This window comes from Flavobacterium sp. CFBP9031 (assembly GCF_034044945.1).
Taxonomy (GTDB): Bacteria; Bacteroidota; Bacteroidia; order Flavobacteriales; family Flavobacteriaceae; genus Flavobacterium.
Map to the genome: position 1 here is coordinate 1 of NZ_JAXCWF010000002.1, position 56,717 is coordinate 56,717.

Here is a 56,717-nt window from a genome sequence, read left to right on the forward strand (position 1 = left end):
CTAAAATCTAAAATCTAAAATCTAAAATCTAAAATCTAAAATCTAAAATCTAAAATCTAAAATCTAAAATCTAAAATCTAAAATCTAAAAATAAAAGTGTTTGAAGTAATAGCCGCCGAGCATAAAAATGAAATTTACCACGGCAATGTTCCAAATGATTTTTTTATAATTTCTAGATTTATCTAAGAAATGAAACGTGATAAAAATGAAGAGTAAAAGACAAGTATAAATGGCCGGATACATTTTAAAAGCGGCTGAAAAATCACCTTGAAAAAGTAAGAATAGAGAACGCTGAAATCCACACCCTAAACAGTCATAACCAAAGAAGGTTTTGAATAGGCAAGGGATCATGTATTTCTCTAAGCTCATGGTGAATCTTTTTTGCAATTTTACTAAAAAAATATGACAAACGTTTGGAGTGGTATAGAACAAGTACTTGAAAGTTTTATACTTTTGAAATCTTAAAATACAGGAAGGATGAAAACTTTTAAAATTATAATAATGATTCTTGCGATTTCGGTTGCGCTTTATGAGCAAGTTTCAGAGGAAAAAAACATCTATATCATGATTGCTGCAATTGTAGTTTTCATGTTCGGAATGATGCAGCTTAGTGCTAAAACACCAAGTAAAAATAACGATAAAGAAGAGTAGAATGCTGGCAAAAGGAGATAAGGTTTCTGTACTTGATGAAGCTATAAACGGAACGGTGATTTCGGTTAAAAACAATGAAGTTTTGATTGAAACTGAGGATGGATTTATGATGACATTTTTAGTCAATGAACTTATTAAAATACAAGAAACCAGTAATTTAATGAATTCTATTAAAAGAATTGATTTAGATGAAGTTTCAAAAGAGAAAACAGAGCCAAAACCGAGAAGTTTTGTTAAAGAAAAGAAAGATAAACGCGATGTTGGTGTTCCGGAATTTGATTTGCATATCGAAAAATTGGTTCCAAATAAACGCGGAATGTCTAACTATGATATTTTGACATTACAGACCGAAACAGCAAAAAGACATATCGAATTTGCGATTAGAAATCGCATTCCGAAAATCGTTTTTATTCATGGTGTGGGCGAAGGAATTTTGAAAGCAGAACTTGATTTTTTATTAGGCCGTTATGACGGAATTGATTTCCAAGATGCCAATTATCAAAAATACGGACTTGGAGCAACTGAAGTTTATATAAAACAAAACAATAAATAAAACCGCTTTTTTTTAAGGGAAAAGATAAATTGCAAAGCATAAAAAAACGTCTGTTTTTTGAAAAGATTTATACTTAAATCAAGACAAAAAATAGACGTTTTTTTTTGTAAGAATTATTTCGGCAGATTTCTTTTTAGAAATCTAAGTTTTTAGTCGGTTGCATCTCTGGTAACTTTTCCAAGAACGAAACTGCTTCCAAGTTTAAAGTTGCTTTTTCCTTTTTGTAAAATTACGTTTTTAAGAACAATCGTGTGTTCATAAACTTGCCCCGTTCGCGTAGTCGTTACTTCAATAATTCCACTTACGTTTGCTACACCAAGTTGGCCTGTCCATGTTTCATCGATTGCAGGAGAACTTGGTTGTACTTTAGCGCAAATAAAAGCTGGTGTAATAGATCCAGTTTCTGCCAATGCGGTTCTGTAAAATACTTTGTTTTGTGTTGCTGTTATTAAACTTGTACGAGGTTGATTGCTAGTTGTAGGTACATTTACGATCAAAGCAGGATCGATATCTTCGATCGATAAATAAAATGAATTGTTGTAATTGTAAGTTTTGTTGTCACATTCATAAGCCGAACCATTCGGATTAGTTTTGAAAGTCAAATCGGCTTTAGTTATAGTTGTGTTGTATGTTCCAAACACAAATTCAGCTTCTGTTTGATTTCCTGCTGGTTTTGCAAATGTTATATTTCTAAAAATAATACTATGTTCATAACCCTTTATTCTTGTGCTTCCGTCAGTTGCACTTGAATCTACTAGTTGAGTTGTTGCAACTTCAATCAAACCTTCAACTGCATTCCATTCTTCTGTTACTTTTGGAGTGGTAGGAGGTATTGCACCACAAATATTATCTTTTGCTACAGTTCCGTCATAAGCTCTATAAACGACACGGTATGATCCTTTTCCATTTGCGTCAATAGTATACGTGTAGGTTCCTTGATCATTAATGATTGCTCCCTGAGGCAATTGAAGCAAAAGCGCTTCCTGAGATTTTAGTTTATAAATTAAAGTATTTGTTAACGGATCGCAGGCTGATGATTCCTGTACATCAGCAAAATCTATTTCGTCTACAGTTAAATCTCCATCATCGCATCCGTTCAAGAAAAGAGCGAACAATAGGAGGGCAGCATATTTTTTCATCGTAAAATTTATTTGGGTCAAAAATAGTGAAAAAATTGCCAAATGATATTTAAGATTTGACAATTGATATTTCTTAACTTTGCAGCAATGAAAAAAGTATATCTAGATAATGCCTCAACAACTGCCATGCGTCCTGAAGTAATTCAGGAAATGACAAAAATAATGCTTGAGGATTACGGAAACCCATCGTCTACACATAGTTTTGGTCGAAACGGTAAGACCATATTAGAACTTTCTAGGAAGAGTATTGCAAAACACTTAAATTGTACTGCTCAAGAAATAATTTTCACCTCTGGCGGAACAGAAGCCGACAACTGGATTTTGCGCTCTGCTGTTGAAGATTTGAAGGTGGAGAGAATTATTACTTCAAAAATTGAACATCATGCTGTTTTGCATACTGTTTGGGTGCTTCAGGAAGAATACAATATTCAAGTTGATTATGTAAATGTAAATGCAGACGGTAGTCTAGACCTAACGCATTTGTCTAATTTATTATCCGAAGAAAAAAAGACTTTGGTTAGTTTAATGCATGTCAATAACGAAACGGGGACAATTTTAGATCTAGATCGTGTAAGTTTGATTAGCAAGCAGTATAGCGCTTTGTTCCATTCGGATACAGTTCAATCTGTCGGGAAAACGGAAATCGATCTTCAAAAAACGCCTATTGATTTTATTTTGGCGAGTGCACATAAATTTCACGGTCCAAAAGGTATTGGATTTGCTTTTATTCGAAAAAATTCTGGTTTACAACCCTTGCTTTTTGGAGGAGAACAAGAAAAAGGCCTTCGCGCAGGAACCGAAGCGGTACATCAGATTGCTGGTATGGCAAAAGCTTTGTCTATTTCTTATGAAAAATTAGAGGAAGAAAGAAATTATATTTTAGGAATAAAAAATTATCTCATAGAACAATTAGAAATTCATTTTCCAAATTTCAGAATTAACGGAAAAAAAGAAGATTTCTATAATATTATCAATATCATTCTGCCGTTTTCATCAGACAAAACTTCGATGCTGCTTTTTAGTTTAGATATGAAAGGAATTGCTGTTTCTAGAGGAAGCGCTTGCCAATCTGGAAGTATTAAACCGTCGCACGTTTTAAACGAAATGCTTTCGGAGACCGATTTAAAATTGCCAAATCTCCGAATTTCATTTAGTCATTACAACACCAAAGAAGATATCGATTGGTTAATTGAAAGTCTGAAAACAGTCTAAGTTGCTAAGATACTAAGGTTCTGAGATTCTGAGATTCTAAGTTTTTAGAGCCATTAAAATAAAAAAGTTCGCAAAGCTTGTTTTGATAAAGCTTTGCGAACTTTTTAAATTCTATTTAGATTCTCAATAAAAGCTTCTTTGCGTACTTTGCGGTAAAAACTACACTCAAAGTTTTTGAAACCTGAAACCTGAAACCTGAAACCTGAAACCTGAAACTTGAAACAAAAAACTATTTGCGAATTACTTTTACCTGAGAATCTTTGGTTAATTTGATGATCGTAGAAGATTTCCCGTTTATTTTGTCTTGGTTTAATTTCACCACATAATCAACACCGTTAATAATTTCCGGGCTAATGTCCTTGAAAGCTATTGGTGTTGGTTGTCCAGAAATATTAGCAGAAGTGGAAACCAAAGGCTTTTTCATTCTCTCCATCAATTTGAAGCAGAAAGGTTCTTTTACCAATCTAACCCCTAGCGATTTGTCCGCAGCAATAATATTTGGAGCAACATTTCTAGCATCATCAAGAATTAAAGTAGTGGGTTTCTCCGATAAATCCCAGATTTGCCATGCAACTTCAGGAATCTCTTTAAATACATTGTACAGCATCTTTTCGCCATTCATTAAAACAATCATGCTTTGTGTTTCTGCACGCTGTTTTAACTTGTAGATTTTAGCAACAGCTTCTGGGTTTGTAGCGTCACAGCCAATTCCCCAAACCGTATCTGTTGGATATAAAATGATACCGCCTTCCTTAATTACTTCGTATGCGTTGATAATTTCTTCGTTCATTATAAATGGAATATGTAAAGTGCAAAATTAATTTTTTTATTTGGTAAAAAAATCAAATTTACTTGGCAATAATTAAGTTTTTGTAATTTATAAGATTATTTTTGCACTTAAAGTTAGAATACCAAATAGCAAAAAAATCCAAGCCGTAAGCAGTTTTGCTTTAACCAAAAACCATATGAATAAAGTATTAGCAAAAGTAGTTATTCCTGTATACAAGGAATATTTTGGAGAATTAGAAGAAAAATCATTTTTACAAGGCTGCAAAATTTTAAAAGATTATGAAATTGTAATTGCGCATCCAGAAGGATTAAATTGTTCTTATTTGACTGAAAAATATGAGAATTTAACTTTCAAAAGTTTTCCTAAACATCATTTTGCTACTATAGATGGTTATAATGAGCTTTTGCTATTGCCAGAATTTTACGAGCCTTTTTTAGATTCAGAATATATATTGATTTATCAGCTTGATGCATTCGTTTTTAGAAATGAATTAGCAGAATGGTGCCAGAAAGGTTATGATTATATTGGTGCTCCCTGGATTGCAACTCCTGTAGATACTTTTGGAAAGAAAATATTAAACACAATTACTAAAAATTTCAGATCGGCTAAGAAAAAAGAGCGTGAACAGATTTTTTATAAAGTAGGTAATGGCGGATTTTCATTACGTAAAGTGGCTTCGCATTTTGCTATTGCAAAAGAAAAAAGCCAATTTATATCAGACTTTTTAAAAGCAGATAAAAAGCCAATTTATGCTACAGAAGACGTTTTTTGGTCTTTAAAAGCTCCCGAATTTGATTCAAATTTTAAAATTCCGGATTATAAAGAAGGTGTGCTTTTTGCCATAGATAGAAAACCAGAAATTGCTATGAAAATAGCGGGTAACAAACTTCCTTTTGGCTGTCATGCCATTAACAAACCTAAAGTGAATAAGTTCTGGAAACCAATTTTAGATCAATATTAATTTAAGCTTTTGTAAAAATCATAATAGTTTTTTTGCATTATGCTAAGATTATGATTTTGACTAACGAGCTGAAAGGCATTGGTTTTTATTTTTTCCTGTAAAGCTGGATTGTTTATAATTTTAAGTACGCTATTGGATAACGTTTCGGTATCTTTTAAATCGGCTAGAAATCCCGTTTCACCGTTTGTAATGACCTCTGGTGTTCCGCCGGCTTTAGTACATACCACAGGAATTTTACAGGCAAAAGCTTCATAGATAGTCAATGGAAGTCCTTCAGTTACAGAAGTTAATAGAAAAACATTAAATTCTGGAAGTAAATCGGCAGTATTTCGATATCCGGTAAAGAATAAATCATGCTCTAAATTATTTTCAATAGTATAATTTACTAACTCTTCTTTAAGAGGGCCGTCTCCAATTACAATAAATTTTATGGAGTCAGAAGTGTTGGTTTTTAGCTTAATTAGTTTAGCTGTGTCAATAAAAGTGTGTATGTCTTTTTGACTTGTAAGAGCGGCTATATTTCCCACTATTTTGGTTTCTGGTGCAAAATTAAACTCTTTATGAAGCAGATTTTGATTTGTCTTTTGAGCAAATTGTTCAACATCGATAGCGTCATAAATTGTTATAAGACGGTTTTGATCTACAATTTTTTCAAAAATAGCTTCAACAGCCTTAGAAACGCATATAATTTTATGAATTCTAGGATGCGAATATTTATACCTGTTTAAAAATTTGTCTTTAATTTTATTGTTTCTTTTTCTGCTAAATATTAAGGTAATTGATTTGTTTAAAAATTTTAAAGCAATAAGCGCAGCAGTCAAAGAAGACGAATCATGTATATGCAATACGGTTATCGATTCTTTTTTGCAGATTTTAATAATAGATAAAATCAGACTGAATAATTTGAATCGGTTTGTTGGGTAAGTAAAAAAATTAGCATTGTCATTTTTGCAGATAGCCGCTAAAACAGCTTTATCTGGACATAAAATGTATTGTTTTAGATCCATTTTATCAGCTAATAGCTTGTAGATTGTATACATTTGCGAATCGCCACCTCGAAAGTCAATCATCGAGGTAACATTTAGTATTTTCATTGCTTTAAATTTTTGCAAATATATGAGAAAAGGATTACTTTTTGTAAAAATATTCTTTTCTTTTTTTATTTCTATGAAAGCATTTAGTTATTTTTGAATTTTAAAAGTATAGATACCCATTATGTCATTTGAAATAAGCAAAAAAATTAAGTCCGAAGAACATTCAATACAACAAATTATCAGCAGTTTTGATTCTTCTGGTGAACTTTTTGGAAATGGCGATCGAAATAAAATAAAATTATTTGATCTAAATGGGAAGATTGTAAACGTGAAATCTTTCAAGATTCCTCATTTTATTAATAAAATAGCATATAAATATTTTAGAAAATCAAAAGCCAGACGATCTTTTGAATATGCAAACAAGCTTATAGAATTGGGTGTTGGAACACCAGAACCTATTGCATTTGTAGAGTTTTCGTCTTTATTAGGTTTAGAAAACAGCTATTATGTAAGTGAGCATCTTTTGTGTGACTTGACGTATAGAGAGCTTGTAGAAGTGCCTGATTATCCAGATCGTGATAATATTCTAAGACAATTTACCAAATTCAGTTTCGATCTTCATGAAAAGGGAATTGAATTTTTGGATCATTCTCCAGGAAACACTTTAATAAAAAAGAATGCGAACGGAAATTATGATTTTTTTCTAGTTGATTTGAACAGAATGGAATTTCATACTACAATGTCTTTTGAAACGCGTATGAAAAACTTATGCCGTTTGACTCCATTAAAAGAAATGGTGGCAACAATGAGTAACGAATATGCTAAATATTATAGCGAACCTGAAGAGAAGATTTTTAATACTTTATGGAAAGATACTTCAGATTTTCAAGAAAAGTTTTATCGAAAAAAACGTCTGAAAAAGAAACTTAAATTCTGGAAGAAGTAATTCTTCTTAACTCTTTATAGCGAACAAAAACGCTGTACGCATTAAGATAGCAGATTGTTACGCCTTTTCCTCCGTCCAGAAAACCCAATCGGATTATAAATTGGTACAAAAAAGTGTATAAAGGATGAAGAAATAGCAGTAGGAAATAAGGTTTTATTCCTTTTGCAAATTTTTCATTGGCTTTAAGAATTCCATAATTGTACATTTTCGATTTATAATCCTCATAAGAAGAGTAGGAGAAATGTATAATTTTATTTTTTAAAGTAGCGATTGGTCCGTTTACAATCAGTTTTTCGTGAACGGTTCTTTCTTCGTTGTATCTGCATTTTGATTTATTAAAAAGCCTAAAAATCTTGTCGGTTTGCCAGCCGCTGAAGTTTAGTCGGTGCTCCTTAAACATAAAAATGCGATAGATAAAATAAGCGCTTGCGGCGTTTTCAGCATTAATTGCAGTAACGATTTCAGATTTTAATTCGGGTGTTAATCTTTCGTCAGCATCAATAAATAAAACCCATGAGTTTTCGGCTTGCTCTAAGGCAAAATTTCGCTGAGAGGTATAATCAATAAAAGGATTCTGAATTAATTTTACGTTTTTGAAAGACTCGACAATAGGTACCGTTTTATCGGTGCTGTAAGAATCAACAACAATTATTTCATCTGCAAAATCAATGTCTTCAAGAAGTGATTTTATATGATGTTCTTCATTAAGCGTAATAATCAATACTGATAATTTTTGCTTTTCGCTATTCATTGGTGATGCTTTGCTTTTTCAATTTTTATATTCCTGAAAATAAGTCTCTAGTTTTTTAAGCATAAGTTCCAACGGATATTCAGCATAATATTCAAAAGTGTGTTCTTTTATGTATTGTTCGGTGTGCTTCTCGTAAATCTCAGGTTTTAAATCTTTTAAATGAATTGAAGCATTTTTTGCTTCATTTTCAAACAACTGCCAAGTTTCTTTTCTAACAGAAGGAGTAAAAATAGAGAAAGTTGGTATTTCTAGTGCTTTGGCCATATTTACAGCTCCTCCTTCGTTTCCTATCAACATCTCGCATTGAGAAAGTATTGCTAAAAACTGACGTAAATCTGTAGCGTACAAATCGAAAATAATATGCTTTTTTGTTTCTTCAGAACAATGGTTGTAAACCTCCAAAGCTTCCTCTTTCTGGTTCGGAATATAATTAAAGAGAATAGTAGCGTTTGTTTTTGCTACAGTAAAATCGATAATTTTTGCCATTCCGTCAAGCGGATAGGTTTTGTAGTGCTCGCTTCCTAAAATTCCAAACATAATAAGGGGTTTTTCAGGATCAATATTGTAGCTTTTTAAAATGCTTTTTGCTTCTGCAATTTCAGATTCTTTTAAAAAGATTTTCGGTTTTACATTCGTTATCTTTTCAGTAAAAAATGGTTTAAGGAGCAACAACCTGTTTTCAATTGCCAATCCATATTCTGATTTTATGGCATCAAAACGTTCGTAACTATAATTGTAAAAGATATTAGAATACCATTTATGATACGAAACTTTATATTTTGCTCCAGAAAAAAACGTAATTAAACTAGTTCCTAATTTGCTGTAAACGTCTATTACGGCATCATATTTTTTTCTTCGGATCTCAAAAATGAATTTAAGGAATCCAAAAGTCGATTTTCGGATTTTATTAGTCACCGGAATGATGTTATCGATATTCGGATTTTCTTTTAGAACATCAATCGAATTGGGATAACACATATAGTCAATTGTAGAGTCAGGAAACTTGCTCTTCAAGTTATTGCAAATAATTGTGCTTGTTAAAACGTCTCCAATTCTTTTTTGTTGGATAACTAATATTCTCATCTGGTTTTTTATTCAATTTGAAAGCTAAAGTACAAACTATTTTATGAAGTGCACAAGTGATGGCGGTAATAAGATTAAACTAAATTAAAAAGTTATATTTTTGTGGTCAACAAATTAAAATTTATAATGGGAATTAGCGGTTTGGTTATTACTTTCAATGAAGAAAAAAACATTGGAAAATGTATAGATGCCTTATTTAAAGTTTGTGATGAAGTTATTATTGTAGACTCTTTCAGTAAAGATCGCACAGTAGAAATAGCTAAAGAAAAAGGAGCGCAGGTTGTTCAACAGGCATTTTTAGGAGATGGTCCGCAGCGTACGCACGGTTTGCCTTTTTGTAAAAATGACTGGATTTTAAACCTTGATGCAGATGAGTTTTTAGACAAAGACGCAGAAGATTTTATTCTAAAGAAAAAATATTTGGAAGGAAATCATGATGCTTTAAGTTTTAGAGTAAAAAACTTTTTGGCCGATAAACTAATTGATTTTTCAGGATGGTATCCAGATCATAAAGTTCGTTTTTTTAATAAACAGACTGCTCATCCTTCAGATTCTAAAGTGCATCAGAAAATTGTAGCTCAAAATGAGAAAAAAGTTGCAGTGCACATTTTGCATTACGGATGGGATTCTTTTGATCAGATTATTGCTAAAAAGAATCAATATTCTGGATGGCATGCGCAGCAGTTGTATGATCAAGGAAAAAGAATTAATGCCTTTAAACCTGTTTTGAACGGAACTGTAGCTTTTGTTCGATGTTATTTCTTTAAAAAAGGAATCTTCAACGGTCTTGACGGATTGACCATCGCAATGATTCAGGCTTTTTTCTCTTATATGAAATATGCTAAACTTATTAAACTTCAAAAAAATAAGTAATAAAAAAAATCCAAATTCCAGTAATAATCTATTGGAATTTGGATTTTAAATATTTAGAGTTTTTAAAGCTTATACAGCAACATCGTATTCACGAAGCGCATTGTTTAAAGAAGTTTTTAAATCTGTAGATGGTTTACGAGTTCCAATGATTAATGCACAAGGAACTTGGAACTTTCCAGCTGCGAATTTCTTAGTGTAGCTTCCAGGAATAACTACAGAACGAGCAGGTACATAACCTTTCATTTCAACTGGCTCATCACCTGTAACATCGATAATTTTTGTAGATGCCGTCAAACATACGTTAGCTCCAAGAACTGCTTCTTTACCAACGTGAACACCTTCAACCACGATACAACGAGAACCGATAAAAGCACCGTCTTCGATAATAACAGGAGCAGCTTGTAATGGCTCCAAAACACCACCAATACCAACACCACCGCTTAAGTGTACATTTTTACCAATTTGAGCACAGCTTCCTACGGTTGCCCAAGTGTCAACCATTGTTCCTTCGTCAACATAAGCACCAATGTTTACGTAACTTGGCATTAAGATTACACCGCTTGAGATGTAAGCTCCATAACGAGCAACAGCATTTGGTACTACACGAATTCCTTTTTCAGCATAATTTCTTTTTAGCAACATTTTGTCGTGGTACTCAAAAATACCAGATTCCCATGTTTCCATTTTTTGAATCGGGAAATACATCACAACCGCTTTCTTAACCCATTCGTTTACCTGCCATTTGTCACCAACTGGTTCAGCAACACGTAATTTTCCAGCGTCTACTAATTCGATAACTTCTCTAATAGCATCAGTTGTTGCGGTTTCTTGTAATAAAGCTCTATTTTCCCAAGCTTGTTCAATTATAGTCTGTAAAGAATTCATACGTTTAATTTTTTGGCAAAGATAAGGTATTTGTAGAAATGCAAAAAAGTAAAACGGTTTGAAAATGTTACAGATTTAACTTTTTGTTTCTTATTTGTAAGGTTAATGAAGCGATATGTATTTTTTACTAATACCGCTACCACTAGAAGTTTTTTTTGTATCAAAATATGACAAAAGTCAGGGTTTCTGCTTTTTCTTCGCTTTAATTTCGCAGTGTTGATCAACAATTCCATTCCATAAATAAATCATATAAGCAGTAAAATATGAATCAAGAAAATCACCTTCAAAACAGAGTAATCATTGACAAAGAAGTAAGCTGGGATAAAACTCAGGTTATTATGAGTAAAACAAATGCTTTTGGTATTATAGAATATGCCAACGAAGTGTTTGTAGATGTTTGTGGTTACGAAGACTATGAATTAATGGGGCAGCCTCATAATATCATACGTCACCCCGATATGCCAAAAGTAATCTTTAAAGTGCTTTGGGAAAATCTTAAAAACGGGAAAAACTTTCACGCTATTGTAAAAAACCTTGCAAAGTCTGGAAGATACTATTGGGTAATTACCGATTTTGAAATCGCCCGAGACGAAAACGACGTTATTGTAAATTATTTCGGAAGAAGACAAGCTGTACCGCAGGAAGTTATTGCGATGCATATTGAACCTTTATATAAAAAGTTATTGCAGATTGAAGCCGCAAGCGGAGTTGAATTTAGCGAAAAGTACTTAATAGGATTCTTGGAAGAGAAAAAGAGAACGTACGTTGAATATATTAAGGAGCTGATTTACGAACACGAAAAATCACAATCTAAGTTTGCTAATTACAGTGAAGAAGAGGATGCAGGAGAGGAAGAAGAACACAGAGGTTTTTTTGGCCGATTGTTTGGAAGATAAATTGAGTTATTTTTTAGGTTTGAATATTTGGATAAAAGTCCGTCTTGAATTTTCAAGGCGGATTTTTTTATTGAAAGCAATCTTGGAAAAAGTTTATTTTGAGTGAAATGGAAAAATACAAAAATATTTTAAACTAAATTTGCTGAAAAATTACAACATGCCAAGAATCCTTTCAATAGATTACGGACAAAAACGCACAGGGATAGCTGTTACAGACGAAATGCAGATTATTGCTTCGGGCTTAACTACAATTCCGACTCATACTTTGATTGACTTTTTGAAAGATTATTTTGCTAAAGAAAAAGTCGAAGCGGTTTTAATTGGAGAACCCAAACAAATGAACGGTCTTCCGTCTGAAAGTGCTTCTGTGATTAATGGCTTTGTAATTCATTTTTCGAATATTTTTCCCGATATGAAAGTAATTCGTGTTGATGAGCGTTTTACTTCAAAAATGGCATTTCAAACTATGATCGACAGCGGTTTAAATAAAAAGCAACGTCAGAACAAAGGTTTGATAGACGAAATTTCTGCTACAATTCTGCTTCAAGATTATCTTTCCGCAAAAAAATAACGCTGTTCGTCGTATTTTTTATTTATAATTTAATGGTTTTTAGAAAATCCTAACTTTTATCATCTAAAAATTAGTTTTTTTTTGCAATTAAAAAAGTACCTTTGCACTTTAAATAAAAATACTGTTATGCCTGACGAAACCATACGTTCAAATAGTGATGTAGTACTCATTGGCGCTGGAATAATGAGTGCCACTCTTGGAGTAATTTTGAAAGAATTACAACCAGATATAAAAATTGAAATTTACGAAAGATTAGATGTTGCAGCAGCTGAAAGTTCTGATGCTTGGAATAATGCAGGAACTGGACATTCGGCTTTTTGTGAACTAAATTATACTCCAGAAAAGGCAGATGGCAGTATCGATCCTAAAAAAGCAATAAGTATTGCAGAATCATTTGAGATTTCGCGCCAGTTTTGGTCTTACTTAGTGCAACAAAATAAAGTGCCGTCTCCGGATAATTTTATTAAAAGCGTACCTCATATGAGTTTTGTATGGGGAGATAAAAACGTAGATTATTTAAAAAAGAGATTTGAAGCGCTTCAAAGCAATCCAATTTTCTCTGATATGACTTTCAGTACCGATTTTGAGCAACTTCAGAAATGGATGCCGCTGGTAATGGAAGGCAGAACTGCTGACGAAAAATTAGCAGCAACACATATGGAAATTGGTACCGATGTTAACTTTGGTGCTTTAACAAGAAGTATGTTCAATTACTTAGAAAAATTAGATGGTGTTTCTTTGTATTTTAATCATGAGGTTAAAAAACTAAAACAGCGTGAAGATAAATCTTGGAGAATTAAAATTAAAGATTTGTCGACAGGAAAAACTCGTAAAGCCTATACTAAATTTGTATTTATTGGTGCGGGTGGAGGTTCTCTTCCTTTATTAGAAAAAGCAAATGTTCCTGAAGGAAATGGATATGGAGGTTTCCCTGTAAGCGGACAATGGCTAAAATGTACAAATCCTGAGGTAATTGCAAAACACCAAGCAAAAGTTTACGGAAAAGCAAGTGTTGGAGCTCCTCCAATGTCTGTTCCCCATATTGATACTCGTGTAATTGATGGAGAAAAAGCACTTCTTTTTGGTCCATTTGCAGGATTTTCAACTCGTTTCTTGAAAAATGGTTCTTATTTAGATTTACCGTTATCTATTAAGCCTAACAATTTAATTCCGATGCTGGCTGCAGGATATCATAATATTCCATTAACAAAATATTTGATCGAGCAAGTTCGCCAGTCGCCAAAAGATAGAATGAAAGCTTTACGCGAATATCTTCCAACAGCTCGTTCAAAAGATTGGAAATTGGAAAAAGCAGGACAGCGTGTTCAGGTTATCAAAAAAGATGAAAAAGATGGCGGAGTTTTAGAATTTGGTACCGAAGTAATTAATACGCATGACGGAACGTTGGCGGTTTTATTAGGTGCATCTCCAGGTGCTTCTACAGCTGTAGCAATTATGGTTGATTTGATCAGCAGATGTTTTACACATCAAATTAAAACACCAGAATGGCAAGCAAAATTAAAAACAATGATTCCTTCTTATGGTCAGACTTTAAATGATAAGCCAGAACTTTTAGAAGAGCTTAGAAAACAAACAGCAGAAGTTTTAAAATTAAATTAAGCTTTTCCTTATATTGAATAAAACACAAATCCAGATGAGAATTAATCTGGATTTGTTTTTTTTAGGTCGGTTGTGTTTTTTAGAATTTTTTCAGCCAGATTACTCATCCAGATCAATTGTTCAATTACCATTTGTGCTTCCTGCATTTTGGCTTGACGCGTTTCTTTATCCAAATCATCATCTTCGGCTAAGCGCGTAAAATGCCTTCGCTTTAATTCTTCAAATTGCAAAGTCACATCTTCTTTTTCAAAAAAAGTATCCTTTATAATAACTTCATTTCTTAAAACAGAAATAGAATGATCCAAATTGGCTAAAATTGTTTTGATGATATAATTAAAAGAATCTGATGCAGAAGTGGTTTGGTGTGACTGAATATAAGTTGACAATGAAGCCAAAGCAGATAATAAAGAGTGGTTTAAAACTACCAATTTGTTAACCAAAGGCATGGTCTTCTGTTTCGATTTTGGCTCTTGCATCATGCGCTGGAAAGAAGTCATTAAATTGCCTATTTCAACAAAAGCATTTTTTCTTGCAAGACGGTAAGAAGTAGGAACTTCTCCTTTTTTGTTATAAAAATCTGCAATTTCTTTGAGATAATTCCTGTTCGCTCGAATCGTGTTTTCGATATGAATAGGCGTATTGATAAATTCCCACGCAGGCCATAAAAACTGATTGGCAATAAAGGCTAAAATAGCTCCGGCAAGCGAATCTAAGATTCTGTATTGGATTACTTCATTGATATCTGGGGTAAGAATTCCGTAAATGAAAACGACATACATCGTAACAAATGTCGCACTTATCTTATAGTTGATTTGGGTAAATGAAATTCCCAAAAGCATACAAACAATAGAGAAAATGCTTAATGCTACGTGATTCTGAATAACCGATACAATTCCGAAAGCTATAAATCCTCCCAAAACAGTTCCGAACATCCTGTTGTAAGATCGTTCCTTTGTTAAGCCGTAACCAGGGCGCATGATTACTACAATCGTAAGCAGAATCCAATATACGTTTTGAAATGGAAGCACTTGTCCGAGAAAGAAACCGATTAAAATAGTAATGGTTAATCGTATCGAATGTCTGAAAATCGAAGAAGAATAGCTTAAATTTTCGATTAAAGTTCGCAACGGATAATATTGTGGCGTAAGGAATTTTTCAAGCTCCTTGTCTTTGTCTTTTAGTTTATAAGACTGCATGGCTAGAGAAAGTGCGCGCTGAATGGTTTTGATTTTTCCAACCTGATTTTTAGCATATTTCAGCATATTGGTTAGCATTAAAACACCTTCTGCGGCTTCTTCTTTACCTAATATTTTTTCATAATCAAAAATGGCAAATTCAAGAGCATCCAATTCGTTTTTCAAATCATGTTTATCAACATAAACACTAATATGACGGACATTTTTTGAAAGCTTCTTAAGGGTTGAAGCCAGTTTATAGGCAACATTTTGATACGTTCTTAAAACATCGGGATGTTTGGCGAATTTTTCATGAAGTTTGCTATGATCAAAAGAAGTGTACAGCGCCAATTCTTGAATTTCGACTAAAGTAATAAAGACTAAAAGCATTTTTCGATTCTGACTTGTAATTCCAGATGCATTCTGGTTTCCAATCAGCATTTTTCTTAAATCTTCATGAATAAGATTCAATTCTACCTGTACAGCTAGTTGTTTCTCGATTATAGCTTTTCTATTGGCTTCAGGGCTCCATAAATCACCTCTTAGTTTTAGATATTTGGCAGTAAGTTTTATTCCTTCAGCGATTTGTAATTCTACATATTTATAGGGCTGTACAAAATGAAAAACAAGAGATACTGCCAAATACAGAATTCCTCCGATAAAAATAAAGCCAGAATATTCAAAAGCTTCCCAACCTTCATGTAAATGTCCAAAAGAAAGAGAAATAGATAATAAAGCCGAGAAAGAGATCAGGGTTGCTCGTTGCCCATAAACCGAAATCATAGAGCATAAAAACAATAGAAATCCTAAAAAGATATAAAAAAGAAAAGGATATGGATAAACGAGATTTACCAGCAGATTAACACCTGAAACAATAAATGAGGCTGCAATTAATCCTTTTATTTTATGGCTAAGAGAACTTGGAATATCGCTGGGATAGGTGTAAAAAGCTCCAAGTGCGATGGTGAACCCAATTTCAAAATGACCTAAAAAATTTAAAACTAAAACAGGAACAACAGAAGCAATAGTTACTTTGGAAGCATTGAAAAAAGAAGTGCTGTTTGTAAATTTTGAAATCTTATCAATCATAAAAAGAGGTTTACTAACAAAGGTAAGAATTGTAGGAGTGATTTTGGCATAATTATGGATGAGATTTTTAACAGCTTGTAAAAAATGCGATATAATAGATTATTAGAATCATTCTTGACTATTTTTTACTATTTTTGCCAGCTGAAATAGCATAACTTTAATTCTGTTTTTGCAGCATATTAAATATAAATAAAAACAAATGATTTTACCAATTGTAGGATACGGTGATCCTGTTTTAAGAAAAGTAGGGCAGGACGTTACACCAGAATATCCAAACCTAAAAGAAACGATCGCAAATATGTACGAGACGATGTACAATGCGTATGGAGTTGGACTTGCTGCACCGCAGGTTGGGCTTCCAATTCGTTTGTTTGTTATAGACACAACGCCTTTTAGTGATGATGAGGATCTTCCTTCAGAGGAACAAAAAGATTTGAAAGGCTTTAAGAAGACTTTTATCAATGCTAAAATCGTTAAAGAAGAAGGAGAAGAGTGGGGATTTAATGAAGGCTGTTTAAGTATTCCAGATGTGCGTGAAGACGTTTACAGAAAACCAACTGTTACAATCGAATATTGTGAAGAAGATTTTGTAATGAAAACGGAAGTATTTGACGGATTAATCGCAAGAGTTATCCAACACGAATACGATCATATTGAAGGAATTTTGTTTACAGATAAAATATCATCTCTTAAGAAGCGTTTAATCCAAAAGAAATTGAAAAATATTACTGAGGGAAAAACGTCTCAGGAATATAGAATGAAATTTTTCGCAGCTAAAAAAGCAAGGTAAGTTTTCTAAATAGTTAGAAACAAAAAATAAATCAAATTCTTAATACTAATTTTAATAAAAATGAATTTAACGAAAATTTTAGCCATTTCAGGAAAACCAGGTTTATACGAATTAAAAGTACAAACTCGTACAGGTTTTGTGGCGGAATCATTAATTGATGGGAAGAAGATTACTGTAAATCTAAAAAGCAATGTAAGTTTATTGTCTGAAATTTCGATTTATACTTATGAAGGTGAAAAACCGTTAACTGAAGTAATGCAGCAGATTGCCGTTAAAGAAAATAAAGGACAAGCTATTTCTCATAAAGAAGATAACGCTACTTTGTCTGCTTATTTCAAACAAATTCTTCCAGATTACGACGAAGAAAGAGTTTATCCATCAGATATCAAAAAAGTATTAAATTGGTACAATACGCTTCAAGCAAAAGGATTAGTTACAGACTTAGCTCCTGCAGTTGAAGAACCAAAAGAAGAAGCTCCAGTTGCTGCAGAGAAACCAAAAAAAGCTCCAGTAGCTAAAAAAGCAAAAGCTAAAAAAGAAGAATAATAGTTTTTCTTTAAACATAAAATAATCCTGTTAAGATGTTTTCTTGACAGGATTTTTTAATTTTACAGAATCGAGTTTAAATCAAAAGAAAACTTCAAAATGAGCAGAGAAAACCAGTTAAAAGCATTTGAGAGATTATTGAATATCATGGATGAACTTCGTGAGCAATGTCCATGGGATAAAAAGCAAACTTTGCAGACATTGAGACATCTCACAATCGAAGAAACCTACGAGCTGGGCGATGCTATTCTGGATAATGATTTAAATGAAGTTAAAAAAGAATTGGGAGATTTACTGCTTCATATTGTTTTTTATGCCAAAATAGGTAGCGAAACCAATGATTTTGATATTGCTGATGTCTGTAATGAAATCTGCGAGAAACTAATTCACCGTCATCCTCATATTTATGGAGATGTAAAAGTAGAAAATGAAGAAGAAGTAAAACAAAATTGGGAAAAACTAAAACTGAAAGAAGGTAAAAAATCTGTTTTAGAAGGTGTGCCAAGAAGTCTTCCTGCTTTAGTGAAAGCGAGCCGAATTCAAGATAAAGTTAAAGGAGTAGGCTTTGATTGGGAAGAACCTCATCAGGTTTGGGATAAAGTTCAAGAAGAATTACAAGAATTGCAAGACGAGGTAAAATCTGGAAACCAAGATAAAATCGAAGACGAATTTGGAGATGTTTTGTTTTCTATGATTAATTACGCAAGATTCTTAAATGTAAATCCAGAAGACGCGTTAGAAAGAACCAATAAAAAGTTTATTAAGCGTTTTCAATACTTAGAAAGTAAAGCAAACGAATTAGGTAAGCCATTAATGGATATGACACTTACAGAAATGGACGTTTTCTGGAATGAAGCTAAAAAACTCTAGTTGTCGGCTAATTTCTTTAAAGCGCGAACGTCTTTAAGCATAATTTTTTTACCAACCAATTCTATTAGCCCCAATTTATTAAAATCAGATAATAAGCGAATACAGCTTTCTGTTGCTGTACCAATAATTCCTGCAAGTTCTTCTCTTGTTAGCTGAACTTTAAGTGTTTTATCAGTGTCTTCTCCAAACTCATCATGTAATTGCAGTAAAGTTTCGGCAAGTCGCTGTTTAACGGTTTTCTGTACTAAAGCAATTTTTTCGTTTTCAGATTCTTTTAAATCTTCGCACACAGACTGCATCAGATTTAATGAAAACTGATTGTTGCTGTTAAAGAAATTGATGATTTCAGTTTTAGGAATAAAACAAACCTCCATGTCGGCAATCGCTTTTGCAGTCAAATTTGCCGGCTCGTTACTAATCATCGAGCGCTGTCCAAGTAGTTCACCAGATTTAACTAGTTTTACAATTTGATCTTTTCCGTTTGCACTCAATTTTGAAAGCTTACCAACACCATCTTTTATACAAAAAACGCCATTGGTTACTTCGCCTTCTTCAAAAATGGCTTCACCTTTTTTAATCTTGTAAGAGGTTTTACTGCTGGCTAATTTAATAACTTCTTCTTTGTTAAGGGCTTTTAATGAGCTTAGCTGACGTACAATGCATTGATCACATTTGTTCATGACAATATTTGTTTGCTGCAAAAATAAGCATATTTAAGGGTTTTAACCACCATAATAAGGTAAAATTATTATAAATTAGGGTTTACTCTCGTTGGAGCTTTTTATTTTATAAATTTAGGAATCCGATTTCAAAATAACATGATAATTGTCATCTTAAAAATTACGCTTTAATTGGAAATTTGCAACAAATAAAAACAAGTTTATGAGGGAGCAAAGTTGTTTTCATTGTGGTTTAACTATTGAACAAAATGAAGAAATTGATTTTGATGATAAAAAGTTTTGTTGCACAGGCTGTAAAACAGTTTACGAAATTTTCAGCATCAATGACCTAACATCTTATTATGATTTTGAAAAGTCTCCAGGCGCCACTCCGCAAGACATCAAAGGAAAATATGATTTTTTAGAAAATGAAACCATACTAGCAAAGGTTTTGGAATTTCAGGAAGGAAACACTTCGATTGTTTCGCTCAATATTCCGCATATCCATTGCAGTTCTTGTATCTGGATTTTAGAAAACCTAAATCGTCTTCAGCCAGGAATTAGTACTTCTCAAGTTAACTTTCACGAAAAGAAAGTTAGAATTACGTTTAATTCAGATGTCGTTTCTTTAAAAGAAATTGTTTATCGTTTAAGTTCTATTGGTTACGAACCTTATATAAGTCTAGAAAATTACGGAACAGCAAAGGCAAAGGTAGACAGGAGTTTAACGTATAAACTTGGAGTCGCATTTTTTTGTTTTGGAAATATTATGCTGCTTTCATTTCCAGAATATTTCGAAATGAAAGAATTCTGGTTGGATAGTTACAAGCCGTTTTTCAGATTACTGATTTTTCTTTTAGCATTACCAAGTTTCTTGTATTCGGCAAGCGGGTATTATATTTCTGCCTATCATAGCATTAGAACTAGAATGCTTAACATTGATATTCCGATTGCTTTAGGTATTATCGTGATGTTTATTCGAAGTACATACGACATGCTAATGGATCACGGTCCAGGATTTTTTGACAGTTTAGCCAGTTTAGTATTTTTTATGCTTCTTGGTAAAATGTTTCAAATTAAAACGTATAGTTTTTTAAGCTTTGAAAGAGATTTTAAATCGTATTTTCCGATTGCTGTTACTAAAATTAATAAAGATGCTACCGAAGATAATGTCGCTATTTATGATGTTTTAAAAGGAGATCGATTATTGATTAGAAATCAAGAGCTTATACCCGTTGATGGAATTTTAATTAGCGAAAGTGCAGAGATAGATTATAGTTTTGTTACAGGAGAAGCAGTGCCAATTACTAAAAAGTCTGGAGATAAAATATTTGCAGGAGGGAAACAGATTGGAAAAGTAATAGAAATGGAAGTATTGCATTCTGTTTCACAAAGTTATCTGACTCAGTTATGGAGTAACGAAATTTTTCAGAAGAAAGTAGATCAGAAACACAAAACCATAACAGATGCAATAAGCCGATATTTTACCCCTATTTTATTACTAATTGCATTTGGTGGTTTTGGTTATTGGATTTTTATTGATGCCAATACTGCTTTTAATGTTTTTACAGCCGTATTAATTGTAGCTTGCCCTTGTGCATTGGCTCTTACGGCTCCGTTTACTTTTGGAAATATATTGCGAATTTTAGGAAAAAAGAAATTTTATCTGAAAAACGCGATTGTAATCGAACAACTTGCTAAGGTGGATACGATTGTTTTTGATAAAACAGGAACAATTACAACGAATAAAAAATCGAATATAATGTATGAAGGAAATGCTATTTCGGATTCAGATATTGTATTGATTAAAAATGTATTGCGAGGATCAAATCATCCATTAAGCAGAATGCTGTATGATTTTCTGCCAGAAGCTAAACGTGTCGCTGTAGAAGAATTTCAAGAGATTACAGGAAAAGGAATTTTGGCAATTGTTGACGAAAAAGAAATTAAAATTGGTTCAGGACAATTTGTAAATGATATAGTTGTAGATGGTTCGGAAATTGAAAAAACAGCATTGCATATCAAAATAGGAGGGAGTTATTTTGGGAAATTTACTTTTCAAAATCAATATCGTGAAGGTTTAGAAAAACTTTTTGAAGATCTGAGTAAAGCTTATAAAATCAAAGTGCTTTCTGGAGATAATGATGGTGAGAGAGCTAATTTAGAAGCGATTCTTCCAAAAGGAACTGAGCTGATTTTTAATCAGAAACCAGAGCAAAAACTCGAATACATAAAAAACCTTCAGGAAAATGGTCAAAATGTAATGATGGTTGGTGACGGGCTGAATGATGCTGGAGCGCTCGCGCAAAGCAACGTCGGGATCTCTATTTCAGAGAATGTAAATGTCTTTTCACCTGCATGCGATGCAATTCTAGATGCAACAGAATTTTCACGTTTAAACTACTTTTTAAAGCTCTCACATAAAGCGATTTCTATTATTAAAATGAGTTTCGGACTTTCATTGCTTTACAACGTTGTCGGGCTCGCATTTGCGGTTACAGGAAACCTACTTCCATTGGTTGCTGCGATCATTATGCCGTTGAGTACAATTACTATTGTAAGTTTTGTCACTTTTATGTCTAACTATTTCAGTAACGGAAATTTAGAATGATTATAAATTATATAATAAGATTTTTTTTATAAATTTAACATATCTTTTTGTTTATGATAATTATCATATTTTATGCGCCCTTAACGAAGTAATTTTGTTAATATAAATCTAAGGTATGAGTGTTATTTATCTATTAATTTCAGTAAGTATTTTTGTGGCAATCTGTTTCTTTATTGCCTTTATCGCAGCTGTCAAGTCTGGACAGTACGATGATGATTATACCCCTTCAGTCAGAATTCTTTTTGATGACGAAACCAAAATTAATTCCCAAAATAATAATTCACCAATCGAAGAAAAACAAGTATAATTATGGAAATGGAACAGTTTTATTACGACAACAAAATTGTAAAAAAATTCATTTACGCCACAATACTATTTGGTGTTGTGGGTATGTTAGTGGGACTTACCCTTGCGGTAATGTACCTTTTTCCCAACATTACAGATGGGATTTCGTGGCTTAGTTACGGCCGTTTGAGACCGTTACACACCAATGCAGTTATTTTTGCCTTTGTGGGTAATGCTTTCTTTGCTGGTATGTACTACTCGCTACAAAGATTGCTAAAAGCCAGAATGTTTAGTGATTTTTTAAGTAATCTTCATTTCTGGGGATGGCAGTTAATTATTGTAGCAGCCGCAATTACACTTCCGTTAGGTTATACTTCTTCTAAAGAATATGCAGAGCTAGAGTGGCCAATTGACATTGCAATCGCTTTAATTTGGGTGGTAATGGGAATCAATATGATTGGAACCATGCTGCGTCGTAGAGAGCGTCACTTGTATGTTGCAATCTGGTTTTATTTAGCAACATTTGTAACGGTAGCAGTACTTCATATCTTTAATAATATAGAAATTCCAGTTTCAGCATTAAAAAGCTACTCTGTATATGCAGGTGTTCAGGATGCGCTTGTGCAATGGTGGTACGGGCATAATGCGGTGGCATTCTTCCTTACAACTCCTTTCTTGGGATTAATGTACTATTTCGTTCCAAAAATTGCAAACAGACCTGTTTATTCTTATAGATTATCTATTATTCACTTCTGGTCTTTAATCTTTATATATATCTGGGCAGGACCTCATCACTTATTATATTCTGCATTGCCAAACTGGGCTCAGAATTTAGGGGTTGCATTCTCAGTAATGTTAATTGCTCCATCTTGGGGAGGTATGATCAATGGTCTTCTTACGTTAAGAGGAGCTTGGGATAAAGTTCGTGAAGAACCCGTTTTAAAATTCTTCGTAGTGGCAATTACAGGTTACGGTATGGCAACTTTTGAAGGTCCGATGTTATCTTTAAAAAACGTAAATGCTATTGCGCATTATACAGACTGGATCGTAGCACACGTACACGTAGGGGCTTTAGCTTGGAATGGTTTCATGTCATTTGGTATTATCTATTGGCTGATTCCAAGAATGACAAAGTCAGAGCTATTCTCTAAGAAATTAGCAAACTTCCATTTCTGGATTGGGACTTTAGGTATTATTGTGTATACAATTCCGTTATATGTGGCTGGTTTCCAACAAGCATCAATGTGGAAGCAATTTAATCCAGATGGTACTTTAACTTATGGTAACTTCCTTGAAACCGTAACGGCTATTATGCCAATGTATTGGATGAGAGCTATTGGAGGTAGTTTGTATCTAATAGGTATGCTGACATTAGTTTATAATATTATTATGACTGTAAAAGCTGGTAATACAATTGAAGATGAATTGGCTCAGGCTCCAGCTTTACAGACAATAAAAAGCAGTAGATTAAGTGGAGAGAAATTCCACTCATGGTTAGAAAGAAAACCAATCCAGTTAACCATTTTAGCAACTATTGCAATTTTAATTGGAGGTATTATTCAGATTGTTCCAACAATAATGGTAAAATCAAATATTCCAACTATTTCAAGTGTAAAACCATATACGCCGTTAGAGCTTGAAGGACGTGATTTATATATCAGAGAAGGTTGTGTTGGATGTCACTCTCAGTCCGTTCGTCCGTTCAGAAGTGAGGTTGAACGTTATGGAGTTCAGTCAAAAGCGGGTGAGTTTGTTTATGACCATCCATTCTTATGGGGGTCAAAACGTACTGGACCAGATTTGTTAAGAGTAGGTGGTAAGTATAATGACAATTGGCATTTTAACCACATGTGGAATCCGCAAAGTACATCTGCGGGATCAATTATGCCAGGTTACAAATGGTTGTTTGATAACAAACCGATGGACATTTCATTGACTCAGAAGAAAATGCAGGCAATGATTTCTTTAGGGGTGCCATATACTCCAGAAGAGGTTGCAAATGCGCAAAGAACATTAAGAGAGCAGGCTGTTAAGATAGAAAAAAACTTAGAAAGCGATCCTGATTTCGTTAAGAGTTATGAAGATAGCCGTAAAAAAGCTGAAGCAAAAGGCGAGAAATTCATTCCAATGAACGAAAGAGAAATCGTTGCTTTGATCGCTTATATTCAAAGACTTGGTACTGATATTAAAGTAAAAGAAACTTCAAAATAACAGCATTATGTTTGAACAAATAAAACACAATATGGAAACAATATCGGGTATAGAAGTTTACCCGATTATTTCCCTCTTAATTTTCTTCTTATTCTTTGTAGGATTAGGCGTTTGGGTATTCTCTTATAGAAAAGAAAAAATTCAAGAAATGAGTAATATACCTTTAGATGAAGGACTTAGTGTAATTACAAAAGATAGATAAAAATGAAAAAGTTTTTCCCAGTATATGTTAGAGTACCGTTGATTTTCTTCATCGTATTTGCTTTGATGGAATATTTTATAGACTCAGGCGATAAGCCAGCTTTTGTAAAGTTCCCAATGGTAGCCCTGTTTTTATTTGTCTTTTTATTTATTCTGATTGCAATCGAAATTACGCTTAGCGCTGTAAATCGAGTGATGTATCAATTGCTATCACCAGAAGAAAAAGCGCAAAAAGAACTTGAAGAAAGTTTAAGCTTCAAAGAAAGCACTTGGTTTAAAAACCTTATGCATAAATTGACTAAAACGGAACCGATTGAGAAAGAAGCTGATTTATTGATGGATCATGATTATGACGGAATCAAAGAATTAGATAATAATTTACCGCCATGGTGGGTATATTTATTCTACATCTGTATCATTTTTGGAGTAATCTATGTAGTTCGTTACGATGTTTTAGGAGCTGATGATCAAGAAATGGAGCTGAAAAAAGAATTAGCTCAAGCAAAGATTGATGTTGCAGAATACATGAAAACAGCACCAGATTTAATGGATGAAAAAACAGTTGTTTTACTAACTGATGCACCAAGTTTGGATGAAGGTAAAACAATCTTTACAACCAATTGTGCCGCATGCCACCGTGCAGATGGAGGAGGTCAAATTGGGCCTAACCTTACAGATGATAAATGGATTTTAGGAGGAGGAATTAAAAATTTATTCCACACTATTACAAATGGAGGTAGAGATGGTAAAGGGATGATTGCTTGGAAAGGAACCCTTAAACCAAAAGAAATACAAAAAGTGGCAAGTTATATTCTTTCTTTACAAGGAAGTAATCCTAAAGACCCAAAAGAAGCTGAAGGAGAAGTTTGGGTAGATGATAGTGCTCCCAAAACAGATGCGGCCGCTGCAGCACCAAAAGATACCACACAAGTTAAAAAATAATTAGAATATCATGTCAAATTTACCAGACGAAGCTTTTAGAGATACCATTGGAACAATAGATGAAGGTGGAAAACGAAAATTTATATTTCCTAAAAAACCGTCTGGTAAATTTTATGATTATAGAAAAATTGTCAGCTATGTTTTGTTGGCAATTTTATTCATAAATCCTTTTATCAAGGTTAATGGGAATCAGTTTATGATGTTCAATATCTTAGAGCGTCGTTTTAATATCTTTGGATTCCCTTTTTGGCCACAGGATTTTTATCTTTTCGTAATTTCAATGCTGATTGGCGTTGTATTTATACTCTTATTTACTGTTGTTTTTGGAAGGATTTTTTGTGGATGGATTTGTCCGCAGACTATTTTTCTTGAATTGGTTTTCCGTCGAATAGAATATTGGATCGATGGAGATCGCGGAGCGCAAACTCGTTTAGCAAAACAAGAATGGAATGCAGAAAAAATTAGAAAAAGACTGATTAAGTGGACTATTTTCTTTCTGATCTCTTTCCTTATTGCTAATGTCTTTCTTGCTTATTTGGTAGGAAGCGACACATTATTTTTAATGATTGAGCAAGGCCCGATAAAACAAGCAAGCAATTTTATAGCGTTACTAATATTTACTGGAGTTTTCTATTTTGTTTTTGTATGGTTTCGTGAACAGGTTTGTATTATTGCTTGCCCATACGGAAGATTACAAGGTGTTCTTTTAGATAATAAATCTATAAATGTTGCTTACGACTTTGTTCGTGGTGAAAAAGAAGAAGGACGTGCAAAATTCAAGAAAAATGAAGACAGAGCATCAACTGGAAAAGGAGATTGTATTGATTGTCTTCAATGTGTTCATGTTTGCCCTATGGGAATTGACATCAGAAACGGAACTCAGTTAGAATGTACAAACTGTACAGCTTGTATCGATGAGTGTGATCATATTATGGAATCTGTTGGACTGCCAAAAGGCCTTATCCGCTATGCTTCGGAAGATGAAATTGCCAAAAAAGAACCTTTTAAGTTTACAGCAAGAATGAAAGGTTATACAGCTGTTCTCTTTATTTTATTGAGTATTTTTGTTGGAATGCTATTTTTAAGAACGGATGTTCAAGCGGTAGTTTTACGTTTGCCTGGTCAGTTGTTCCAGCATAATGGAGAAAAAATTAGTAATGTTTACACGTATAAAATTGTAAACAAAACGATGAAAGATTACAACGATATTCATTTTGAATTAATAGACCAGAAAGGAGAAATTAAAAATGTTGGAAAAAGGCATTTTAAAGTTGCAAAAGAAGGAATTTCTCAAGGAACATTATTCATCGAAATCGATGAAGTTTTATTGGAAAGCGATAAAACAAAAGTAAAAATAGGGGTTTATAATGGTTCTGAACTCATAGAAACAACAACAACAAATTTCTTAGGACCACGTAGTTTTAATTAAAAAATATAGTATTATGAAATTTAATTGGGGAACTGGAATTGTCATTGCATTCGGATTGTTTATGACATTCATTTTATATTTTGTTTTTGAAGTGCAGTCAAATTCTAAATACGATAACGATCTGGTAGTTGAAGAATATTACAAACACGATACGCACTTTCAGGACGAAATGGCAAGGATTCAAAATGCACACGATTTACAGCATAAGCCATTAATAAAATATACTGAAGATGGTGTAGCGGTAATTTTTCCTGCAGGATTTGAAAGTGACAAAGTGAAAGGGAATATTCAATTGTATAGACCTTCAAACAAAAAATTCGATTTTAATACTCAAATTGCTTTAACTAATTCAGAAATTATTATTCCACAGAAAAAATTATTGAAAGGACGCTGGGATGTTAATATGGAGTGGCAGTATGAGGGTAAAAAATATCTCACTAAAGAAGTTATTTACGTAAACTAAAATAAAATGTTATTCTCTGCTTTCTTTTTAGGTTTAATAAGTAGTCTGCATTGTGTTGGAATGTGCGGACCAATTGCTATGATGCTTCCTGTAGATAGGCAAAATGAAGCCAAAAGAGTAACACAGATTATGACATATCATTTTGGTCGATTAACTGCGTATTCAGCAATTGGGTTGATTTTTGGATTGCTCGGAAGAGGTTTTTTTCTTGCAGGATTACAGCAGAAAATGTCAATAATTATTGGTGTAATTATGATTGTCGTGGTTTTGATTCCTGAGAAGAAATTTGCTCGATACAATTTTTCTAAGCCAGTTTATAAAATCATTTCTAAAATTAAAGCGAATTTAGGAAGTCAGTTTAAAAACAAGAGTTATAAATCTCTTTTTACAATTGGTCTTCTAAACGGATTTTTGCCTTGCGGAATGGTTTATGTTGCTTTGTTTGGAGCAATTGCCATGCAGAGTGCAGGTTTTGGTGTGCTTTATATGCTTTTGTTTGGAATCGGAACAATTCCTTTGATGACTATTGTAGTTTATGTAAATACATTGCTTAAACTGCCTTTCAGAAACAAAATTCAAAAGGCAATTCCGTATGTAGCAGTTATAATTGGAGTTTTATTTATCCTTCGCGGATTAGGATTGGGTATTCCTTATATTTCTCCTTCAAACATGAGTTTATTTGTGCAGCAGACTCCAAACTGCCACTAAAAAGATATTTTAAAAAGATTTTATACGGTCATCGAAAACAAATTTGTTTCCGGTGACTTTCTTTTTAGATGTAAATCAAAAGCCATACAAATATTACGTACAAAAGGTCTTCCTTCTTCTGTAATTTTGATTTTATTACTTTCAACAACAATTAAATTATCGTTTTCAATTTCTTTTAAAGCAATTATAACCTCAGGAAGTTCGGCAAAATTTAGAGATTCTCCACTCCAGGAAGTCTCCAATTCACAGGTTAAATTCAGAATGTGTTTTCTAATGATTAGATCTTCAGCGCTCAAAATATGACCTTTTACAACAGGAAGTTGGTCAGACTCTAAAATCTCGTAATATTCCTCTAGACTTTTGGTATTTTGTGCAAAACTATACCAGCTGTCGCTAATAGAAGATACGCCAAGTCCAATCATAACCTGCGTTTTAGAAGCACTATAGCCCATGAAGTTTCTGTGCAGATTTCCATTATGTGCGGCTTTATATAAACTATCGTCTGTTAAAGCAAAATGGTCCATGCCAATTTCATGATAACCGTTTTGAATTAAAAGTTTTTTACCAATTTCATACAGTTTTCTTTTTTCCGAATCTTTAGGTAGATTTTCGTCATTAAAACCACGTTGTCCATTCCCTTTTATCCAAGGTACGTGCGCATAACTGTAAAATGCTAGTCTGTCTGGTTTTAATGAGTTGGTTTTTTCAACTGTATCTATTACATCTTCAATAGTTTGAAACGGAAGTCCAAAGATAATATCGTGTCCAATTGATGTGTAGCCAATTTCTTTTGCCCAAAAAGTTACTTTGGCAACATTATGAAATGGCTGAATTCTATTTATAGCTTTTTGAACAGTTGCAGAGTAATCTTGAACTCCAAAACTTACTCGGCGAAAGCCTAATTCGTAAAGTTTTTTAAGCTGTTCGTAAGTTGTATTGTTTGGGTGTCCTTCAAAACTAAATTCGTGATTTGCTGCTTTCACAGCATTTTTAAAAATTCCGTTTATAAGGCTCTCCAGATTTTCTTTTGAAAAGAATGTTGGAGTTCCTCCGCCTAAATGTATTTCTTTAATAACGGGCTTTTCTGGAAGTAAATCACAATACATTTTCCATTCTTTAAGAACTGCCTGAATGTATTTCTCTTCTACTGAATGATTTTTAGTAATACGTTTGTTGCATCCGCAGAAAGTGCACATGCTTTCGCAAAAAGGCAGGTGAATGTATAAACTGATTCCGTTCTTTGAATTGCTTTCTGAGAATGATTGTTTTAAAGTAGTAATCCATTTTTCTGATGTAAAGTCAGCTTCGTTCCAATATGGAACTGTCGGATAACTAGTATATCTTGGACCTGGGACATTGTACTTTTGTGTCAAAGAAATTTTCATAACGACGGATTTAGTTTTCATCAAAATTAAAACTTAAGGCGAAGACATAAAATGACAAATATCATATAACTTGTAAAAAAAAAGAGACCCAAAATTGAGTCTCTTTACTGAATTAAATAACTAACGTGATATAGAATCTTGGATGATTTTAAGCCATTTTTTCGCAAACTGATGATTTTGATAGACACTAATCTGTTTGATGCGGTCATCATCAAAATCATAGAATGGAATTAATATTTTTTTGGATGTTTCTTTTTCTTGAAACTCGAAATCAATTTTGATAATTGTATCTGAACCAGCATCTGTTGTCGGAATTAATTTGCTGGAAGCAATTGTATTTAAGTCGACATAGGTTGATTCCTGTTGATTTGGATTGAAATTCATCAAAATGAATTTATTGTTTTTCTGATCAATCGTTAAAGTCTTATTATTGATTGATTCTGTCAAATCAAAATCTTCTGGATGATTTGGATTGAATCTTTTCTTGATGTTTAAAATTCTTGATTTACTAGCTGCAGATGAGCGCGCAGAAAAATATACTGGGATAGCGACAATAATCAGAATCACAATACCCATAATGGTGGTAGTAGTTTCCATGATGTTTTTAATGAAATAAATAAATGATATACAAAGCGGTTTTCAGTTTGAAAACGGCTAATTAAGTGCTAGAAGAATAATCTTCTAGGGAAAAATCAAGTATTTATTTACCAGAAAAAATGGAAAGCATAAAGTATGACTGAGACCTTTTTACTTTGAGTAGTAAAGAGTTTAGTATATGCTGTGTTATAAGTAACGGTTTGATGCTGTGGGATTAACGGTAATAGCGTGTCAAAACATTTAATAATTCCGCTAGGATTTGTTTTGATGTTTGCCGCAAACTGATAACTTCCCTGTGGTTGTATAAATGCAGAAGAATCTAAAACGTCTTTACAGAAATTGGTATCCGATTTTTCTGTTTCGATTATGCGTGCAGAAGCTTGGTCTGCCTGATAAGCAAACAATCCCGCTAGCAAAAGCGTAATGAAAATAACGGTTTTACGAATCCAATTCATGCCGGCGAATTTAAGTCATAAAACGCAATTAAAGAAATTTTATAGAATTAATTAACACTCAAAAAAAAGACCCCAATAAAATGGGGGCTTAAGAGTTATTGTTGCATTTTAAAATAGTAATCTGCCGAGTGTTTACCGCTTCCATAGAATAGGAAGAAGATGCAGACAAATAAAATGATTAATGCTAAAACTAAACTTTCGGAGTGCATTTGTCCCATAAAGTTAATGAGAACGGCTCCGAATAAAATTGGTAATTGAGCTGCAATTGCCCATCTGGTTAAAAGTCCAAAAATAATCATTATACCACCAATCATGTGGGCAGGAGCAATGTAATGTAGCATAAACATACCTCCGCCATACTTATCGATAGGGGAAATCAAATCATGCAGATATTGAATATTGGTGACGAAAGAGACACCTTTCATAAATAAAAATCCACCCAAAACAATACGTACTAAATCAACTGGTAAATAAGTGTGCGAATTTGCCCATTTATTCAAACTTTTTACATTTTCCATGATGTTGTGTGATTAAAAATTACATTACTAAGTTACTAATTTTTAATTAAATATTTATTTTTAACATATTGAAAATAAGCTTCTTGCTTTTAATTTAATGTTTCTTTAAGAATTCTTAAATTACTAAACTTGAATGACTCCCAAATTGAATGGTTTTTGAATAGGAGCGTGGTTTGCAGCTTCAATTCCCATTGAAATCCAATTGCGGGTTTCTAATGGATCAATAATTGCGTCTGTCCACAATCTTGAGGCTGCATAATAAGGAGAAGTCTGCTCGTCGTAACGTGCTTTTATTTTATTGAATAGCTCTGTTTCTTTGGCTTCATCGACTTTCTCTCCTTTTGCTTTAAGCGAAGAAGCTTCAATTTGTGCTAATACTTTTGCCGCTTGAGTTCCACCCATTACAGCAAGTTCTGCGCTTGGCCATGCAAATATTAATCGAGGATCATAAGCTTTTCCGCACATAGCATAGTTTCCTGCTCCGTATGAATTTCCGACAATAACTGTAAATTTTGGAACAACTGAATTGCTTACAGCATTTACCATTTTGGCACCGTCTTTAATAATTCCGCCATGTTCAGATTTTGAACCTACCATGAAACCAGTAACATCTTGTAAAAACACCAATGGAATTTTTTTCTGGTTGCAATTGGCAATAAAACGAGTAGCTTTATCGGCACTGTCAGAATAAATAACACCGCCAAACTGCATTTCTCCTTTTTTGGTTTTCACCACTTTTCTTTGGTTGGCGATAATACCTACAGCCCAGCCATCAATTCTGGCATAACCTGTAATTAGAGATTGTCCGTAACCTTCTTTGTAAGCTTCAAATTCTGAATTATCAACCAGACGCTTAATGATTTCCATCATATCGTATTGTTCGGTTCTGGCTTTTGGAAGGATTCCGTAAATGTCATTTGGTTCTAATGCCGGTTTTTCCGATTTGATTCGGCTATAGCCTGCTTTATCAAAATCACCAATTTTATCTACAATATTTTTGATTTTATCTAAAGCATCTTTATCGTCTTTGGCTTTATAATCGGTAACGCCTGAAATTTCGCAATGTGTTGTCGCACCACCTAAAGTTTCATTGTCTATTGTTTCTCCAATAGCAGCTTTTACTAAATAGCTTCCAGCAAGGAAAATACTTCCCGTTTTGTCAACGATTAGAGCTTCGTCACTCATAATTGGCAGATAAGCTCCGCCAGCAACACAGCTTCCCATAACGGCAGCAATTTGGGTAATGCCCATGCTGCTCATTTGAGCGTTGTTTCTAAAAATACGTCCAAAATGTTCTTTGTCTGGAAAAATTTCATCTTGCATTGGCAGATAAACTCCTGCACTGTCTACAAGATAAATTATAGGAAGTCGGTTTTCCATCGCAATTTCCTGCGCACGAAGATTTTTCTTTCCTGTAATCGGAAACCAAGCTCCGGCTTTTACAGTTGCATCATTGGCAACTACAATACATTGTTTGCCTTTGATGTAGCCAATTTTCACCACAACACCTCCAGAAGGGCAGCCACCATGTTCTGGGTACATTCCTTCTCCAGCAAACCCTCCAATCTCAATACTTTTAGAATTTTCATCCAATAAATAAGCAATTCTTTCGCGAGCGGTCATTTTACCTTCAGCATGCAGTTTTTCGATTCTTTTTTCGCCTCCGCCTAATTTTACTTTGGCGAATTTTTGTTTTAGTTCAGAAAGAAGTAATTTATTGTGATCTTCGTTTTTATTGAAGTTTAAATCCATGATGTAGTATTGATTTGATAAAATAGTGTTGGCTAATTTACAAAATCAATTGAAATAAATGAGTAGCTTCACGAATTTAAGAAATAGCTTGCAAATGTTTTTTCATTGTATTTTTCAAAAGTAGGGCGAGAAGGATTACTCAATTATTTTTCTTTAATTTGTTATTTCATACTAATTAGTATTTTTTATGTCAAAAGCGGCAAATACACGACTTTCAATTCTACATAAAGCATTTGAATTGATTTATACCAAAGGGTATCAAACCACTAGTATTGATGAAATTATTGCGACAACTCAAGTAACAAAAGGTGCTTTCTACTATCATTTTAAAACGAAAGATGAAATGGGAGTTGCAATTATTGAAGAAATTCTAAAACCAACGATGCAGGAACATTTCATAAAGCCAACAGAAGCCTCTCAAAATCCTATTGAAGATTTTTATAATATGATTTCATATTTGTTGTTTGAAGATCCTTTCCTGCAGGTAAAATACGGCTGTCCAGTTGGAAATCTTACTCAGGAAATGACGCCATGGAATACTAAATTCAGTGAAGCTTTAGCCGAATTGGTTGATTTATGGAAGGCAACCATCATCAATTCAATTGAAAAAGGAAAAGAAGCAGGTTTAATTCGTAAAGATGTCGTTGGTGAACAAGTAGCATTTTTTATCTTATCTGGTTATTGGGGAATACGAAATTTCGGGAAACTTCAGAACGATGATTCTTCTTATCTGGTTTATTTAAAGGAACTTAATGTTTATTTGAATGGTTTAAAATAAAATTAATATTCAAAACATACCAATTAGTATGTTTTTGAATATATTTGCATTGTCTAAATCAAAAAACAATGTATCAAACACTTTTAGAAGGCCATTCATTTGTGAGGTGGCTTGTATTAGTAAGCTTATTGTATTCTATTTTTATTGCTTACAAAGGTTATTCTCAAAAACTTCCTTTTACCAAAAAGGATAATCTCCTCAGACACTGGACAGCCACAATTGCTCATATTCAGCTTCTCTTTGGAATATTGGTATATGTGCAAAGTCCAATTGTGAAATATTTTTGGAGAAATTATAAAGATGCTGTTCAAAATCTGGATGCTTCTTTCTTCGGAATTATTCATATTACTTTAATGCTTGTAGCGATTATTTTTATAACAATTGGATCTGCTTTAGCCAAAAGAAAACTTTCTGACAAAGAGAAGTTTAAAACCATGCTTATTTGGTTTTCTATCGCTTTAATAATCATTTTTATTGCCATTCCGTGGCCATTTTCACCTCTTGCTAACCGACCTTATTTTAGATAATTATGAAAAATTTATTTCACACCAATACCGGACGTTTACGAATTATTGGATTTCTCGAAGGAACTTCACTTTTGATTTTGCTTTTTATAGCAATGCCCATGAAATATATTTTTGAAATGCCATTTTTGACCAGGCCAGTAGGAACCATTCATGGAGCTTTATTTCTACTTTTTGTATTTAATACAATAAGCGTTGGAGTAGAGCAGAACTGGAAGTTTGCAACTACAACATGGAAAGTGCTTTTAGCTTGTATAATTCCCTTTGGTACTTTTTATATTGATTCTAAAATTTTAAGTAAGATTAAAAACGGGTAAAATCATGATTTTTGTATTCAAAACAAATGTTGACAGCATTTCGAAAGTGAAGAAAGTTACGCCAAAACTGAATCGTTTGTTTCCAGATTCAAAATGGAATTTTGATCTTGAAGATCGTGATAATATTCTCAGATTTGAATGTAAAGATGATATCATCGAAAAAGTAATTTTCCTGATGAAAGTTATTGGCTTTGAATGTGAAGCTTTATAAAACAAAAAAACATCCGCAAAAGCGGATGTTTTTTTATAAATAGAATTGAATTATTTTTTAGGAATGCAAACCATTTGTTTAAGCAAAGCCCATTGTTTTAAAGCATCACGAGCTTCAACGGCAGGGTATCCCAACATTGTTTTTCCTGCAGGAACATCTCCAGTAACGCCAGATCCGGCACCAATTATGGCACCATCTCCAATTGTAGTGTGGTCTTTTATAGAAGCGCTTCCGCCAATAATAACTCCGTTTCCTAAGGTTACAGAACCTGCTAAACCACTGTTTCCAGCCATAATGCAGAACTTGCCTAATTTGCTATTATGTCCAATCTGAACTAAATTGTCAATTTTGCATCCGTCGCCAAGAATTGTAGAGCTGAATTTTCCTCGGTCAACACAAGAATTTGCGCCAATTTCAACTCCATTTCCAATGATAACATTTCCAATTTGCGGAATCTTTACCAATCCTTTTTCTGTGCAAGGACGAAATCCAAAACCATCTGCACCAATTGTTGCATTTGGATGAATGATGCATTCGCTTCCGATATGACAACGTTCACGAATAACGGTTCCAGACCAGATAATCGTGTTTCTTCCGATTGTACATTCGTCTAAAATGGTCACGTTAGGATAAATTACGGTGTTAGCGCCAATTTCTACTTTTGGGCCAATGTAGCAGCCAGCGCCAATTTTAACGCCTTCACCAATTATAGCGGTTTCGTCTATAGTGGCTGTTTTATGAATGTTGTTATGAAAGATTGGGGCAGGGGGAGCAAAAAGGGCAAGGATTTGTGACATTGCCAAATCGGCATTTTTTACTTTTATAAAAGCGCGGTTCTCTCCAGGCTCTATTGAAATATCTTCGTTTACAACTGCAATGGAAGCATTAGATGTCGACCAGTATTTTTCGTATTTTTTATTTCCGATAAATGAGATTTCCGAAGTCGTTGCTTTTTCTAATTGTTCTGTTGCAGTTACGCTTTGTGAAGTACTGCCGTAAATTACACCATTAATAACTTCGCTAATTTCTTGAATTGAATAGGATCTCATTGACAAATTTTAATCGACTAAAGGGTTATTTTTTGCCAAATAAAATGAATTAGATTTTAATTACCTAATTATTTTTTCACGTTTCTTAATAAATGTTTAAAATAAGATGGTAATTTTTACAAAATTAACATTCAGTGTATTAATTTAATGAGGGTTTTTTAATAAATTGAGTAATAGACGCTTGGGTATTTTGTGTAGAATAATTGAAAAGTGAGTATAGAAAATAAATAATTTAATTGTTAGGTTATCGCTTACATTTGTTTTGTTAAATCATTTATAGTGAGGGTTTAATAAAAAAAGCGATTCGTTTTAATGAACCGCTTTTTGATGTATTATTCTTTGATTTTTGATAAAGAAACTGCGTTAATGCAGTAGCGTAAGCCACTTGGAGGCGGACCATCAGGAAAAATGTGGCCTAAATGCGAATCGCAAACATTACAGGTTACTTCAACACGGATCATTCCGTGAGATCTATCGGCGTGATATCCAACCGCATTTTCTTTTACGGGTTGTGTAAAAGAGGGCCATCCTGTTCCAGATTCGAACTTTTCGCTGGCATCAAACAATAAAGTGCCGCAGCATTTACATTCGTAAATTCCAGGTTCAAATAAACTGCACATTTCTGAGCTAAAAGATCTTTCAGTTCCCTTTAAACGTGTAACCTGAAATTCTTCTGGAGTTAGAATTTGTTTCCATTCTTCATCCGTTTTCTCCACTCTTTTGTCTGGAGTTGGATTTCCTTTATTTGTAAAATGAATTACATCTGCCCATTTTATCATAACTTTTTTGTTTTAAAGTTTAAAGTTTAAAGTTTCAGGTTTCAAGTTTACTGCAACTGACCACTAAAAAAAAACTGAACACTGAACACTGAACACTGAACACTGACCACTGAATACTATTCCTCTTCCTTCTGTCCCATCATCATTAGATAGGCTTTAAGGAATGGATCGATATTTCCGTTCATTACACCGTCCACATCGCTGGTTTCGTAACCTGTACGAACGTCTTTTACCAATTTATAAGGTTGCATAACGTAATTACGAATTTGCGAACCCCATTCGATTTTCATTTTTCCAGCTTCAATATCAGCACGTTGCGCTTGTTGTTTCTTCAATTCGATTTCATACAATTGAGAACGAAGCATTTGCATGGCACGTTGTCTGTTGTCTTGCTGAGATCTGGTTTCAGAACATTGAATCTGAATTCCAGTTGGTTTGTGAACTAACTGAACTTTAGTTTCAACTTTATTTACATTCTGTCCACCAGCACCACTCGAACGAGAAGTTGTGATTTCGATATCGGCAGGATTAATGTCGATTTCGATACTATCATCAACTAATGGATAAACATAAACCGATACGAAAGAAGTATGACGTTTTGCATTACTGTCAAAAGGCGAAATACGAACCAAACGGTGAACACCATTTTCTCCTTTTAAATATCCAAAAGAATAATCTCCTTCGAATTCTAAAGTTACGGTTTTAATTCCAGCTACGTCGCCTTCTTGAAAGTTAAGTTCTTTGATTTTGTAGCCATAGCTTTCTCCCCACATCATGTACATACGCATCAGCATTCCTGCCCAATCGCAACTTTCAGTTCCGCCAGCTCCTGCAGTAATTTGAACTACCGCACTTAAGCTGTCGCCTTCGTCAGAAAGCATGTTTTTGAACTCGATATTTTCAATATGTGCTTGTGCCGCTTCATATTGTTCATCCAGTTCCTCTACAATAAGTTCTCCTTCTTTGTAAAAATCATAAGCTAGCTGTAATTCTTCTGTAAGTGATACGGCTTTGTCATAATCTTCAATCCATTTTTTCTTGTTTCGAAGGTTCTTTACAATGTTCTCTGCTTCTTTTGGATTGTTCCAAAAATCAGGAGCAAAAGTTTTTTCTTCTTCGTTTGCAATCTCGATTAGTTTAGCATCGACGTCAAAGATACCTCCTCAACGCACCAAGGCGCTCCACAATACCTTTTACTTGTTCGGCTGTTGTCATAAATTAATTAATAGGTTTTTATATGTTTTTTAGAATTATTACGTTAATTTGGTCTATAGAAACGAGCGAGTTAAATTTTATTAAACTTGCCCAGAATAACTATTTGTAATACGTAATTTTGCATACAAAAATAAGATATAGTTTTTAGAATATGGAAATAAATTTAATCAGCGATACCATAACAAAGCCTACTTATGAGATGCTTCAGTATATGTTTAACGCTCATGTCGGCGATGATGTATACAAACAGGACCCAACGGTGATTGAATTAGAAAATAGAACAGCGGAGTTTTTTGGTATGGAAGCTGGACTTTTTTTTCCGTCTGGAACTATGGCAAACCAGACTGCAATTAAACTGCACACGCAGCCTGGAGAACAATTAATTGCAGATAAATATGCTCACGTTTATCATTATGAAGGTGGAGGAGTTTCTTTTAATAGCGGTGTTTCTTGCTGTTTATTGGATGGAAATCGCGGAATGATAACTGCTGCGCAAGTAAAAGCCGCAATAAACGATCCAGAGTTTTATCATAGTCCGCTAACGAGTTTGGTTTGTGTAGAAAATACAACTAATAAAGGTGGTGGCGCTTGTTACGAATTAGAAGATTTAAAAGAGATAAAAAAAGTCTGTGATGCTCATAATTTGAAGTTTCATTTAGATGGTGCGAGAATCTGGAATGCATTAGTGGCTAAAAGACAGAATCCCAGAGAATTTGGAGCAATTTTCGATACAATTTCAGTTTGTTTGTCTAAAGGATTAGGTGCTCCAATTGGTTCTGTACTGCTTGGAAGTAAAGCTGATATTCACAGAGCGTTGAGAATCAGGAAGATATTGGGTGGAGGAATGCGTCAAGTTGGTTATTTGGCTGCGGCAGGATTATATGCTTTGGCTCATAATATCGAAAGATTGGCAGAAGATCATCGCAGAGCGAAAGAAATTGCAAAGATTTTAAGCACAAAACCTTGGATTGCATCTATTGAACCCGTTGAAACCAATATTTTGATTTTTTCGCTTGCAGAAGGTTACAGCGACCAATTGCTAATCGAAAAATTAAAACAGAAAAATATATTGATAAGTTCGCTAGGGCATAACAAACTTCGTATTGTAACACATTTAGATTATAAAGAAGTGATGCATACGTATGTAATAGATACGCTTTCGAAGTTTTAGAGAAAGTTACTAAGTTTTTAAGATTCTAAGTTTCTAAGTCTTCAATAGGGAAAACTCAGAAACTTAGAATCTTAGTTTCTTAGAATCTTATTTAAACAAATTATCCATTCCAGGAATAGACGGCATATCCATTCTAGCTACAGCGTCTAATTCTTTTTCGTTTACACTTGTTGCTTTTTCTATAGCTTTATTTAACGTTACAATTAAATAGTCTTCTAATTGCTCTTTATCTTCTAAAAGAGAATCATCAATAGAAAGCGATTTTATTTTTCTGCTTGCAGTGATAGTAACTTTTAATAATCCGTCAGCGCTTTGTTCATCAATCAAAACAGTATCTAAACGCTTTTTAGTATCTTCAATTTTTTGCTGGGTTTCTTTAAGTTTGCCCATCATTCCCATTAAATCCATTTTTGTTGATTTTTTAAATTATTTCAGACAAAATTACTATATTGCTGTGTGAATTCAATAGAATAATTTAAGAAAAAATTAATTCTGTTCTGTTGGGTTTGTGCTATTTTTGCGTCTTCATATTTAAAAATTAATGCTCAATAAATGCAAAATGATATATCGGCCCCAAAGGCTAAAATAATTCCAAAGACATTAAAAAAACATAAAGAAGCTAGAATTGACAACTATTTCTGGCTTAATGACCGAGAGGATTCTGAAGTAATTGATTATCTAAATAAGGAGAATGCTTATTACCAAAGCATGACTTCTCATACCCGAAATTTAAAAGATAGTCTGTTTGAAGAGATGAAAGCAAGGATTAAAGAAGACGATTCTTCTGTTCCTTATTTCTATAACGGATATTTTTATATTACACGTTTCGAAACAGGGCAGGATTATCCAATTTTTGCTAGAAAAAAAGGAAGCCTTTCTGCCGAAGAAGAAATTCTTTTTAATTGTAACGAAATGGCAAAAGGACACGCTTATTTCAAATTAGGTGGTTTAAGCATTAGTCCAGATAACAAATTTGCTAGTTTTGGAGTAGATATTGTTGGAAGAAGAATTTATACGATTCAAGTAAAAAACTTAGAGACTGGTGAAATCTTGGCGGATAAAATAGAAAATGTTACAGGAGCTTCAGTTTGGGCAAATGACAACAGTACTATTTTTTATGTGAGACAAGATCAAGTTACGTTGAGAGCCGATAAGGTTTTTAGACATAAATTAAATACTGCATCTGAAAATGATGTTTTGGTTTTTGATGAAACTGATGATACTTTTAATGTGTCGATCAGTAAAGAAAAATCAAGAAAATATATTGTAATTGGTTCTGGGAGTACTTTGACGACAGAATATAGAATTCTAAACTCAAGTAATCCAGATGGAGAATTTACAGTCTTTCAGCCTCGTGTACGCGGGTTAGAATACAGTATTTCTCATTACGAAGATTCTTTTTATATTCTAACCAATAAAGATAAGGCGACCAATTTTAAATTGATGAAAACGCCTGAAGGTAAAACAGGAAAGAAAAACTGGGTAGATCTTATTCCGCATAGAGAAGATGTCTTGTTGGAAGATATTGAAATCTTTAAGAATTATTTAGTCGTAGAAGAACGTTCTAACGGATTAAATCATATCAGAATCATGCCTTGGGGCGATGAGCCAGATTATTATCTTCCTTTTGGCAGTGAAACGTATAATGCGTACACGACAACCAATGTTGATTTTGATACTGATATTTTGCGTTACAGTTATCAATCATTGGCAACGCCGTCTTCTGTAATTGATTTTAATATGAAGACAAAAACCAAAGAAATCTTGAAAGAACAAGAGGTTTTGGGAGGAAAATTTGATAAGAACAATTATATAGAAGAAAGAGTTTGGGCAACAGCGAGAGATGGTGTAAAAGTGCCTATTTCGATGGTTTACAGAAAAGGATTGGAGAAAAATGGTAAAAATCCGTTACTGCTTTACGCATACGGTTCGTACGGAATTACGATGGATACGTACTTTTCTTCAACAAGATTATCACTTTTAGACCGCGGATTTGTTTATGCTATTGCGCATATCAGAGGAGGCGAGGACTTAGGAAGACAATGGTATGAAGACGGAAAACTGTTAAAAAAGAAAAATACCTTTACAGATTTCATCGATTGCTCTAAATTTGTAATAGACCAAAAGTATACTTCTCCTGAACATCTTTATGCTGAGGGAGGATCTGCTGGAGGACTTTTAATGGGAGTGATTGTAAATGAAGCTCCTGAATTGTATAATGGCGTTATCGCTCAGGTGCCTTTTGTAGACGTAATTACCACGATGTTGGACGACAGTATTCCGCTTACAACTGGAGAGTATGACGAATGGGGGAACCCAAACAAGAAAGAATATTACGATTATATGTTGTCGTATTCGCCTTACGATAACGTAAAAGCACAAGAATATCCTAATATGTATGTGTCTACTGGTCTTCATGATTCGCAGGTACAATATTGGGAGCCAGCTAAATGGGTTGCGAAATTGCGAGATTTGAAAACAAATAATAAACTTTTGTTTTTAGATACCAATATGGATGCAGGTCATGGCGGGGCTTCGGGACGTTTTGAGGCTTTAAAAGACTTAGCAAAAGAATTTAGTTTTTTATTAGATTTAGAAAAAATTAAAAGCTAATTAGAAATTTTTTGTTAAATTTGCAACCTATCAAGGTTAATTTAGAAAAGACCTTTGATTAACTATTTTTTTATGAAAGAAGAAATAACTGCTTATAATAATGTTTTAGAGTTAATAGGAAACACCCCCCTTATTAAGCTAAATAAAATTACCGAAGAGTTAGAAGGAAATTTCTACGCAAAGGTAGAAGCTTTCAACCCAGGTCATTCCTCAAAAGATAGAATAGCACTATATATTATTGAAGAAGCCGAAAGAAAAGGAATTCTATCTCCGGGAGATACCATTATCGAAACAACATCTGGTAACACAGGATTTAGTTTAGCAATGGTAAGCATTATTAAAGGTTACAATTGTATTTTGGCTGTAAGTTCAAAATCATCTAAAGATAAAATTGACATGTTGAGAAGTTTAGGCGCCAAAGTGTATGTCTGTCCGGCTCACGTTTCTGCAGATGATGAAAGATCTTATTATAATGTAGCAAAACGTTTGCACGAAGAGACAAAAGGTTCAGTCTACATTAATCAATATTTCAATCAATTAAATATTGATGCTCACTACAACACTACAGGTCCTGAGATTTGGGAACAAACAAAAGGACAAATTACGCACTTAGTTGCTTGCAGCGGAACAGGAGGAACTATCTCTGGAACTGCAAAATTCTTAAAAGAAAAAAATCCAAATATTAGAATTTTAGGAGTTGATGCTTTTGGTTCTGTATTGAAAAAATACCATGAGACAAAAGAATTCGATAGCAAAGAAATTTACCCTTACCGTATAGAAGGTCTTGGTAAAAACTTAATTCCATCGGCTACAGATTTTGATATTATTGATAAGTTCATGAAAGTAACCGACGAAGAAAGTGCTCACTCTGCTAGAGAGATTACTAGAAAAGAAGGTTTATTTGTTGGATATACTTCTGGAGCAGTAATGCAAGCTATTAAACAATATGCTGAAGAAGGAGAATTTACAAAAGAAAGTAATATTATTGCTATCTTCCCAGATCATGGTTCTCGTTACATGAGTAAAGTATTCAGCGATGATTGGATGAACGAGCAAGGTTTCTTTGATAGTGTTAATGAAGAAGAAGCTCAAAAAATTGAATTCGTAAAGTAGTATATACTTTATATTAATATAGAAACTCCATTCGTAACTTTCGAATGGAGTTTTTTTTTGTTGGCTTCTTTTTCCGTAAGTGAACAAAAGTGTAAAAGTTAAAATTTATTATTTTGTTGATTATACCGTATTTATACGTAGGAAATTATTAAGATTAATAAATTTAATTTAAAGTTTTAATAAAATTTTTGAGTTTTAAAAAATGACTTTTTATAGATGAAATGCTTAAAAAACGTTATTTTAACGAGTATTTAGGTAAGTTGTCGGAAATATTTTAGCTCGAGACCATAATAATATAGTTTAGGGGTATTAAAATAACATAGTTGTTTAATCCCTAAAATCTACTATTATGAAAAAAATACTACTAACAGTATTGTTTGTAAGTTATTTGAATGTGAATGCGCAAACACCGATTCAGGAATTTAACTTTAATGGTACTTTAAATAATACTGCAAACACCACTTCGTTTATCGGTACCAACAATTTCGTAGCAGACAGAGCTGGAGTTTTAAAAGGAGCTCAGCGATTGAATAATAAAGCTCTAGAAGCTGTAATTGACAATCTCCCTCAAGGAAAAAGCTCAAGAACAGTTAGTATTTGGGTTAAGTTCAATGATATTTCAAACGCAAACTATATTTGGGGGTACGGAAATCCGTTAAATGCTCAATACTGTGGCTTATTACATCAAGCAACCACTACTTCTAACTCCGATTTGAGTTTAGCAGCTTGGGGAGCCTCTAATGATGTTATTGTGTCTACACCTTTAGAAAAAAGTGTTTGGTACAATTATACCATTACCTACGAAGGAACTACTTCTAAAATATACAGAGATGGAAAATTATTGAAATATTTAGAAGGTATGACCAGATCTACTAATGGTACTATTTTTAGATTGGGCGAAATAAATACAATGGTTGGAATAAATGCTGATATAGACGATTTAAAGATTTACGATGTAGCTTTAACGCCAGAGCAGGTAACAGGATTATATGAAAGCGAAAAAGCAACTAATTTGGTTGCGACTTCTGTAGAAACAAAAACGGCAAAAACGGCCGTAAAAGCAAAAACTGCAAATGAGACGATTATTAGTTCAAGCGACATAAGTGGTGCATCTAAGACAGTTGAAATTTATTCGCAAGGACAAAAAATAGTAGGAAGTAATGCGGCAAATATTAGCAATCTTCCAGAAGGGACTTATTTATTAAAAATTACCAGCACTCCGTCAAAGAAAATTACTTCTAAATAAAGGTTTTTTTAGTTTTTAAATGTTAGTTAGTTTTTTTATTGCGCAAGCAATTGGGTTTTTGGAATAGTAAGGAAAGCTTTCTGTGTTCAGAAGGCTTTTTTTAATTTGTTCGATAGATAACTCTGTAGCACTTCAAATATTCTGTAAAAGAAAGGTGTTTGATGGGTAAAAGTATTTTTGTGAGAATTATGCATTTGTATGTAGGAATTGTTTGGAGATGCTGAATTTTAATTATAGTTTTAACAAATTTTCTAAAAATAATAAACGAAATTTTAGAACTGTAAAATCTAAAGAATTTACATTTTACAGTCAGTTGCTATTTGCCTTAAACCAAAACTATCTGATAAAGCTACTACTATGAAAAAAATATTACTCACTTTATTGTTTGTAAATTTTTTAACCGCCAATGCGCAAAATCCGGTGCAGGAGTTTAATTTCAATGGAAATTTAAACAGTGCCGATAACTCCATTTCATTTCTAGGCACACCGCTTTTTGTAAACGATAGAATGGGAAGTCCTAAAAGCGCTTTACGACTTGTAAATAAAGGGTATCAGGCTGTGGTAGGAGAGCTTCCACAAGATAATAAACCAAAAACAATATCGGTTTGGGTAAAATTTAATGCGGTCAACATTCCTAATTATATTTTAGGATATGGTAATGCCGTAAACGGGCAATATTTTGGATTAGTTCAGCAGCCAGCAGTAGGATCTAGTGCAGATGTAAGTTTGGTGGGATGGGGAGATGCGAATAATGTAATTGTTTCTGTGCCTTTAGTAAAAGAAACTTGGTATTTTTATAGTATTACTTATGATGGAAATATTTCTAAAATCTACCGAAATGGCGAATTGCTAAAATCTGCAGAAGGAATTCAGCGTGCAGCAAAAGGTTATATTTTAAATCTTGGAAAACTGAATACCTCAACGAGCATCAATGCAGATATTGATGATTTAAGATTGTATAGTGTTGCCATGACAGACGAACAGGTGAGGGAAGCGTATAATAGTTCCAAACCAAGTGGTGCTCCGGTAACCGAAAGCATACCAGTCTCAAGTCCTGTAACTTCAATTACATCAAAAAAAGCTGTTGTAGCAGCTATGCCTGTAAAGACTGCAGCTCCCGCGACTTCAGCAGAAACCAATAAAAGTGGTAAAACCATTGAGGTCTTCTCACAAGGAAAGCAAATAATGAGTGCCAATGCCTCTAATATAACTGATTTGCCCGAAGGAACTTATTTGATTAAGGTTATTAATTCGGCAGGGAAAAAATAGTGTGATAATTCAATATAAAAGAATCAAAATGCCAATTGTTGTTTGTAATAGAAGAAAATCAATTCAGAATATAGAAAAAGAATATCCGAATTGTCAAATAATAGATGTAACATCAAAAGCGACGGATGATTACGTAAAATTCAGTCCTTTTTATCCAATCGGAAATATTCCAATTCCTTTTACAGAGAATCGTTTTAGCGAATCTATTGAAGGAATTTGGCAAGGGCTAAAAGTGTTTAAAGATTACGGTATTGATGAGTCTAAGTTTTTGATAACAAATATGAAAAACTTAAAAAGAACGGTTAGAAATATGGAGGTGTTTTAGGTCATCAAAAAGGACTTGGCACTTCAGCAGAACTTTTAGACTATTACAATGCTAGAATCAATATATATGTTCCTTCTTATGAGTTTGTATTGAAAAATCATTTAAGTGATTTAATAACAGAATTAAAATCAATTTCTGCGACTAAAACACTAGTATTATTAGATTATGAGACGAATACTGATTTAACAAACATAAGTAAGCCGCTATCTCATGCAGGTCTTATTAAAAGTTTTATAGAGAATAATTAAAACTATATTAATATAAAAAAAGCCTTCTAAAATTTTTAGAAGGCTTTTGTGTATTATCTCTTTTTCTGCTGGCCTGGAGCGTAAGCTTTTGCACTTTTATCTCCATGCATTTTTTTGGCTTGTCCTGGTGGCATTTTTTTACCAGATGGAGCAGGGTGGTTATGAACGTGTGTATGTGTACTGCAGCTAATTACACTTAATACTAAGAATAAAAGGACTAGTGCTACGACAGCAATTCGGGTGATTTTTGATGTTTGCATTTTTTAGTTTTAATTATTTGAGGTATTGCAAATATAATCGAAATGTTACCCTTAGCTATCTTTAGGCCTAGTTTAAAATGAGTTCAAATAGTTTCTGGTCATTTTCTATTTTTCATAAACTCCATAAATGAAAATGCTTTCAGGCGCATAACTTCCATTGGTACAGTAAATAACAATTAGCTCATCGTTTTCTGAAATTTCAAATTGTCTAAAACTGGAAGTTTCTGTAAAAGCATAATAAACTCCATTTTCTTCTTTTATTTGAAAATTATATTTTGAAGATATTGATTCGAGTTCTTCCTTAGTATAGAATCTAAAGGTCGATAATACCTTCACATTTTCTTTAATAATATAAATTCTTTTATGGTTTAATTCTACATACGAATTACTCCAAATAGCGTAATCATCAGAACTAAACCAATCATAGTATTGATCGGCTACTTTATGCAGTCTTAAACCGTCAAAAAAAAAGTAATAGAAAGTTTTTTCTAATTCGTTTTTTAAATTCATTGTTCTGCGATGAGGTATTTTATAATTTTTTCGAATGTAAACGAATCTTATTCATATTCAAAAGTTTTTAACCCCAAGGATTATCTTTAAACAATGGATTAATAGGTAGAGGGTGAGGTAATTCTTTGCCAGCAGGAGGCATCCATTTCATAGTGTGCTCATTAAAAATGTACATATATGCTGAACCTACTACTATTTTGGTAAGAGCCTCAAAAGCATTATCTGAAACCCAGGTAAATTGGGGTATAAAGTCTATGATATAAAAATTGCCATTTCATCCATATGGACTGTGTTATTTTCGATTAATCCGGCAACATAATACAATGGTCTGCCAATCAATGTTGAATAATAATACTCAAGATTATCCTTTTTAAAATCAATTTCATCATTTATTCTATAAATCTTAAAATTATAGTATTCTACAACTTTTAGATTGCTAAAATGATCTATATCGATAGTCATTGTTTCTAGTTTATTTTCAGCATGAAGGGTCAGACCGCCAAATTCACAGTAAAAATCTTGAATCTTAGGAGGAAGTATTTTATAAAGAGGATTATTTTCAATTTCATTTTTTATGTTTCTTCCTTCATACCATCCTGCATTGATAAGTGCGTCTTTAAAAAGCTCTTTTTTATCCATAAACTATTCAATAATTATTTTTTCTATCTGTAAAACTCCATGTATAAAAAAGCCATAATAACCTCTATTTTCATGAACATCAAAAATTAAAAGATAAGTGTTCTGGCAATCTTTAAAATTACAAATCTGATACCTAAATGAAAATACTGCGTTTTGATCCTCCAAATATTCTAGTTTAACTATATTGTTTTGGGCTAAATCATGATTTGTTATCAGACCAGTTTCGATTAATGAGCTTAAAAAATTAGAGTTTTTAAAAGAGATAATAGCTTCATGCTTTATTCCTCCATTTCCGCAGTAGAAATTAAAATATACTTCAGAATCAGGAGATTCAATTGGAAACGATCTTTCGCCACCTAATTGTATTTTTTTTATAATTGAAATTTTGGTCATAATGAGTAGTCTGACTTTTAATTATCGCCTTTTTATTTTTGCAATTATTTCATCTGTCAGTAATGGAGATTCCCAAATGCCAAGAATATAAGTTACATCTTCGCCCAAACTATCTTCTCCGGCTCCTCTCGGCTGATAATCAAATTGCCAACGGTTAAATTCAATCATTAGATATTCTTTTTCATCCAATTCCATTAAAGTAATATAGCCTGGAACATCATATAGTTTATGTATTTTTAAAACGCTGTAATAATATCCTTTAGAATAGATGCTCTCTTCGATTTCAAATCCGTATGTTTTGGATAAAAACAATAATTCTTCTAATGAAAAATATTCATGAGAATCTCCAGATAAATCGCCAACTAACCTTTTTCTATAGTTTTTTTTCTCTGAATATTCTACTTCTAATATTTTTATGGAAGGTCTTATCAATTCTGTTTTTATTGAACTTATTCCTTCAATATCGTTTTCAAAATTTACAGATTGAATGCAGTAGAAGTTTTCTATTAGTTTCATTTAGAGAATTTGTCTTGAAATAAAAAAGTCTTCTGAAAATCAAAAGACTTATATTTTTTTTTAGCTAATAACACTGATCACAATAAATAAGATTACAAGTGCTATGACAGCAAATTTCATAAATTTTGATGATTGCATAATTGAAGATTTAAATTAGTTTATATCTGATACTAGCAAATATAATTTTTTATTTGAAACTAAAGCCCAAATAAATTGAAACAGGAAAAGTTTTAGAAATTTTAATTTTTATATTTCCAATACTTGTAATTTTCAGGAATCAGTTCTAAAAACTGAACTTGATTTTCTATAAAAATACCTTTCCAGCCTTCCATAATTCTATTTTCTAAAGACTGATCAAAGAAGTTGCTATAAAGCTTTTTATGGTCTAAATCAATGTACAAACTTGGAAGAAAATTATTATAAGTGCTTTTATTTAAATTGGAATATTCGGTTTTAAATGCATTATAAATACTTTCAAATTCAATTTTTAAAGGTTCTATTTCTTGTAAGTATTTATTGTTCAGAATTTCATTTTCCCAATCGTCTAAAAGCCACCATGAATTTTCTCCAAAATAAATAGATGGCTTATTGTCTAATTTGATAATTACAAATATTCCATCCTGAAATTTATTAAAATAAGAATTCATCATTTTACGAATTTGTATTTAGGGTAAAAAAAAGCTCCAGAAAAATCCAGAGCTTTTTTAATATATTTGATAGAAAGACTATTCTTCTTTCATGGTATGATAAACGTTCATTACGTCATCATCTTCTTCGATTTTCTCGATCAATTTCTCAACATCAGCAATTTGAGCTTCCGTTAATTCTTTAGTGATTTGCGGAATACGCTCAAAACCAGAAGATAAAATTTCTAAACCTCTATTTTCTAATTCTTTCTGTAAAGCACCAAAACTTCCAAAAGGAGCATAGATTAAGATTCCGTCTTCATCTTCAAAAACCTCTTCAGCACCAAAATCGATAAGTTCTAATTCTAATTCCTCAGCGTCGATACCATCTTTTGCAATTCTGAAGTTGCAAGTGTGGTCAAACATAAACTCAACAGAACCTTGAGTTCCCATTGTTCCGTTGCATTTGTTGAAATAACTACGAATATTAGCTACAGTTCTGTTATTGTTATCAGAAGCAGTTTCAATTAAGATTGCAATTCCGTGAGGAGCGTATCCTTCAAACAAAATTTCTTTATAGTTAGCAGTATCTTTATTACTTGCATTTTTAATCGCGCGCTCCACATTGTCTTTAGGCATGTTGGCCGCTTTCGCATTTTGTATAACAGCTCTTAATCTAGAATTGGCATCTGGGTTTGGTCCACCTTCTTTAACAGCCATTACGATATCTTTACCAATTCTGGTAAACGTTTTGGCCATTGCAGACCAACGTTTCATTTTTCTTCCTTTTCTAAATTCGAACGCTCTTCCCATTTCTAATTTTTAGTTTTGTGATGCAAAAATAAGGTTTTCCTAATTTTTACAAAAACAAAATTGTTCTTTTTTGTTTCAGGTTTCAGGTTTCAAGTTATTTAGTTTGTGTTGAATTTAACCGCAAAGTGCGCAAAGGTTTACGCAAAGCACACAAAGAAATTTTTAAGTTAAGTTATAAAATAAAAAAAGTTCACAAAGCTATATAAATAAAACCTTGCGAACCTTGCGTAAACCTTTGCGCACTTTGCGGTTAAACCTGAAACCTGATATAAAACCATTATTTACTAATTCCATTAAACTCATTAATGATATTTACGGCTTCGTTGAGGTACGGATTTGTTTTAAGATTGTCCATTTGATATTGATTAATCGTTTTATCATTTGGATAAGCGCCTAGAAGAAACTGATTAACGCTAGAATTGTACACATCAAGCGGATTATTTTCATCATTAAAAGTATTGATCTCTGTCCAAAGTGCACCTAATGTCTTTTTCTGCTTGAAAACCGAATCTAATGTCATTGGAATTTCGGCTTTAGGAGCATTCACAATCTGATCTATTTTAAGATTAATCTTTTTAATGTTATTGAAAAAATAATTGTCTGATAATCTCGCCGAGCTGTTTTTAGCAATTTTGTCTATCAAATTTCGCTTTACATACGTCTTGTATTTTAAGAACGGTTCGATGCTGTCGTTTTTTATCGCCGTAGGAAAGTCGCTTTCTTTTTGGTAAATATCTTCGTAAAATTCAGGTAGCACAACATCTGGCTTTACGCCGATATATTGATGACTTTTGCCCGTAATCCTGTAAAATTTATTGATCGTAATTTTTAAGAAATCGGTATTTTTATCTTCTTCAAGCGGAAGAATAGTCTGCATTGTGGCTTTTCCGAGGGTATTGCTTCCCAGCAAAAGCGCACGGTTATAATCTTGCATAATAGAAGCAAAAAACTCGCTTGCTGAAGCCGTGTTGCTATTTACCAAAACTACAATAGGACCACGATAAATAACGCCTTTAAAAGGATCGTTAATTACAGATTTCTCTTTTTTATTATCTATTACAATAGAAAGCGGACCGTAATCTACAAACATTCCAGCCAGTTTTATAGCTTCTTCCATAGAGCCGCCGCCATTGTCAATAAGATCAATAACAAGTCCTTGTATGCTATCTCTTTGCAGTTTAATAACCTCGCGCGCCACATCATCTGCACAGCCTTTTCTGCTATTGCCATCAAGATCGGCATAGAAACTCGGAATTTTTATATATCCAATTTTACTGTCTTTACCAATGATGAAACTGAAAACAGAATTTTCTTCATCTTTCATCATTTGTTTTTCAATATAAACATCAAAATTTTTGCCCGAATTGCGTTTTAAAGTAAGCGTAATATGCTTGTTGTTTTCAGATAAAATCATGGAAGATATAGACTCCAAAGAAGCACAAGAAACCTGAAGTGTTTCTTTCTGATTGGAAATCGAAATAATCTGATCTCCTTTTTTTATTTGTCCCGTTTGATAAGCCGGCCCGTTTGGATCTACCTCATCGATAATAATTTCGTTTTTCTCGTTGAGGTTTACCGTCATTCCAAGTGATAAATGTTCTTTGGACAAAGAAGCAACAAAACTCGTTTTTGAATCATCGCTAAAATAAGCCGTATGAGGGTCAAAATAGGTGCAGAAGAAATTATATAGTTTTTCTTCCTGTTTCGTATTAGAGTCTATTAGCGAATTAAAACGACAGATCTCATTTGTAACGATTTGATTTTTAGAAGCCTGTTCAATAGATTTAAAATTAGTTTTTAAAGAATCAAGATTATCGCTCGTTTCAACAATATCATCCAGAATTTGATAACGCAGTTTTTTTACCCAAACCTTTTCTAAATCTTCTTTCTTCAAATAAAAAGCAAAAGATTTTTTATAAAAACGGATGGTATCTTTCTTCGTATAATCAATCGGAATGGTCTGAATTTTTTCTAAAACTTTTTTAGTGCGTAAAAGGCCGTTGATGTAGGTAGCTTTAATATCGGTAAGAAAACTGCAGTCGTTCTTTAAAATTAAATTGTCGAGATTGTAACGGTATTTCTGAGCCAATTCGTCATATTCGCTCTTGAAGAAGATATTGCGTGAAGGATCAAGTTCGTTAATAAGATTGTCAAAAACAAACACAGAAAGACTGTCATCAACTGGTTTTGGCCTTAAATGTTCTGCCTGAATAAGCGCATTTATTTTGTTTAATATTTCACAAGTTTCTGCGCTGTTCTGACCAATGGATATAGTTGATGTCAGCAAAAAAAGGAGTAGTGAAATCTTTTTCATAAATGGAAATTCATGGGTTCATGATTAAAGTTACACTAATTTTTTTACAAATTGTAGGTTTTTTAGCAAAATATCGACAATGAAAAGTTTTTAATCGTTAAACGAACGCACACCAAATAATTTAACTCGAATTTGCCTATTTTGAAGAAAAAAAAATGCGTTACAATCGTAACGCATTTTTAAACTATAAAGTCAAAACTTATTTCTTGTAAAACGGTAATTTAACCACTTTTGCGGGAACATCATTTTTTCTAATTCTAATAAAAATATCGCTGTCAACCCCACTATTTGCAAGGGTTACATATCCTAAACCAATTCCTTTATTCATAGAAGGAGACATAGTTCCAGAAGTTACAATTCCGATTACTGCTCCAGAACCATCAACAATTTCGTAATCATGTCTTGGCACAGCACGCTCCTGCATTTCAAAAGCAACTAATTTTCTTGTAACACCAGCTTCTTTTTGTTTTTTAAGCGCTTCAGAATTGGTAAAATCTTTTGTGAATTTCGTAATCCATCCTAAACCAGCTTCAAGTGGAGAAGTTGTGTCGTTAATATCATTTCCGTAAAGACAGAATCCCATTTCAAGACGTAAAGTATCACGAGCCGCAAGACCAATTGGTTTAATTCCGTAAGAAGCACCCGCTTCAAAAACCTTATTCCAGATTTGCTCTACTTCGCTGTTTTTGCAATAAATTTCAAATCCTCCAGAACCAGTATATCCTGTAGCAGAAATAATTACATGTTCGATTCCAGCAAAATCACCAACTTCAAAATGATAATAAGCAATTTCAGATAAATTTACAGAAGTCAAAGCCTGCATAGCTTCAACCGCTTTTGGACCTTGAATCGCCAATAAAGAATAGTCTTCGGAAATATTCTTCATATCAACTCCCAAATCATTGTGAGAAGAAATCCAGTTCCAGTCTTTTTCAATATTCGAAGCATTTACAACTAGTAAATACTGCTCTTCTTTCATTTTATAAATAATCAAATCGTCAACAATTCCGCCTTCATTATTTGGAAGACAAGAATATTGCGCTCTTCCAATTGTCAAAGTAGATGCATCGTTTGAAGTCACTTTCTGAATCAAAGCCAAAGCATTGGGACCTGTCAACAAAAATTCACCCATATGCGAAACGTCAAAAACTCCTACGCTGTTACGAACCGTTTCGTGTTCAGCATTAACCCCTTCATAAGTAATAGGCATATTATAACCAGCAAAAGGAAGCATTTTCGCTCCTAAACCTTCATGTATGTGCGTAAGCGCAGTATTTTTCATTGTGTTGTTTTATAAAATTGTTTTGCAAATCTATTCAAAAAATATCAAATTTGAATGTCTTAAATTATAAATTTCGCAATAATTAGGAGCTATTTCCTGCTATCCGCTATATCTTTTTGTTTTTAAAGAAAAAACAAAAAGGATATCGCTACAAACGAAGTTCACTGAACTCCTATAAAAAATAAAAATATGGTGAAGTAATCAGGGCTAGGGCTAACAGTTTCAAAAGAACAATCATGATTTCGATTTTTTATGTAATTTTATTATATAAAAGTATTCAAATGAAATCATCGTATTTAATTACAAAAGAAGAGATTCTGAAATTATACAAACCAATAGATTCCAAAGCACATAAAGGAACACAAGGTCATGCGGTGATTATTGCCGGAAGTTATGGCAAAATAGGAGCAGCGGTTTTAGCTTCAAAATCCTGCCTAAAAACAGGCTGCGGACTCGTAACAACTTTTGTACCCAAATGCGGTTATCAAATACTTCAAATTTCCATTCCAGAAGTGATGGTGGCAACTGATGAAAATGTGAATTTTATAACCAATATTCACCTGCCATTAATTCCGCAAGCAGTTGGAATTGGCCCAGGAATAGGAAAGGAGCTCGGAACACAAAAAGCTTTATTTGAGTTTTTAAGAGTCAATAAAGCCCCTTTAGTTCTCGATGCAGATGCGTTGAATATTATTTCAGAAAATTTATCTTGGTTAGAATTAGTTCCAGAAGACACGATTCTGACACCCCACCCAAAAGAATTAGAACGTTTGATTGGAAAATGGAATTCAGAAGCTGAGAAATTTCAAAAAACAATCGCTTTTTCAGAAAAATATAAAGTCATTGTAGTTATGAAAGGCGCACCAACCTACATTATCAATAGAACTTCGGTTTACGAAAACACAACAGGAAACGCAGCTTTAGCAACAGCGGGAAGCGGCGACACTTTAACCGGAATCCTCACCAGTCTTCTAGCACAAGGCTACGAACCCAAATACGCCTCAAAATTTGGTGTCTACCTCCACGGACTAACAGCCGATTTAGCTTTGTCCAAAACAGGTTATGAGTCTTTTACAGCTTCTACTATTATTAAGTACTTAGGAAAAGCTTTTCTTGAATTAGAAAATTAGAGAATTAGTCAATTTGATAATTAGCTGTACGTTTTGTCATCCTGAGGAACGAAGGATCACACAAGAAACTCCGCGCAGTAACATAAAGTATTCGCCAATCTTTGTCGAGCTCCTAGTGCGATCCTTCGTTCCTCAGGATGACAAAAAATGAGAGTAAATCTGCCAAGATCTGCTCAAATCTTTTTGAATCTGCGTGAAAGGAAAAATCTAAAATCAAAAATCATTAAGTTTGTAATATCAAAGATTAGAAACTTAGCAACTCAGTTTCTTAGCATCTTTGAATCTTAAAAAAAATGAAAAACTTCGATCTCAGAACGGTAAACGTCATGCGATATATAACGCCACTGCGCGAAGGCGGTTCTTTACCCGCTTTGGCAGAAGCCGATGACGATTTTAAATACGTATTAAAATTTAGAGGAGCCGGACACGGCGTAAAAGCCCTTATAGCCGAATTAGTTGGCGGACAAATAGCAAAAGCCTTAAAATTACAATTGCCAGAATTAGTATTCGCTAATCTTGACGAAGCTTTCGGAAGAACCGAAGCCGATGAAGAAATTCAGGATTTACTGCAAGGAAGTCAGGGATTAAACTTAGCGCTTCATTTCTTATCTGGCGCTATAACTTTTGATCCTGCTGTGACCACTGTCGATGCTAAATTGGCTTCACAGATTGTTTGGCTAGACGCTTATATTACAAACGTAGATAGAACTTTCAAAAATACCAATATGCTGATTTGGCATAAAGAATTATGGCTGATTGATCACGGTGCATGTTTGTATTTTCATCATTCTTGGAACAATTGGGAACAGCATGCTAAAAGTCCGTTTGCGCTGATAAAAGATCACGTTTTATTGCCACAGGCTTCACTTTTAAAAGAAGTTGATGCCGAGTTTAAAGCGATTCTTACGCCAGAAATTTTAGAAGAAATTGTAAATACGATTCCGTTAGACTGGCTGCAATGGGAAGATGCAGACGAAACTCCTGAAGGATTGCGAAATGTTTATTTGCAGTTTTTAAAAACAAGATTAGAGAATTCAGAAATATTTGTAAATCAGGCTCAAAATGCAAGATAATCACTTATACGAATATGCTGTGATTCGTGTTGTGCCAAGGGTAGAACGCGAAGAATTCCTGAATATCGGAATCATTTTGTTTTGCAAAAAAGCCAAATTTATAAAGGTTCTTTTTCATTTAAATAAAGAAAAAATACAAGCCCTTTCTTCTGATTTTGACATCGAACAATTAGAATGTAACCTGACTTCTTTAGTAAAAATCGCCAACGGAGCAAAAGACGGCGGTCCAATTGCTGAGTTTGAGATTCCAGAGCGTTTTAGATGGTTAACCGCAATTAGAAGTTCGGCCATTCAAACTTCAAGACCTCATCCGGGTTTGAGTCAGGATTTGGAGAAAACCATTCAGCGCTTGTTTGAGGAGTTGGTGCTTTAAAAAAGGTACTGAGGTTCTAAGATGCTAAGGTTTTCTGTAGAGATGTGTTGTAGTGTGCAACATAAGATTTTTAGCCACAGATTAATAGGATTAAAATGATTTTTGTTTCACGCAGATTTTGCAGATTCAGGCAGATTTAATTTATAAATATCTAATTTTAAATCTGCTTCAATCTTTTTAAATCTGCGTGAAAAATCTTTTCATCTTCCCTGCAAACAATTATTAGGATTACGAGATTAAAAAAAAACTTAGCGACTCTGCGACTTTGCGAGATTAAAAAAACTTAGTGTCTTCGTGCCTTCGTGGCAAATAAATAAAAAACCACGAATTGCAATAAATGCAATCCGTGGTTCTAACTAAAAACTAACTTACTTTTTATTCTAATTCAATTTAAAAAGAGCCACAAACATTCCCACCTAAAGTAGGTCCTGCATTTGCAGAAATATCAGCTTTAACCGCAGTTTTAGCCAATTTTACGATGGAGTAAGGCGGAGTAAAAGCAGTACCGCTTCCAGCCTGAGTTCCTGTTACATTTGTAAATACGTTATCAGTAGAAGTAACGGCAGTAAAACCAGACATTAAATCGATTGGATTTTTTACACCTTCAAAAACATTGCTTTCTACGCGAATATTAGCTTCAAAACCTGCTGCAACACATTTGTTGCTTACGGTGCTGTTAAATAAACTGTTTACAATATGCACTTTTCCAAAACGAACTCTTGGCATTCTTTCTTTACAGCCTGGAGCCCACCAGCATCTTGCAAAAGTAATTCTCAATTTACCGCGATCACCAGTTGCACCATCACTTGAACCAATTAAATTTGAATATCTATGGTCATCTGATCCACCAGATCCACCTGCTTTTGGAGGTTTTAGGTAGTGGAATTTAGAATACGTAACCGAGATATAATCAGATTTGTTTTTGATGTCGAAGTTTCCATCAACACCATCTCTAAATTCGCAGTGATCTACCCAAACGTTTGTACATTCGTCAAGGATTGCATTATCCCATCCGTCAGTGTCATAAGCGCCTGGACCTTCAAAAATCAAGTTTCTGATGATGATGTTTTTACATCTTTTAATGTTGATGATTCCAGAACCATCTTTGGTTTGATTTGTCGAAACCAATTTTGCTCCACTTGCTCCATAAATTGTTTTTCCAGTTTGATCTTGAAAAGACAATCTTGTTGTAATTGTGATCGTTCCAGAGACTTTAATCACTTTTACAGAAGTGTTCTCAATAGCCGCTTTCAATTGAGCATAAGTAGTAACTGTAGTT

60 protein-coding genes and 1 pseudogene (1 of these 61 running past the window's edge) are annotated in these 56,717 nt (G+C 33.4%); 33 read left to right on the forward strand and 28 right to left on the reverse strand.

The features are described 5' to 3' along the window. Positions 1-84: 84 nt before the first annotated feature. Positions 85-369, reverse strand: coding sequence for a DUF2752 domain-containing protein (locus SOM12_RS03510; RefSeq protein ID WP_320492401.1), 285 nt, complete (start codon positions 367-369; stop codon positions 85-87). A 108-nt stretch (positions 370-477) separates the two neighbouring features. On the opposite strand from SOM12_RS03510, the gene SOM12_RS03515 reads away from it, so the two are divergent. Next, positions 478-651: a hypothetical protein gene (locus SOM12_RS03515; RefSeq protein WP_008462622.1), complete on the forward strand. Its 174-nt coding sequence runs from the start codon at positions 478-480 to the stop codon at positions 649-651. Position 652: 1 nt separating this feature from the next. Beyond that, entirely contained in the window at positions 653-1,204 is a 552-nt protein-coding gene (locus SOM12_RS03520; protein WP_320492404.1) for a Smr/MutS family protein, read from the forward strand. 149 nt (positions 1,205-1,353) lie between these two features. Here the strand turns inward: SOM12_RS03520 and SOM12_RS03525 are convergent, their stop codons facing one another. Next, on the reverse strand, positions 1,354-2,343 hold the full coding sequence (locus SOM12_RS03525) for a hypothetical protein (protein WP_320492405.1): 990 nt from the start codon (positions 2,341-2,343) through the stop codon (positions 1,354-1,356). An 87-nt stretch (positions 2,344-2,430) separates the two neighbouring features. On the opposite strand from SOM12_RS03525, the gene SOM12_RS03530 reads away from it, so the two are divergent. After that, positions 2,431-3,555 carry a cysteine desulfurase family protein gene (locus SOM12_RS03530; protein ID WP_320492406.1) on the forward strand — a complete coding sequence of 375 codons (1,125 nt, stop codon included), beginning with the start codon at positions 2,431-2,433 and terminating at the stop codon, positions 3,553-3,555. Between the two features lie 229 nt (positions 3,556-3,784). On the opposite strand, the gene SOM12_RS03535 is transcribed toward SOM12_RS03530, so the two are convergent. Next, a complete protein-coding gene (locus SOM12_RS03535; RefSeq protein WP_320492407.1) occupies positions 3,785-4,345 on the reverse strand; it encodes an L-threonylcarbamoyladenylate synthase in 561 nt (186 codons plus the stop codon). 175 nt (positions 4,346-4,520) lie between these two features. Between SOM12_RS03535 and SOM12_RS03540 the strand changes: the two genes are divergently transcribed. Further along, entirely contained in the window at positions 4,521-5,306 is a 786-nt protein-coding gene (locus SOM12_RS03540) for a DUF5672 family protein (RefSeq protein WP_320492408.1), read from the forward strand. On the opposite strand, the gene SOM12_RS03545 is transcribed toward SOM12_RS03540, so the two are convergent. Next, positions 5,303-6,400: a glycosyltransferase family 4 protein gene (locus tag SOM12_RS03545; RefSeq protein WP_095930933.1), complete on the reverse strand. Its 1,098-nt coding sequence runs from the start codon at positions 6,398-6,400 to the stop codon at positions 5,303-5,305. The genes SOM12_RS03540 and SOM12_RS03545 overlap by 4 nt on opposite strands. Before the next feature lie 121 nt (positions 6,401-6,521). On the opposite strand from SOM12_RS03545, the gene SOM12_RS03550 reads away from it, so the two are divergent. Then, positions 6,522-7,286, forward strand: a complete 765-nt coding sequence (locus tag SOM12_RS03550; RefSeq protein ID WP_320492409.1) for a lipopolysaccharide kinase InaA family protein — start codon at positions 6,522-6,524, stop codon at positions 7,284-7,286. Here the strand turns inward: SOM12_RS03550 and SOM12_RS03555 are convergent. Then, positions 7,267-8,037 carry a glycosyltransferase family 2 protein gene (locus tag SOM12_RS03555; protein WP_320492410.1) on the reverse strand — a complete coding sequence of 257 codons (771 nt, stop codon included), beginning with the start codon at positions 8,035-8,037 and terminating at the stop codon, positions 7,267-7,269. The genes SOM12_RS03550 and SOM12_RS03555 overlap by 20 nt on opposite strands. 18 nt (positions 8,038-8,055) lie before the next feature. Further along, positions 8,056-9,120 (reverse strand): glycosyltransferase family 9 protein, encoded by a 1,065-nt coding sequence (locus SOM12_RS03560; RefSeq protein ID WP_320492411.1) that lies wholly within the window; start codon positions 9,118-9,120, stop codon positions 8,056-8,058. A gap of 126 nt (positions 9,121-9,246) precedes the next feature. Between SOM12_RS03560 and SOM12_RS03565 the strand changes: the two genes are divergently transcribed. Next, a complete protein-coding gene (locus tag SOM12_RS03565) occupies positions 9,247-9,993 on the forward strand; it encodes a glycosyltransferase family 2 protein (protein ID WP_320492715.1) in 747 nt (248 codons plus the stop codon). Positions 9,994-10,062: 69 nt separating this feature from the next. On the opposite strand, the gene SOM12_RS03570 is transcribed toward SOM12_RS03565, so the two are convergent. After that, the gene (locus tag SOM12_RS03570) at positions 10,063-10,878 is read right to left on the reverse strand and encodes a 2,3,4,5-tetrahydropyridine-2,6-dicarboxylate N-succinyltransferase (RefSeq protein ID WP_320492412.1); all 816 of its coding nucleotides are present in this window, start codon (positions 10,876-10,878) and stop codon (positions 10,063-10,065) included. A 263-nt stretch (positions 10,879-11,141) separates the two neighbouring features. On the opposite strand from SOM12_RS03570, the gene SOM12_RS03575 reads away from it, so the two are divergent. The 3 genes from SOM12_RS03575 to SOM12_RS03585 all read left to right on the forward strand — a co-directional run bounded on the left by SOM12_RS03575 (position 11,142) and on the right by SOM12_RS03585 (position 13,965). Next, positions 11,142-11,774, forward strand: a complete 633-nt coding sequence (locus tag SOM12_RS03575; RefSeq protein ID WP_095930926.1) for a PAS domain-containing protein — start codon at positions 11,142-11,144, stop codon at positions 11,772-11,774. Positions 11,775-11,931: 157 nt separating this feature from the next. Continuing rightward, on the forward strand, positions 11,932-12,345 hold the full coding sequence (gene ruvX / locus SOM12_RS03580) for a Holliday junction resolvase RuvX (RefSeq protein WP_320492413.1): 414 nt from the start codon (positions 11,932-11,934) through the stop codon (positions 12,343-12,345). A gap of 126 nt (positions 12,346-12,471) precedes the next feature. Next, on the forward strand, positions 12,472-13,965 hold the full coding sequence (locus SOM12_RS03585) for a malate:quinone oxidoreductase (protein WP_320492414.1): 1,494 nt from the start codon (positions 12,472-12,474) through the stop codon (positions 13,963-13,965). A 41-nt stretch (positions 13,966-14,006) separates the two neighbouring features. On the opposite strand, the gene SOM12_RS03590 is transcribed toward SOM12_RS03585, so the two are convergent. Beyond that, entirely contained in the window at positions 14,007-16,229 is a 2,223-nt protein-coding gene (locus tag SOM12_RS03590) for an FUSC family protein (protein WP_320492415.1), read from the reverse strand. A 199-nt stretch (positions 16,230-16,428) separates the two neighbouring features. On the opposite strand from SOM12_RS03590, the gene def reads away from it, so the two are divergent. The 3 genes from def to mazG all read left to right on the forward strand — a co-directional run bounded on the left by def (position 16,429) and on the right by mazG (position 18,435). Further along, entirely contained in the window at positions 16,429-17,019 is a 591-nt protein-coding gene (gene def / locus SOM12_RS03595) for a peptide deformylase (protein ID WP_250835534.1), read from the forward strand. Positions 17,020-17,079: 60 nt separating this feature from the next. Next, entirely contained in the window at positions 17,080-17,565 is a 486-nt protein-coding gene (locus SOM12_RS03600) for a DUF5606 domain-containing protein (RefSeq protein WP_320492416.1), read from the forward strand. Positions 17,566-17,664: 99 nt separating this feature from the next. Continuing rightward, positions 17,665-18,435 carry a nucleoside triphosphate pyrophosphohydrolase gene (gene mazG, locus SOM12_RS03605; protein WP_111424177.1) on the forward strand — a complete coding sequence of 257 codons (771 nt, stop codon included), beginning with the start codon at positions 17,665-17,667 and terminating at the stop codon, positions 18,433-18,435. On the opposite strand, the gene SOM12_RS03610 is transcribed toward mazG, so the two are convergent. After that, positions 18,432-19,115 carry a Crp/Fnr family transcriptional regulator gene (locus SOM12_RS03610; protein ID WP_320492417.1) on the reverse strand — a complete coding sequence of 228 codons (684 nt, stop codon included), beginning with the start codon at positions 19,113-19,115 and terminating at the stop codon, positions 18,432-18,434. The genes mazG and SOM12_RS03610 overlap by 4 nt on opposite strands. A gap of 202 nt (positions 19,116-19,317) precedes the next feature. Between SOM12_RS03610 and SOM12_RS03615 the strand changes: the two genes are divergently transcribed. The 8 genes from SOM12_RS03615 to SOM12_RS03650 all read left to right on the forward strand — a co-directional run bounded on the left by SOM12_RS03615 (position 19,318) and on the right by SOM12_RS03650 (position 27,944). Continuing rightward, a complete protein-coding gene (locus SOM12_RS03615; RefSeq protein ID WP_320492418.1) occupies positions 19,318-21,705 on the forward strand; it encodes a heavy metal translocating P-type ATPase in 2,388 nt (795 codons plus the stop codon). 115 nt (positions 21,706-21,820) lie between these two features. Further along, complete coding sequence (gene ccoS / locus SOM12_RS03620) at positions 21,821-22,012, forward strand: cbb3-type cytochrome oxidase assembly protein CcoS (protein WP_095930917.1); 192 nt, start codon at positions 21,821-21,823, stop codon at positions 22,010-22,012. A 2-nt stretch (positions 22,013-22,014) separates the two neighbouring features. Then, complete coding sequence (ccoN, locus tag SOM12_RS03625; RefSeq protein ID WP_095930916.1) at positions 22,015-24,201, forward strand: cytochrome-c oxidase, cbb3-type subunit I; 2,187 nt, start codon at positions 22,015-22,017, stop codon at positions 24,199-24,201. Positions 24,202-24,208: 7 nt separating this feature from the next. Beyond that, entirely contained in the window at positions 24,209-24,403 is a 195-nt protein-coding gene (locus SOM12_RS03630; RefSeq protein WP_095930915.1) for a cbb3-type cytochrome oxidase subunit 3, read from the forward strand. A gap of 2 nt (positions 24,404-24,405) precedes the next feature. Continuing rightward, the gene (locus SOM12_RS03635) at positions 24,406-25,344 is read left to right on the forward strand and encodes a cbb3-type cytochrome c oxidase N-terminal domain-containing protein (RefSeq protein WP_320492419.1); all 939 of its coding nucleotides are present in this window, start codon (positions 24,406-24,408) and stop codon (positions 25,342-25,344) included. A 10-nt stretch (positions 25,345-25,354) separates the two neighbouring features. Continuing rightward, positions 25,355-26,773: a cytochrome c oxidase accessory protein CcoG gene (gene ccoG, locus SOM12_RS03640; protein WP_320492420.1), complete on the forward strand. Its 1,419-nt coding sequence runs from the start codon at positions 25,355-25,357 to the stop codon at positions 26,771-26,773. Positions 26,774-26,786: 13 nt separating this feature from the next. Beyond that, a complete protein-coding gene (locus SOM12_RS03645; protein WP_320492421.1) occupies positions 26,787-27,236 on the forward strand; it encodes a FixH family protein in 450 nt (149 codons plus the stop codon). 6 nt (positions 27,237-27,242) lie between these two features. Further along, a complete protein-coding gene (locus SOM12_RS03650) occupies positions 27,243-27,944 on the forward strand; it encodes a sulfite exporter TauE/SafE family protein (protein WP_320492422.1) in 702 nt (233 codons plus the stop codon). A 20-nt stretch (positions 27,945-27,964) separates the two neighbouring features. On the opposite strand, the gene hemN is transcribed toward SOM12_RS03650, so the two are convergent. The 5 genes from hemN to SOM12_RS03675 form a co-directional block, all read right to left on the reverse strand. After that, on the reverse strand, positions 27,965-29,329 hold the full coding sequence (gene hemN, locus SOM12_RS03655; protein WP_320492423.1) for an oxygen-independent coproporphyrinogen III oxidase: 1,365 nt from the start codon (positions 29,327-29,329) through the stop codon (positions 27,965-27,967). A 120-nt stretch (positions 29,330-29,449) separates the two neighbouring features. After that, positions 29,450-29,926 (reverse strand): hypothetical protein, encoded by a 477-nt coding sequence (locus SOM12_RS03660; protein ID WP_320492424.1) that lies wholly within the window; start codon positions 29,924-29,926, stop codon positions 29,450-29,452. A 107-nt stretch (positions 29,927-30,033) separates the two neighbouring features. Then, positions 30,034-30,381 (reverse strand): hypothetical protein, encoded by a 348-nt coding sequence (locus SOM12_RS03665; protein WP_250835544.1) that lies wholly within the window; start codon positions 30,379-30,381, stop codon positions 30,034-30,036. Positions 30,382-30,476: 95 nt separating this feature from the next. Continuing rightward, positions 30,477-30,899, reverse strand: coding sequence for a DoxX family protein (locus tag SOM12_RS03670; protein WP_095930907.1), 423 nt, complete (start codon positions 30,897-30,899; stop codon positions 30,477-30,479). A gap of 123 nt (positions 30,900-31,022) precedes the next feature. Then, positions 31,023-32,651, reverse strand: a complete 1,629-nt coding sequence (locus SOM12_RS03675; protein ID WP_095930906.1) for an acyl-CoA carboxylase subunit beta — start codon at positions 32,649-32,651, stop codon at positions 31,023-31,025. Between the two features lie 187 nt (positions 32,652-32,838). Between SOM12_RS03675 and SOM12_RS03680 the strand changes: the two genes are divergently transcribed. The 4 genes from SOM12_RS03680 to SOM12_RS03695 all read left to right on the forward strand — a co-directional run bounded on the left by SOM12_RS03680 (position 32,839) and on the right by SOM12_RS03695 (position 34,481). Next, positions 32,839-33,429 (forward strand): TetR/AcrR family transcriptional regulator, encoded by a 591-nt coding sequence (locus tag SOM12_RS03680; protein WP_320492425.1) that lies wholly within the window; start codon positions 32,839-32,841, stop codon positions 33,427-33,429. A 68-nt stretch (positions 33,430-33,497) separates the two neighbouring features. Continuing rightward, positions 33,498-33,956 carry a hypothetical protein gene (locus SOM12_RS03685; RefSeq protein WP_095930904.1) on the forward strand — a complete coding sequence of 153 codons (459 nt, stop codon included), beginning with the start codon at positions 33,498-33,500 and terminating at the stop codon, positions 33,954-33,956. A gap of 2 nt (positions 33,957-33,958) precedes the next feature. Then, positions 33,959-34,270, forward strand: a complete 312-nt coding sequence (locus SOM12_RS03690; protein WP_095930903.1) for a DUF3817 domain-containing protein — start codon at positions 33,959-33,961, stop codon at positions 34,268-34,270. Positions 34,271-34,274: 4 nt separating this feature from the next. Beyond that, positions 34,275-34,481: a hypothetical protein gene (locus SOM12_RS03695; RefSeq protein WP_095930902.1), complete on the forward strand. Its 207-nt coding sequence runs from the start codon at positions 34,275-34,277 to the stop codon at positions 34,479-34,481. 50 nt (positions 34,482-34,531) lie between these two features. On the opposite strand, the gene lpxD is transcribed toward SOM12_RS03695, so the two are convergent. The 3 genes from lpxD to prfB form a co-directional block, all read right to left on the reverse strand. Beyond that, a complete protein-coding gene (gene lpxD / locus SOM12_RS03700; RefSeq protein WP_320492427.1) occupies positions 34,532-35,530 on the reverse strand; it encodes a UDP-3-O-(3-hydroxymyristoyl)glucosamine N-acyltransferase in 999 nt (332 codons plus the stop codon). Between the two features lie 332 nt (positions 35,531-35,862). Further along, positions 35,863-36,309: a peptide-methionine (R)-S-oxide reductase MsrB gene (gene msrB / locus SOM12_RS03705; RefSeq protein WP_095930900.1), complete on the reverse strand. Its 447-nt coding sequence runs from the start codon at positions 36,307-36,309 to the stop codon at positions 35,863-35,865. Between the two features lie 116 nt (positions 36,310-36,425). Continuing rightward, a protein-coding gene (prfB, locus tag SOM12_RS03710) for a peptide chain release factor 2 (RefSeq protein ID WP_320492428.1) occupies positions 36,426-37,524 on the reverse strand; the annotation gives its coding sequence in 2 pieces (ribosomal slippage) (positions 36,426-37,460 and positions 37,462-37,524; 1,098 coding nt in all). Between the two features lie 151 nt (positions 37,525-37,675). On the opposite strand from prfB, the gene SOM12_RS03715 reads away from it, so the two are divergent. Continuing rightward, positions 37,676-38,695 (forward strand): threonine aldolase family protein, encoded by a 1,020-nt coding sequence (locus tag SOM12_RS03715; protein WP_095930898.1) that lies wholly within the window; start codon positions 37,676-37,678, stop codon positions 38,693-38,695. 87 nt (positions 38,696-38,782) lie between these two features. Here SOM12_RS03715 and SOM12_RS03720 read toward each other — a convergent pair whose 3' ends face one another. Further along, on the reverse strand, positions 38,783-39,103 hold the full coding sequence (locus SOM12_RS03720) for a YbaB/EbfC family nucleoid-associated protein (RefSeq protein WP_095930897.1): 321 nt from the start codon (positions 39,101-39,103) through the stop codon (positions 38,783-38,785). Between the two features lie 144 nt (positions 39,104-39,247). On the opposite strand from SOM12_RS03720, the gene SOM12_RS03725 reads away from it, so the two are divergent. From SOM12_RS03725 to SOM12_RS24135, 5 genes and pseudogenes are all read left to right on the forward strand, one after another. Further along, the gene (locus SOM12_RS03725) at positions 39,248-41,308 is read left to right on the forward strand and encodes a S9 family peptidase (protein WP_095930896.1); all 2,061 of its coding nucleotides are present in this window, start codon (positions 39,248-39,250) and stop codon (positions 41,306-41,308) included. A 72-nt stretch (positions 41,309-41,380) separates the two neighbouring features. After that, positions 41,381-42,421 carry a PLP-dependent cysteine synthase family protein gene (locus tag SOM12_RS03730; protein WP_095930895.1) on the forward strand — a complete coding sequence of 347 codons (1,041 nt, stop codon included), beginning with the start codon at positions 41,381-41,383 and terminating at the stop codon, positions 42,419-42,421. Between the two features lie 349 nt (positions 42,422-42,770). Then, a complete protein-coding gene (locus tag SOM12_RS03735) occupies positions 42,771-43,667 on the forward strand; it encodes a LamG-like jellyroll fold domain-containing protein (protein WP_320492429.1) in 897 nt (298 codons plus the stop codon). A gap of 357 nt (positions 43,668-44,024) precedes the next feature. After that, entirely contained in the window at positions 44,025-44,936 is a 912-nt protein-coding gene (locus SOM12_RS03740; RefSeq protein WP_320492430.1) for a LamG domain-containing protein, read from the forward strand. Between the two features lie 28 nt (positions 44,937-44,964). After that, positions 44,965-45,509 (forward strand): annotated as a pseudogene (locus SOM12_RS24135) (DUF6939 family protein). Between the two features lie 53 nt (positions 45,510-45,562). Here SOM12_RS24135 and SOM12_RS03750 read toward each other — a convergent pair. The 9 genes from SOM12_RS03750 to gcvT form a co-directional block, all read right to left on the reverse strand. Beyond that, positions 45,563-45,769: a hypothetical protein gene (locus SOM12_RS03750; RefSeq protein ID WP_095930891.1), complete on the reverse strand. Its 207-nt coding sequence runs from the start codon at positions 45,767-45,769 to the stop codon at positions 45,563-45,565. A 105-nt stretch (positions 45,770-45,874) separates the two neighbouring features. Further along, positions 45,875-46,279 (reverse strand): hypothetical protein, encoded by a 405-nt coding sequence (locus SOM12_RS03755; RefSeq protein ID WP_320492432.1) that lies wholly within the window; start codon positions 46,277-46,279, stop codon positions 45,875-45,877. Positions 46,280-46,531: 252 nt separating this feature from the next. Next, positions 46,532-46,918: an SUKH-3 domain-containing protein gene (locus SOM12_RS03760; protein WP_320492433.1), complete on the reverse strand. Its 387-nt coding sequence runs from the start codon at positions 46,916-46,918 to the stop codon at positions 46,532-46,534. A gap of 3 nt (positions 46,919-46,921) precedes the next feature. Beyond that, on the reverse strand, positions 46,922-47,311 hold the full coding sequence (locus tag SOM12_RS03765) for a hypothetical protein (protein ID WP_320492434.1): 390 nt from the start codon (positions 47,309-47,311) through the stop codon (positions 46,922-46,924). A gap of 21 nt (positions 47,312-47,332) precedes the next feature. Next, positions 47,333-47,827, reverse strand: coding sequence for a hypothetical protein (locus tag SOM12_RS03770; protein ID WP_320492435.1), 495 nt, complete (start codon positions 47,825-47,827; stop codon positions 47,333-47,335). Positions 47,828-48,066: 239 nt separating this feature from the next. After that, on the reverse strand, positions 48,067-48,477 hold the full coding sequence (locus tag SOM12_RS03775) for a hypothetical protein (RefSeq protein ID WP_320492436.1): 411 nt from the start codon (positions 48,475-48,477) through the stop codon (positions 48,067-48,069). 75 nt (positions 48,478-48,552) lie between these two features. Continuing rightward, positions 48,553-49,266 (reverse strand): YebC/PmpR family DNA-binding transcriptional regulator, encoded by a 714-nt coding sequence (locus SOM12_RS03780; protein WP_012024626.1) that lies wholly within the window; start codon positions 49,264-49,266, stop codon positions 48,553-48,555. Between the two features lie 277 nt (positions 49,267-49,543). Next, positions 49,544-51,580 carry a S41 family peptidase gene (locus SOM12_RS03785; protein ID WP_320492439.1) on the reverse strand — a complete coding sequence of 679 codons (2,037 nt, stop codon included), beginning with the start codon at positions 51,578-51,580 and terminating at the stop codon, positions 49,544-49,546. 199 nt (positions 51,581-51,779) lie between these two features. Continuing rightward, positions 51,780-52,862 carry a glycine cleavage system aminomethyltransferase GcvT gene (gene gcvT, locus SOM12_RS03790; protein WP_320492440.1) on the reverse strand — a complete coding sequence of 361 codons (1,083 nt, stop codon included), beginning with the start codon at positions 52,860-52,862 and terminating at the stop codon, positions 51,780-51,782. A 281-nt stretch (positions 52,863-53,143) separates the two neighbouring features. On the opposite strand from gcvT, the gene SOM12_RS03795 reads away from it, so the two are divergent. From SOM12_RS03795 to SOM12_RS03805, 3 genes are all read left to right on the forward strand, one after another. After that, positions 53,144-53,992 carry an NAD(P)H-hydrate dehydratase gene (locus SOM12_RS03795; protein WP_320492716.1) on the forward strand — a complete coding sequence of 283 codons (849 nt, stop codon included), beginning with the start codon at positions 53,144-53,146 and terminating at the stop codon, positions 53,990-53,992. A gap of 293 nt (positions 53,993-54,285) precedes the next feature. Next, the gene (locus SOM12_RS03800) at positions 54,286-55,065 is read left to right on the forward strand and encodes a HipA family kinase (protein WP_091491137.1); all 780 of its coding nucleotides are present in this window, start codon (positions 54,286-54,288) and stop codon (positions 55,063-55,065) included. Continuing rightward, positions 55,055-55,438, forward strand: coding sequence for a DUF3037 domain-containing protein (locus SOM12_RS03805; protein ID WP_248726265.1), 384 nt, complete (start codon positions 55,055-55,057; stop codon positions 55,436-55,438). Before SOM12_RS03800 ends, SOM12_RS03805 begins: the two co-directional genes overlap by 11 nt. Positions 55,439-55,828: 390 nt before the next feature. Here SOM12_RS03805 and SOM12_RS03810 read toward each other — a convergent pair whose 3' ends face one another. Next, positions 55,829-56,717, reverse strand: partial view of a pectate lyase family protein gene (locus SOM12_RS03810; RefSeq protein WP_320492442.1) — the 3' portion only. 227 nt of this gene lie beyond the right edge of the window; 889 of the gene's 1,116 nt are visible here — the last part of the coding sequence; its start codon lies beyond the right edge, outside the window; the stop codon is at positions 55,829-55,831.

Coding starts and splice junctions, on each gene's coding strand:
- SOM12_RS03780 (WP_012024626.1), bottom strand. CDS start 49,266: ATGGGAAGAGCGTTCGAATTTAGAAAAGGAAGAAAAATGAAACGTTGG.
- SOM12_RS03630 (WP_095930915.1), top strand. CDS start 24,209: ATGTTTGAACAAATAAAACACAATATGGAAACAATATCGGGTATAGAA.
- SOM12_RS03660 (WP_320492424.1), bottom strand. CDS start 29,926: ATGGAAACTACTACCACCATTATGGGTATTGTGATTCTGATTATTGTC.
- SOM12_RS03540 (WP_320492408.1), top strand. CDS start 4,521: ATGAATAAAGTATTAGCAAAAGTAGTTATTCCTGTATACAAGGAATAT.
- SOM12_RS03770 (WP_320492435.1), bottom strand. CDS start 47,827: ATGAAACTAATAGAAAACTTCTACTGCATTCAATCTGTAAATTTTGAA.
- SOM12_RS03650 (WP_320492422.1), top strand. CDS start 27,243: ATGTTATTCTCTGCTTTCTTTTTAGGTTTAATAAGTAGTCTGCATTGT.
- msrB (WP_095930900.1), bottom strand. CDS start 36,309: ATGATAAAATGGGCAGATGTAATTCATTTTACAAATAAAGGAAATCCA.
- SOM12_RS03610 (WP_320492417.1), bottom strand. CDS start 19,115: ATGAACAAATGTGATCAATGCATTGTACGTCAGCTAAGCTCATTAAAA.
- SOM12_RS03585 (WP_320492414.1), top strand. CDS start 12,472: ATGCCTGACGAAACCATACGTTCAAATAGTGATGTAGTACTCATTGGC.
- SOM12_RS03555 (WP_320492410.1), bottom strand. CDS start 8,037: ATGAATAGCGAAAAGCAAAAATTATCAGTATTGATTATTACGCTTAAT.
- SOM12_RS03600 (WP_320492416.1), top strand. CDS start 17,080: ATGAATTTAACGAAAATTTTAGCCATTTCAGGAAAACCAGGTTTATAC.
- ccoN (WP_095930916.1), top strand. CDS start 22,015: ATGGAAATGGAACAGTTTTATTACGACAACAAAATTGTAAAAAAATTC.
- SOM12_RS03515 (WP_008462622.1), top strand. CDS start 478: ATGAAAACTTTTAAAATTATAATAATGATTCTTGCGATTTCGGTTGCG.
- SOM12_RS03510 (WP_320492401.1), bottom strand. CDS start 369: ATGAGCTTAGAGAAATACATGATCCCTTGCCTATTCAAAACCTTCTTT.
- SOM12_RS03730 (WP_095930895.1), top strand. CDS start 41,381: ATGAAAGAAGAAATAACTGCTTATAATAATGTTTTAGAGTTAATAGGA.
- SOM12_RS03685 (WP_095930904.1), top strand. CDS start 33,498: ATGTATCAAACACTTTTAGAAGGCCATTCATTTGTGAGGTGGCTTGTA.
- SOM12_RS03530 (WP_320492406.1), top strand. CDS start 2,431: ATGAAAAAAGTATATCTAGATAATGCCTCAACAACTGCCATGCGTCCT.
- SOM12_RS03645 (WP_320492421.1), top strand. CDS start 26,787: ATGAAATTTAATTGGGGAACTGGAATTGTCATTGCATTCGGATTGTTT.
- SOM12_RS03535 (WP_320492407.1), bottom strand. CDS start 4,345: ATGAACGAAGAAATTATCAACGCATACGAAGTAATTAAGGAAGGCGGT.
- SOM12_RS03750 (WP_095930891.1), bottom strand. CDS start 45,769: ATGCAAACATCAAAAATCACCCGAATTGCTGTCGTAGCACTAGTCCTT.
- SOM12_RS03545 (WP_095930933.1), bottom strand. CDS start 6,400: ATGAAAATACTAAATGTTACCTCGATGATTGACTTTCGAGGTGGCGAT.
- SOM12_RS03775 (WP_320492436.1), bottom strand. CDS start 48,477: ATGATGAATTCTTATTTTAATAAATTTCAGGATGGAATATTTGTAATT.
- SOM12_RS03680 (WP_320492425.1), top strand. CDS start 32,839: ATGTCAAAAGCGGCAAATACACGACTTTCAATTCTACATAAAGCATTT.
- SOM12_RS03695 (WP_095930902.1), top strand. CDS start 34,275: ATGATTTTTGTATTCAAAACAAATGTTGACAGCATTTCGAAAGTGAAG.
- mazG (WP_111424177.1), top strand. CDS start 17,665: ATGAGCAGAGAAAACCAGTTAAAAGCATTTGAGAGATTATTGAATATC.
- ruvX (WP_320492413.1), top strand. CDS start 11,932: ATGCCAAGAATCCTTTCAATAGATTACGGACAAAAACGCACAGGGATA.
- SOM12_RS03520 (WP_320492404.1), top strand. CDS start 653: ATGCTGGCAAAAGGAGATAAGGTTTCTGTACTTGATGAAGCTATAAAC.
- SOM12_RS03525 (WP_320492405.1), bottom strand. CDS start 2,343: ATGAAAAAATATGCTGCCCTCCTATTGTTCGCTCTTTTCTTGAACGGA.
- SOM12_RS03670 (WP_095930907.1), bottom strand. CDS start 30,899: ATGGAAAATGTAAAAAGTTTGAATAAATGGGCAAATTCGCACACTTAT.
- def (WP_250835534.1), top strand. CDS start 16,429: ATGATTTTACCAATTGTAGGATACGGTGATCCTGTTTTAAGAAAAGTA.
- ccoG (WP_320492420.1), top strand. CDS start 25,355: ATGTCAAATTTACCAGACGAAGCTTTTAGAGATACCATTGGAACAATA.
- SOM12_RS03755 (WP_320492432.1), bottom strand. CDS start 46,279: ATGAATTTAAAAAACGAATTAGAAAAAACTTTCTATTACTTTTTTTTT.
- SOM12_RS03785 (WP_320492439.1), bottom strand. CDS start 51,580: ATGAAAAAGATTTCACTACTCCTTTTTTTGCTGACATCAACTATATCC.
- SOM12_RS03570 (WP_320492412.1), bottom strand. CDS start 10,878: ATGAATTCTTTACAGACTATAATTGAACAAGCTTGGGAAAATAGAGCT.
- SOM12_RS03805 (WP_248726265.1), top strand. CDS start 55,055: ATGCAAGATAATCACTTATACGAATATGCTGTGATTCGTGTTGTGCCA.
- SOM12_RS03740 (WP_320492430.1), top strand. CDS start 44,025: ATGAAAAAAATATTACTCACTTTATTGTTTGTAAATTTTTTAACCGCC.
- SOM12_RS03615 (WP_320492418.1), top strand. CDS start 19,318: ATGAGGGAGCAAAGTTGTTTTCATTGTGGTTTAACTATTGAACAAAAT.
- SOM12_RS03560 (WP_320492411.1), bottom strand. CDS start 9,120: ATGAGAATATTAGTTATCCAACAAAAAAGAATTGGAGACGTTTTAACA.
- SOM12_RS03690 (WP_095930903.1), top strand. CDS start 33,959: ATGAAAAATTTATTTCACACCAATACCGGACGTTTACGAATTATTGGA.
- SOM12_RS03800 (WP_091491137.1), top strand. CDS start 54,286: ATGAAAAACTTCGATCTCAGAACGGTAAACGTCATGCGATATATAACG.
- SOM12_RS03575 (WP_095930926.1), top strand. CDS start 11,142: ATGAATCAAGAAAATCACCTTCAAAACAGAGTAATCATTGACAAAGAA.
- hemN (WP_320492423.1), bottom strand. CDS start 29,329: ATGAAAATTTCTTTGACACAAAAGTACAATGTCCCAGGTCCAAGATAT.
- SOM12_RS03720 (WP_095930897.1), bottom strand. CDS start 39,103: ATGGATTTAATGGGAATGATGGGCAAACTTAAAGAAACCCAGCAAAAA.
- gcvT (WP_320492440.1), bottom strand. CDS start 52,862: ATGAAAAATACTGCGCTTACGCACATACATGAAGGTTTAGGAGCGAAA.
- SOM12_RS03735 (WP_320492429.1), top strand. CDS start 42,771: ATGAAAAAAATACTACTAACAGTATTGTTTGTAAGTTATTTGAATGTG.
- SOM12_RS03665 (WP_250835544.1), bottom strand. CDS start 30,381: ATGAATTGGATTCGTAAAACCGTTATTTTCATTACGCTTTTGCTAGCG.
- SOM12_RS03590 (WP_320492415.1), bottom strand. CDS start 16,229: ATGATTGATAAGATTTCAAAATTTACAAACAGCACTTCTTTTTTCAAT.
- ccoS (WP_095930917.1), top strand. CDS start 21,821: ATGAGTGTTATTTATCTATTAATTTCAGTAAGTATTTTTGTGGCAATC.
- SOM12_RS03635 (WP_320492419.1), top strand. CDS start 24,406: ATGAAAAAGTTTTTCCCAGTATATGTTAGAGTACCGTTGATTTTCTTC.
- SOM12_RS03565 (WP_320492715.1), top strand. CDS start 9,247: ATGGGAATTAGCGGTTTGGTTATTACTTTCAATGAAGAAAAAAACATT.
- SOM12_RS03795 (WP_320492716.1), top strand. CDS start 53,144: ATGAAATCATCGTATTTAATTACAAAAGAAGAGATTCTGAAATTATAC.
- SOM12_RS03765 (WP_320492434.1), bottom strand. CDS start 47,311: ATGACCAAAATTTCAATTATAAAAAAAATACAATTAGGTGGCGAAAGA.
- SOM12_RS03550 (WP_320492409.1), top strand. CDS start 6,522: ATGTCATTTGAAATAAGCAAAAAAATTAAGTCCGAAGAACATTCAATA.
- lpxD (WP_320492427.1), bottom strand. CDS start 35,530: ATGAGATCCTATTCAATTCAAGAAATTAGCGAAGTTATTAATGGTGTA.
- SOM12_RS03760 (WP_320492433.1), bottom strand. CDS start 46,918: ATGGATAAAAAAGAGCTTTTTAAAGACGCACTTATCAATGCAGGATGG.
- SOM12_RS03725 (WP_095930896.1), top strand. CDS start 39,248: ATGCAAAATGATATATCGGCCCCAAAGGCTAAAATAATTCCAAAGACA.
- SOM12_RS03715 (WP_095930898.1), top strand. CDS start 37,676: ATGGAAATAAATTTAATCAGCGATACCATAACAAAGCCTACTTATGAG.
- SOM12_RS03675 (WP_095930906.1), bottom strand. CDS start 32,651: ATGGATTTAAACTTCAATAAAAACGAAGATCACAATAAATTACTTCTT.